At 43.5% G+C, this 46,623-nt stretch carries 39 protein-coding genes, 1 rRNA gene, 1 other RNA gene, 2 pseudogenes and 2 riboswitches (1 of these 45 only partly in view); of the genes and pseudogenes, 30 read left to right on the plus strand and 13 right to left on the minus strand.

Annotated features, from left to right (window positions below; genetic code table 11):
- Positions 1 to 196, plus strand: partial view of a VOC family protein gene (locus WN59_RS06770; RefSeq protein WP_046514761.1) — the 3' portion only. The gene continues 191 nt to the left of window position 1, outside the view; the window shows 196 of its 387 coding nt (coding positions 192-387); its start codon lies off the left edge, out of view; it ends in the stop codon at positions 194 to 196.
- A gap of 34 nt (positions 197 to 230) precedes the next feature.
- Here WN59_RS06770 and WN59_RS06775 read toward each other — a convergent pair whose 3' ends face one another.
- Entirely contained in the window at positions 231 to 1,331 is a 1,101-nt protein-coding gene (locus WN59_RS06775) for a general stress protein (RefSeq protein ID WP_046514764.1), read from the minus strand.
- 317 nt (positions 1,332 to 1,648) lie between these two features.
- On the opposite strand from WN59_RS06775, the gene WN59_RS06780 reads away from it, so the two are divergent.
- Positions 1,649 to 2,302 carry a YfbU family protein gene (locus WN59_RS06780; RefSeq protein ID WP_082099210.1) on the plus strand — a complete coding sequence of 218 codons (654 nt, stop codon included), beginning with the start codon at positions 1,649 to 1,651 and terminating at the stop codon, positions 2,300 to 2,302.
- 28 nt (positions 2,303 to 2,330) lie between these two features.
- Here WN59_RS06780 and WN59_RS06785 read toward each other — a convergent pair whose 3' ends face one another.
- Entirely contained in the window at positions 2,331 to 2,720 is a 390-nt protein-coding gene (locus WN59_RS06785) for a general stress protein (RefSeq protein WP_046514770.1), read from the minus strand.
- Positions 2,721 to 2,867: 147 nt separating this feature from the next.
- Positions 2,868 to 2,968: riboswitch (purine riboswitch) on the plus strand.
- A gap of 80 nt (positions 2,969 to 3,048) precedes the next feature.
- On the opposite strand from WN59_RS06785, the gene guaB reads away from it, so the two are divergent.
- On the plus strand, positions 3,049 to 4,518 hold the full coding sequence (gene guaB / locus WN59_RS06790; RefSeq protein WP_046514773.1) for an IMP dehydrogenase: 1,470 nt from the start codon (positions 3,049 to 3,051) through the stop codon (positions 4,516 to 4,518).
- Between the two features lie 18 nt (positions 4,519 to 4,536).
- Entirely contained in the window at positions 4,537 to 6,081 is a 1,545-nt protein-coding gene (gene guaA / locus WN59_RS06795) for a glutamine-hydrolyzing GMP synthase (RefSeq protein WP_046514776.1), read from the plus strand.
- Between the two features lie 360 nt (positions 6,082 to 6,441).
- Here the strand turns inward: guaA and WN59_RS06800 are convergent, their stop codons facing one another.
- The 3 genes from WN59_RS06800 to WN59_RS06810 all read right to left on the minus strand — a co-directional run bounded on the left by WN59_RS06800 (position 6,442) and on the right by WN59_RS06810 (position 9,438).
- Entirely contained in the window at positions 6,442 to 6,828 is a 387-nt protein-coding gene (locus WN59_RS06800; protein ID WP_046514779.1) for a site-specific DNA-methyltransferase, read from the minus strand.
- A gap of 99 nt (positions 6,829 to 6,927) precedes the next feature.
- Entirely contained in the window at positions 6,928 to 8,691 is a 1,764-nt protein-coding gene (locus WN59_RS06805) for an ATP-dependent nuclease (RefSeq protein ID WP_046514784.1), read from the minus strand.
- 183 nt (positions 8,692 to 8,874) lie between these two features.
- Positions 8,875 to 9,438, minus strand: coding sequence for a recombinase family protein (locus WN59_RS06810; RefSeq protein WP_046514787.1), 564 nt, complete (start codon positions 9,436 to 9,438; stop codon positions 8,875 to 8,877).
- Between the two features lie 611 nt (positions 9,439 to 10,049).
- Between WN59_RS06810 and resA the strand changes: the two genes are divergently transcribed.
- The 4 genes from resA (at position 10,050) to WN59_RS06830 (ending at position 14,347) form a co-directional block, all read left to right on the plus strand.
- Positions 10,050 to 10,580 carry a thiol-disulfide oxidoreductase ResA gene (resA, locus tag WN59_RS06815; protein ID WP_046514921.1) on the plus strand — a complete coding sequence of 177 codons (531 nt, stop codon included), beginning with the start codon at positions 10,050 to 10,052 and terminating at the stop codon, positions 10,578 to 10,580.
- A 12-nt stretch (positions 10,581 to 10,592) separates the two neighbouring features.
- Positions 10,593 to 12,224 (plus strand): cytochrome c biogenesis protein ResB, encoded by a 1,632-nt coding sequence (locus WN59_RS06820; protein WP_046514790.1) that lies wholly within the window; start codon positions 10,593 to 10,595, stop codon positions 12,222 to 12,224.
- A 6-nt stretch (positions 12,225 to 12,230) separates the two neighbouring features.
- Positions 12,231 to 13,430 carry a c-type cytochrome biogenesis protein CcsB gene (ccsB, locus tag WN59_RS06825; RefSeq protein ID WP_046514793.1) on the plus strand — a complete coding sequence of 400 codons (1,200 nt, stop codon included), beginning with the start codon at positions 12,231 to 12,233 and terminating at the stop codon, positions 13,428 to 13,430.
- 380 nt (positions 13,431 to 13,810) lie between these two features.
- Positions 13,811 to 14,347: an SCO family protein gene (locus WN59_RS06830; protein WP_231577157.1), complete on the plus strand. Its 537-nt coding sequence runs from the start codon at positions 13,811 to 13,813 to the stop codon at positions 14,345 to 14,347.
- Between the two features lie 242 nt (positions 14,348 to 14,589).
- Here the strand turns inward: WN59_RS06830 and WN59_RS06835 are convergent, their stop codons facing one another.
- On the minus strand, positions 14,590 to 15,294 hold the full coding sequence (locus WN59_RS06835; protein WP_046514800.1) for a cytochrome c biogenesis CcdA family protein: 705 nt from the start codon (positions 15,292 to 15,294) through the stop codon (positions 14,590 to 14,592).
- Between the two features lie 278 nt (positions 15,295 to 15,572).
- On the opposite strand from WN59_RS06835, the gene WN59_RS06840 reads away from it, so the two are divergent.
- Genes WN59_RS06840 through WN59_RS06850 form a run of 3 tightly spaced genes read left to right on the plus strand, consistent with a single transcriptional unit; the run spans position 15,573 to position 19,019 of the window.
- Positions 15,573 to 15,941: an ArsR/SmtB family transcription factor gene (locus tag WN59_RS06840; protein WP_046514804.1), complete on the plus strand. Its 369-nt coding sequence runs from the start codon at positions 15,573 to 15,575 to the stop codon at positions 15,939 to 15,941.
- On the plus strand, positions 15,934 to 18,402 hold the full coding sequence (locus WN59_RS06845) for a heavy metal translocating P-type ATPase (RefSeq protein ID WP_046514809.1): 2,469 nt from the start codon (positions 15,934 to 15,936) through the stop codon (positions 18,400 to 18,402). The genes WN59_RS06840 and WN59_RS06845 overlap by 8 nt, the downstream gene beginning before the upstream one ends.
- Complete coding sequence (locus WN59_RS06850) at positions 18,399 to 19,019, plus strand: CadD family cadmium resistance transporter (RefSeq protein ID WP_046514812.1); 621 nt, start codon at positions 18,399 to 18,401, stop codon at positions 19,017 to 19,019. Before WN59_RS06845 ends, WN59_RS06850 begins: the two co-directional genes overlap by 4 nt.
- Before the next feature lie 322 nt (positions 19,020 to 19,341).
- Here WN59_RS06850 and WN59_RS06855 read toward each other — a convergent pair whose 3' ends face one another.
- From WN59_RS06855 to WN59_RS13540, 4 genes are all read right to left on the minus strand, one after another.
- Positions 19,342 to 20,412 carry a copper resistance D family protein gene (locus WN59_RS06855; RefSeq protein ID WP_156172409.1) on the minus strand — a complete coding sequence of 357 codons (1,071 nt, stop codon included), beginning with the start codon at positions 20,410 to 20,412 and terminating at the stop codon, positions 19,342 to 19,344.
- A 76-nt stretch (positions 20,413 to 20,488) separates the two neighbouring features.
- Positions 20,489 to 21,124 carry a copper resistance CopC family protein gene (locus WN59_RS06860; RefSeq protein ID WP_046514820.1) on the minus strand — a complete coding sequence of 212 codons (636 nt, stop codon included), beginning with the start codon at positions 21,122 to 21,124 and terminating at the stop codon, positions 20,489 to 20,491.
- A 178-nt stretch (positions 21,125 to 21,302) separates the two neighbouring features.
- Complete coding sequence (locus WN59_RS06865) at positions 21,303 to 22,232, minus strand: cation diffusion facilitator family transporter (RefSeq protein ID WP_026867174.1); 930 nt, start codon at positions 22,230 to 22,232, stop codon at positions 21,303 to 21,305.
- Between the two features lie 77 nt (positions 22,233 to 22,309).
- Positions 22,310 to 22,630 carry an ArsR/SmtB family transcription factor gene (locus WN59_RS13540; RefSeq protein WP_026867173.1) on the minus strand — a complete coding sequence of 107 codons (321 nt, stop codon included), beginning with the start codon at positions 22,628 to 22,630 and terminating at the stop codon, positions 22,310 to 22,312.
- 706 nt (positions 22,631 to 23,336) lie between these two features.
- On the opposite strand from WN59_RS13540, the gene WN59_RS06870 reads away from it, so the two are divergent.
- From WN59_RS06870 to WN59_RS06900, 7 genes and pseudogenes are all read left to right on the plus strand, one after another.
- Positions 23,337 to 23,612 carry a hypothetical protein gene (locus WN59_RS06870; protein WP_046514829.1) on the plus strand — a complete coding sequence of 92 codons (276 nt, stop codon included), beginning with the start codon at positions 23,337 to 23,339 and terminating at the stop codon, positions 23,610 to 23,612.
- 508 nt (positions 23,613 to 24,120) lie between these two features.
- Complete coding sequence (locus WN59_RS06875; RefSeq protein ID WP_046514832.1) at positions 24,121 to 24,627, plus strand: NUDIX hydrolase; 507 nt, start codon at positions 24,121 to 24,123, stop codon at positions 24,625 to 24,627.
- 326 nt (positions 24,628 to 24,953) lie between these two features.
- Positions 24,954 to 25,901 (plus strand): annotated as a pseudogene (locus tag WN59_RS06880) (IS30 family transposase).
- A 568-nt stretch (positions 25,902 to 26,469) separates the two neighbouring features.
- A complete protein-coding gene (locus tag WN59_RS06885) occupies positions 26,470 to 27,156 on the plus strand; it encodes a phosphoribosylaminoimidazolesuccinocarboxamide synthase (RefSeq protein ID WP_017547395.1) in 687 nt (228 codons plus the stop codon).
- Between the two features lie 302 nt (positions 27,157 to 27,458).
- Complete coding sequence (locus WN59_RS06890; RefSeq protein ID WP_046514836.1) at positions 27,459 to 28,394, plus strand: hypothetical protein; 936 nt, start codon at positions 27,459 to 27,461, stop codon at positions 28,392 to 28,394.
- A 69-nt stretch (positions 28,395 to 28,463) separates the two neighbouring features.
- The gene (locus WN59_RS06895) at positions 28,464 to 30,602 is read left to right on the plus strand and encodes a DEAD/DEAH box helicase (protein ID WP_052747325.1); all 2,139 of its coding nucleotides are present in this window, start codon (positions 28,464 to 28,466) and stop codon (positions 30,600 to 30,602) included.
- 356 nt (positions 30,603 to 30,958) lie between these two features.
- Positions 30,959 to 32,590 carry a BCCT family transporter gene (locus WN59_RS06900; RefSeq protein WP_046514839.1) on the plus strand — a complete coding sequence of 544 codons (1,632 nt, stop codon included), beginning with the start codon at positions 30,959 to 30,961 and terminating at the stop codon, positions 32,588 to 32,590.
- A gap of 92 nt (positions 32,591 to 32,682) precedes the next feature.
- Here WN59_RS06900 and WN59_RS06905 read toward each other — a convergent pair whose 3' ends face one another.
- Positions 32,683 to 33,573, minus strand: coding sequence for an SAP domain-containing protein (locus tag WN59_RS06905; RefSeq protein ID WP_046514842.1), 891 nt, complete (start codon positions 33,571 to 33,573; stop codon positions 32,683 to 32,685).
- 113 nt (positions 33,574 to 33,686) lie between these two features.
- On the opposite strand from WN59_RS06905, the gene WN59_RS06910 reads away from it, so the two are divergent.
- The gene (locus WN59_RS06910; protein ID WP_046514845.1) at positions 33,687 to 34,085 is read left to right on the plus strand and encodes a hypothetical protein; all 399 of its coding nucleotides are present in this window, start codon (positions 33,687 to 33,689) and stop codon (positions 34,083 to 34,085) included.
- A 97-nt stretch (positions 34,086 to 34,182) separates the two neighbouring features.
- Positions 34,183 to 34,226: riboswitch (PreQ1 riboswitch) on the plus strand.
- 7 nt (positions 34,227 to 34,233) lie between these two features.
- A complete protein-coding gene (locus WN59_RS06915; RefSeq protein WP_046514848.1) occupies positions 34,234 to 34,689 on the plus strand; it encodes a QueT transporter family protein in 456 nt (151 codons plus the stop codon).
- 60 nt (positions 34,690 to 34,749) lie between these two features.
- Here the strand turns inward: WN59_RS06915 and WN59_RS06920 are convergent.
- Positions 34,750 to 35,360: pseudogene (locus tag WN59_RS06920) on the minus strand (FMN-binding negative transcriptional regulator).
- A 15-nt stretch (positions 35,361 to 35,375) separates the two neighbouring features.
- Positions 35,376 to 35,885 (minus strand): GNAT family N-acetyltransferase, encoded by a 510-nt coding sequence (locus WN59_RS06925; RefSeq protein WP_046514851.1) that lies wholly within the window; start codon positions 35,883 to 35,885, stop codon positions 35,376 to 35,378.
- 161 nt (positions 35,886 to 36,046) lie between these two features.
- Here WN59_RS06925 and WN59_RS06930 point away from each other — a divergent pair, with 161 nt between their 5' ends.
- The 10 genes from WN59_RS06930 to WN59_RS06970 form a co-directional block, all read left to right on the plus strand.
- Positions 36,047 to 36,901 (plus strand): carboxypeptidase-like regulatory domain-containing protein, encoded by an 855-nt coding sequence (locus tag WN59_RS06930; protein WP_046514855.1) that lies wholly within the window; start codon positions 36,047 to 36,049, stop codon positions 36,899 to 36,901.
- Between the two features lie 107 nt (positions 36,902 to 37,008).
- Positions 37,009 to 38,229 (plus strand): ammonium transporter, encoded by a 1,221-nt coding sequence (locus WN59_RS06935; RefSeq protein ID WP_046514857.1) that lies wholly within the window; start codon positions 37,009 to 37,011, stop codon positions 38,227 to 38,229.
- Between the two features lie 173 nt (positions 38,230 to 38,402).
- A complete protein-coding gene (gene treP / locus WN59_RS06940) occupies positions 38,403 to 39,854 on the plus strand; it encodes a PTS system trehalose-specific EIIBC component (protein WP_046514860.1) in 1,452 nt (483 codons plus the stop codon).
- Between the two features lie 21 nt (positions 39,855 to 39,875).
- Positions 39,876 to 41,519, plus strand: coding sequence for an alpha,alpha-phosphotrehalase (treC, locus tag WN59_RS06945; RefSeq protein ID WP_046514862.1), 1,644 nt, complete (start codon positions 39,876 to 39,878; stop codon positions 41,517 to 41,519).
- A gap of 57 nt (positions 41,520 to 41,576) precedes the next feature.
- Positions 41,577 to 42,305: a trehalose operon repressor gene (treR, locus tag WN59_RS06950; RefSeq protein ID WP_046514864.1), complete on the plus strand. Its 729-nt coding sequence runs from the start codon at positions 41,577 to 41,579 to the stop codon at positions 42,303 to 42,305.
- 46 nt (positions 42,306 to 42,351) lie between these two features.
- Positions 42,352 to 42,618, plus strand: an RNA gene (gene ffs, locus WN59_RS13405) — signal recognition particle sRNA large type.
- 126 nt (positions 42,619 to 42,744) lie between these two features.
- Positions 42,745 to 44,388: a DNA polymerase III subunit gamma/tau gene (gene dnaX, locus WN59_RS06955; protein ID WP_046514867.1), complete on the plus strand. Its 1,644-nt coding sequence runs from the start codon at positions 42,745 to 42,747 to the stop codon at positions 44,386 to 44,388.
- A 74-nt stretch (positions 44,389 to 44,462) separates the two neighbouring features.
- Positions 44,463 to 44,786, plus strand: coding sequence for a YbaB/EbfC family nucleoid-associated protein (locus WN59_RS06960; protein WP_046514869.1), 324 nt, complete (start codon positions 44,463 to 44,465; stop codon positions 44,784 to 44,786).
- Between the two features lies 1 nt (position 44,787).
- Entirely contained in the window at positions 44,788 to 45,384 is a 597-nt protein-coding gene (recR, locus tag WN59_RS06965) for a recombination mediator RecR (protein WP_046514871.1), read from the plus strand.
- Positions 45,385 to 45,949: 565 nt separating this feature from the next.
- A 16S ribosomal RNA gene (locus WN59_RS06970) occupies positions 45,950 to 46,623 on the plus strand; the annotation flags it as partial.

Here is a 46,623-nt window from a genome sequence, read left to right on the forward strand (position 1 = left end):
AAAGTACAGCCCGGAACTTCATATAGGAACACCCTCTTTGATGTTTGAGACGGATGATGCCGGGGCGTTGTATGAGGAAATGAAAGCCAGGGGAGTTACAGTCGGTGAAATGACGGAGATGGACGGCAGTAAAGTGTTCAACTTCAAAGATGCGGAAGATAATTATTTTGCAGTATCGGAAGCTGACAGGACATAAAGAAGGCCGGTCAAAACTGACCGGCCTGTTCATATCATCGTTCCTCATCATTGAGCCTGATGACCTGTTCGCCGTTAACGTCATTTTTGAAGCTGTAGTCCCTGTCTTTCTCATCAGGGTTTTTATCGATCAGTTCACGGCTGTCCTCCTCAGGACTTAGCTCTTCTTCAGGTGAAACCTCTTCGGCAAGCTCAGGATGGTTATGGGTGTCGACCAGGTGCTGGTTTCTCCGGTTATCCATCTTATACTCATTGATGACGGTGTCCTTGTTGCCGAAGTCGAAGTCATCACGGCTGTTTTTGAGGTAATCCGGTTCCTTATGGTGCTCGATTTTTTCTGTATCGGTTTCTTCCCTGTCAGTCTCGACAGACGGATCCACTGCGATGTGTTCATCAGTGCCCTCGCCATACGCGAGCTGTTCATCATCTTCCACCAATTTGCTGCTGTGGTCATGGGCTACACGGGATTTGTCCAACGTGACCCCTTCCTCGTTTGCCGGATTATGGATCTGTCCGGAAGAATCTTCATGCGGATCGTCATATGCACCGCTGGCCGTTTCCTTGTATGAAGTATCTTCAGGACTGGCTGTGCCATCATCCTGATTGACATTGCCTTCATTTTCCCGGGAAATATCCTGTCCGGATGATCCGCCGGCTTCTGTCCTTTCCGCAATATCATCCTGTGCTGTGACGCCCGCAACACCTGCAGCGCCGGCTGTTCCGGCCGCCGTCATATTCGCAGCATCCTCCCTGGTCTGTTCGTCAGGCTGCAGCGTATCCTCAGTATCATCCGCCACAGGCTCTTTGGCAATTGCTCCGGAGCCTTCCGCCTTCACATAGAGAAGGATGTTGCCGCGATCGAGTTCATCTTTGAATTTCTGTTCCTCCTGATTGTCGAGATCAAGACCGGCGATGACACGGTCTTTTGAATCATCTGATGAAAAGAACGACACGATTTTGTCCCACGCAGTGCCTTCTGCCGATTTGATATTGATATTCGTGTATTCGAAAGAAGACTTTTCAAGAGGGTTTTTGGAAACTACAGTGATGGATTCTTCCTGTATGCCGTCGATTTTCAATTGTTCTATCCTGCCGAGCAGTTCGTCTTCATTTTGATATGTTTCGATATTTCGCATGATTGATTCCTCCAGTTTTCGTCATAATATTCATCTACGGATTTCAATCTGGTATATATTAAATATCTACCCTGAACCGCTCAATGTAAACTATCATGCGATACTACGCGTTCTTCCGAAGGGGTGGTGAAAATATGGAACCCAGAAACAGAATATTTTACCAAAATTGATTTTAATATGTAAAAGAGGATATAAATGCTGGTATTAATAATTTAGTTGGTATACTATTAAAATATAATTACTGGATCAACCATCAAATTAAGGAGATGTATGGATACTGGTTTCAGGTTTTAACAACTAAATTATGAAGGCGGAGAATGAAATTGCAAAGTCTTGAAAATTCAGCAATACGTCTATTAATGTTCAATCAGTACAAAATCATGAGTTTATTAGGCAGAAACGATGAAGGGGATTCTTATGATTACTACCAGGACATCATCGTAAATGGCATTGAAAAGAAATATCCGGTGCTTTTGGAGTCGATCAGTTTCGGCGGGGCAGGTGTCCCGATCAAAGTATCGGAGGATGTGGAACTGATACTGGAGATTTTCTGCAAAATCCAGGGTTCGATCCGGAAACTGGATGATGAAATCCAACGGGACATAAAAAAGGAATATCATATATATTTTGATGGATTTGATGCTGGTAATAATATCGAACAACCATATTATACCTATTATGAATTTTTAAATAAATACAAAGAAGGGAAGCTGCCCCAAAAAGGTAATGGAGAAAGCGGACTGACGCTGCACCATTACAACCAAATGATGAACAGCTATATGAAACATGGTTCAGATGAAACATTGGATGAAGATAAAATCAGGAGCATATGCATCAGAAAAGGGGAAGAGGCAGGCGTTTCCGAAGCCATCCTTGTGGATTTCACAGACCCCGGCACTTCCCTTCCCCTTCAGCTGGTCAAAGAGGATAAGACATATCATCTGGAACCAAAACAGGCCGATACGGAGTAACATCCGTACGGCCTGTTTTCTTTATGGGTCATCTGTCATCGTTGTCTGTCAGATCCGCCTCTGAGGAAGCAGCGGTGCCTTCAGCCTCCTCGGCGCGCGTCTGCAGGACATCATCGTCATAATAGATCAGGTAGTTCCCCTCGCTGACCTTGAACAGGTATTTTTCGATTTCATCTTCCCCGAGTTCGAAGTTGTTAAGGAACCTTTCGGCAGGTTCATTGTTGGAGAGTATCTCCCGCAGACCCCTTTCATGAGTTGCGTGGGCGTGGAAGTTGACCTCTGTATAATCCAGAGCCTTGAATTCCATATCGTCCCGTCCGATGAGATGGATATCCTCTTCGTAGTAATCTTCGTCCTTCAGCTGCTCTATCCGGTTAAGTACAGCCTCCTGATCATCATACAGCTCGAAATAATTCATAAATGCACCCTCCTGTGAGACTTCTCTTAAGTATATTGGACTATTCCCCCGGCCCTTTCTTTCCAAACACTTCCGGGCTATAATACAGAGTGTAAAGAAAGCCGAAAACCTTGTTGTATCCGCGCCGCTTTTTTGTTATCATATATAATTAATTATTTTATTTCATTTCATATAATCATAATAATATGGATTATGAGTTTCTAGGCTTTACCTTAAATAAAGCTACTATGAAATTACAATTGGATACACGGTCACTGACTGTATTTTGATTGTTCCTATCATATATCTTTTTTAAGGGTGCAGGATTAAAAAATAGGAGGCAATAAGAATGTGGGAAAGGAAGTTTGAAAAAGAAGGTTTGACATTTGACGACGTGCTGCTGGTACCGGCACACTCAGAAATACTGCCGAAAGAGGTTTCACTGTCTGTCCGGCTGTCAGACAGCATCAAGCTGAATATACCGGTACTCAGCGCAGGGATGGATACGGTCACTGAATCTGCCATGGCGATTGCAATCGCAAGAGCAGGCGGACTCGGAGTCATCCACAAGAATATGTCCATCGAGCGCCAGCGTGACGAAGTCGAGAAGGTTAAACGTTCTGAAAATGGTGTCATAAAAGATCCGTTCTTCCTGACGAAGGAGGAGCAGGTGTTCGCAGCTGAGCATCTGATGGGCAAATATCGTATTTCCGGTGTGCCTATCGTGAATAATCCAAAAGAGAAGAAACTGATCGGCATCATCACCAACCGCGACCTCAGATTCATCGAAGACTACTCAAAACCGATCGATGATGTAATGACCAAGGAAAACCTGGTTACTGCGGGTGTCGGCACGACACTTGAGCAGGCTGCTGAAATACTGCAGAATCACAGAATCGAAAAACTTCCGCTTGTCGATGAAAGCAACATCTTGAAAGGGCTCATCACAATCAAAGATATAGAGAAAGTCATTGAATTCCCCGAAGCAGCCAAAGACAGCCAGGGGCGTCTGCTTGTCGCTGCGGCGATCGGCATCGCAAAAGAAACCGAAAAACGTGCAAAAGAGCTCGTTGAGGCGGGTGCGGATGCACTCGTCATCGATACTGCACACGGCCATTCCGCCGGTGTCCTTTCAGCCATCAGAGACATCCGTGACAAATTCCCTGAAGTCACATTGATTGCAGGAAATGTAGCCACTGCTGAAGGTACACGGGCATTGATAGAAGCCGGCGTGGACGTTGTCAAAGTGGGAATCGGGCCAGGTTCGATCTGTACCACCCGTGTCGTTTCAGGCGTCGGTGTGCCACAGATTACCGCCGTCTATGATGCTGCCACAGAAGCGCGCAGACACGGCAAGGCGATCATCGCCGACGGCGGCATCAAACTGTCCGGGGACATTGTCAAAGCTCTGGCAGCCGGCGGACATGCAGTAATGCTCGGCAGCCTGCTCGCAGGTACGACGGAATCACCGGGAGAAACGGAAATCTTCCAGGGAAGACGCTATAAGACATACCGGGGAATGGGGTCACTGGGGGCCATGGAGCAGGGCTCCAAAGACCGCTATTTCCAGGAGGATTCAGAAGCGAAGAAATTCGTTCCGGAAGGTATCGAAGGACGCACGGAATACAAAGGTCCGCTCAGCGATACTATCTATCAGCTTATGGGTGGTTTGAAATCCGGTATGGGTTATACGGGTTCTAAAGATCTTGAAGCATTGAGGGAAGAGGCACAGTTCATCAAGATTACAGGTGCGGGTATGATCGAAAGCCATCCGCATAATGTACAGATCACTAAAGAATCTCCAAACTACACTAGATAAGAAGGGAACAGTTGAAAGATGGAAATGGCGAAAGGGCAGGAACTTATTCTAGTCATCGATTACGGCAGCCAGTACAACCAGCTGATCACCCGCCGTATCAGGGATCTCGGGGTCTACAGTGAACTCCATAATCCAAGCATTACAATCGAAGAGATAAAAGCACTGAACCCGAAAGGCATCATACTCTCCGGCGGACCGAAATCCGTGTATGCAGATGATGCATACACCGCAGACCCGGCGATTTTCGAGCTGGGTGTGCCAGTGCTTGGCATATGCTACGGCATGCAGCTTTTGACCCAGATGCTCGGCGGTGAAGTTGTACCTTCAGACGAAAAGGAATTCGGGTCTACGGAGATCAATATCAATACAGAGTCCACGTTGTTCAAAGGCCTCTCTGAGATAGAGACCGTGCTCATGAGTCACAGCGACAAAGTGACGCGCATCCCCGATGCATTCGAGCAGATTGCCCAGACACCGCTTTGCAAATATGCAGGAATCAGGCATAAGGAAAAAGACATATACGGTGTCCAGTTCCATCCGGAATCCAAGCACTCTGTAAACGGTGATACATTCCTTAAAAACTTCATCCGCGATATTGCAGGATGCCATGGTGAATGGTCCATGGACAACTTCATCGACATCGAAGTCGCGAAGATCCGTGAACAGGTCGGCAACAGCAAGGTCATCTGTGCCATGAGTGGCGGCGTAGACTCCTCCGTTACAGCAGTGCTGATGCATAAGGCCATCGGCGACCAGCTGACATGCATCTTTGTCGATCATGGCCTGCTCCGCAAAGGTGAAGGCGACATGGTGATGGAACAGTTCGGAGAAGGCTTCAACATGAACATCATCAAGATCGATGCCAAAGACCGCTTCCTCGGAAAGCTCAAAGGAGTCTCCGATCCGGAGCAGAAACGCAAGATCATCGGCAATGAATTCATCTATGTATTCGACGACGAAGCCGCAAAACTAAGAGACGCGGATTTCCTGGCACAGGGTACGCTCTATACAGACATCATCGAGTCCGGCACAGAAACCGCCACGACGATCAAATCACACCACAACGTCGGCGGACTGCCGAAGGAAATGCAGTTCGATCTCATCGAGCCGCTCAACACTCTATTCAAAGATGAAGTCAGGCAGCTCGGCATCGAACTCGGCATCCCGGAGCACCTCGTGTGGAGACAGCCATTCCCCGGACCGGGGCTCGGCATCCGCGTACTCGGGGAAATTACAGAGGAAAAACTGGAAATCGTCAGAGAAAGCGACTGGATTCTGCGTGATGAAATCGCAAAAGCAGGACTCGATCGCGAAATTTGGCAGTATTTCACAGTCCTCCCCGACATCCGCTCCGTCGGCGTCATGGGCGACTACAGGACATACGACCATACAATAGGCATCCGCGCCGTAACCAGCATCGACGGCATGACAAGCGAGTTCGCCAAGATCGACTGGGACGTCCTCGAGCGCATCTCCAAACGGATAGTGAACGAAAGCAAGCACATCAACCGCGTCGTCTACGACATAACAAGCAAGCCACCGGCAACGATCGAGTGGGAATAACTAGATAATAATTATAAACCCTTTAACCATAGTGGTTAGAGGGTTATTTTGTGGTGATAGGACTATAAAAAGGGCGATTTGAGGGCAAATATAGAATATTTCAAAGACAGTAGGCTAATTTTTACATAAAAAAAGAGGCGACCGTCGCAATAGTCAGCCTCAAGTGCATTCCGCAGAGATGCACCGCTACTTGATTTTTATTGTACTCTAAATTTAAATGATTATCCAGGCTTATTGTAGCTACACACTCTCCATTTGTAATACACAATAAAAATCAAGAAAAAGATAAAATAATTGTTCTTGAAAAAAATAAAAATAATATTTATTTAGAGGACGAACCCACATTTTATAATGAGACCGTCAATAATTATGTGTAAATGAAGACATCCCTCCTTCTAGAACAGAATCTTTGTGTGGAAAATCGATAACAACATCTGTGTTGTATTTAAGATACTTTCCTTCACTCGTTAAACCAATTTCATTCGTATACTTTGTATAGCTGTTATCCCAATAGCTTTTGTATCTTAACATACTAATAAAATCTTCTATTTTAAACACTATCCCTGGTGACAATTGCAGTGAGTATGTATCTCTTATCAATACGTTCGATAGAAGCGCTTCTATTAATCTTTCATTGTAAGATCGTATATCTTCGATTACTTTATTTTTTAATAACGTATCTTCATGCCAATATTCAGGAAATCCTTTTAAAACTTCATTTATTTCTTGCTGGAGTTTTGTTTTCATAAAATCATTTCTCTCCGATCTTTTTCTCAGACTTGCTGTTAACTATGTTGTAGATAGTGCCTCTTAATCGAGCAGATCTTTAAAGATAACTTTATTACCTTATAGATTATTCCAACACTTTATTGTATTGACTAGTTTTTCTAGTTTACTTTTTAAGTCTAATATTTCTAAATCACTTTTATCCATAAACTCTATAAGCTTCCTAGCTTTATCTGGTTTACTCGTGCTGTAATTATCCTTATTCCCTTGCTCTATCAAATAGTCTCCAATATTTTCGTATTTTCCAATCTGTCTTGTTACTGTATATTTACTACCTAGAGTATTCTCAGACAAATAGTTTTCTATTTCTCTTCCTTCTGTAATCCATACAAACTTATCGTTATTCTCAAATTCTTTTTTTATTCTTTTCTTTGTCTGATTGATATGTTTTTTAGGTTTACTTCTATCACTGTCTATTACAATCGCTGCATTTCTATTAGTCAAAAGAAGGTTTATTAAATTAGTTTCCTCATAATCTGTTAATTTTTCAAAGTTAGTATTACCAGAAAGATGGGAAAGCAACTTTCCACCATAGAACATTATTTGATAATGTTTGTTTTCGACCAATGCGCCATCTGTAATTAACTCTATCCATTTGTTGATATATATTCTATCTGAGGGGCCCTCTACCCAAATAATTCCATTCGACTGCAAGAGATCACTGGCCTTTATTTCGAGATCATTGAATATATTATCACTATCTAAAGAACTTAATAACGTGGCAGTGTAAACAAGGTTGTCTTTTTTAAAGACATGAACTAATTGAGCCTTTTCTTCTTGTAATACCATATCTATGGGCACATTGGAATGTGTTGTTATAAATACAAATTGCTCATACTTCTTTGCCCATTCAAATATGTATCGATGTAAGTTCCTTTGAATTGCCGGGTGCAGATTGTTTTCCAACTCTTCAAATATAACAATATGAGTTTTTTCAGTATTACACTCTAATAATAACTTTATCAACACTAACAAGACTGTTCTAAGTCCACTGCCTGAATCTGATAGCGATATAGGTGGCTTTCCCTTTTCATGAAGAAATATCTCCCATAGTTGGGATTCATCCTCATCACGACTAACATCTTGTATCGATATTCTGCTGAATTCAATATCATTCATCATGATTCGATTAAGAGCATTCAACATGTCGACTTCTACTACATTGCTGTCTTTATCTGCCTTGTTCAAATAATTTTGTATTATGTTAGTTGCCCCGGTGCCATCTGGATTCACTTGTAAAACATTGGTTGGTGGTTCCGGTTTTAAATCTCGATCAGCAGATAACTCAACTACTTCTTTCTTCATTTCTTTGGGAATTATAGAATAAATAAATCCATTTAAATAACTATTTAATAGTTCTTTATGCTTTTCATTTTTACTAAAAAATGTACCATAACATTCTAATTCCAATTTTTGTGGGTGGCGAACTATATTCTGTTTACCATTAAAAAAGGAATCATCTAAGGTGAATTTTACTTTTTTATCTACCAAAAATTCAAAGTCTTTCCTATTAAAGTGATAATAACCTCTATCATAGTAACCTGTTATACTACCACTCTTGTTAACCAAAAGACTATTAACGTTTATAATTCCGTCTATATCTTTTTCATTAAGGCGATAATAAAAAGCGATGTCTTCTGTATTAAACCCAAAACTCGCCAATGTCTTTAAAGACTCTTGAGCTTTTACAGATTCTAAGAGAGCAGTCTTACCAATGTTGTTTTTACCGATAATAACATTAACATTCTTTATATCATCTAAACCTACAAAATGGTTATTTGAGAAGTTTTTGTAGCCTTTAAATTTTATGCTTATAATATAAATCTCCTCCTATTATTTACAATTAAAATATAAAATTAATATTCCCATAATGTAAATAATGAAATAATTGATATAGGATGTCTACTAGACCCTGTATCTGACCTTAATCACATTATAATTTAATATCTTGTGCCTGTTTATGTGACTTGTCCTCTATTAATGTATCAATCTTGTCATCCTGACACTCTAACTATTCAAGGAATGGTGATTGATCACGTTATATATGGTCCCCTTTGAGACCCCAGTCAGCTTCATAATCTCCTTAATAGAGTGCTGTTTACTTTGGTACAGGGATACAATCAATGCTACTTTCTCTTGTGTAATCCGGGGACGCCCCCCAATCCGACCCCGTGCACGGGCTGCATCCAATCCTTTCTTGGTTCTTTCACTGAGTAGATTCGCCTCCAGTTCCGCGAAGCCACTCATCATGGTAAAGAACATTTTCCCCATCGCATCTCTTGTATTAATGTTCATATCAATAATTTCCAACTCTATATTATTATTTTCAAGGTGTTGGGACAAATCGATTAGTTGTCTCGTGGTCCGCCCCAATCGATCCAATTTCGTGATGACCAGGGTGTCGCCTGATCGCAAGTAATCCAGACAGTTATCCAATTCGGTTCTCTTATATTTGCGCCCACTGACCTTTTCCGAAAAGATGCGCTCACACCCGACCGATTTCAATGCATCGATTTGACTATTCAAGTTCTGATCCCCGGTACTGACCCGCGCATAGCCCACTTTTGCCATGTTTTAGCTCCTTTACAGTCCATTTTATCGCATGAAACATGCACTATCTCCCAGTTCCACTTCACAAAACTGGTCTCACAGTGCATGGTATCGTTCAAAAACTCATGTACTTTTGAATAATATGTAAATTGATTATTATACATGTTTTTGGACTCAATCTATATGAATAAAGGACGATTTCACGCATACATCAAATCGTCCAATTAACGGTCGTTGTTTGGAATTTCATCCTTTCTATAAATATATTAAACCTCTCCTCTAATTCCGAAAATTGAATCATACTTTGATGTGATTATGTTATACAAATAATTATAAGAAATGAAATTCATGTTCCCAACAGAAATCGAATCAGTTCATCATTTTCAGTTATAATAATTATTCTTAATCTGATTGTCTATCTAATTAATATTGCATTCAGATGATATTTCCAGACCTTTATTCCACTATTTTATTACTTACGCTTTTCCCGATATTTCTCCTTAAAAAATCACAATTGAAAGACTAGAATGAGAAAAATTTGGTCTTACAATTGTCATGACACTGTCATACAGGATACATTTATAGAATGCTATAATGAAGCCATGAATCAGAATGACAGGCAGGTGATAAATATGAAGGGACGTACACGCAATATCCTCAGGGTAAGTATCATAGTGACCATCGCCCTGCTCATCGGGATTACACTGTGGTTCAACTTGACTTCAGGGACAAAAGCTGTCGAAGTCGGTGATGAAGCTGTGGACTTCAAACTGACGACACTTGAAGGGGAGGAGATCCAGTTGTCCAAGCTGACCGAAGATAAAGGCGTCATCTTGAATTTCTGGGGCACGTGGTGTAAACCGTGCCGGGAAGAAATGCCGGATATGAATGACATCTATACACAGGGACATGAGGATTATGAAATCGTCGCTGTTAATGTAGCCGAAAACGAGCAGCAGATTCGCCAGTTCATCTCTGGACTCAGCGCTGATCTTGAATTCCCCATCGCACTGGATCGTGAAAAAAGTGTGACGGACGCCTATAACATTGGTCCATTACCAACGACCATTGCTGTAAACAAAGAAGGCATCGTCGTCAAAAAGCAGGAATATCAACTTACTAAAGAAGATATTTCGACATTTATCAGTGAATCCACAGAATAGGATGAATAAGCAATGGAGCTAAAAGAAATAAAATGTGAATCATGCGGTCACATCAATCCACCCGGCACACAGCTTTGTCAGTCCTGCGGCAAGATGATTGACAGTGACTACGACCAGAATAAAATCAAAGACCTGATGAGATATGACGGCAGTGCCGTTAGGTCAAAGACGAGATCGAAAAGTATTTTTGACAGGATATGGATCTTCTTCACTTCTGTCAAAGTCGGTGTGTCCATCATACTGGCCATTACCGTTGCGGCTGCCATCGGGACAATCTTTCCTCAGGAATACTACATACCAATCGGTGTCGATCCGGGCGAACATTATCAGGAAAACTACGGAACACTTGGGTATCTCTACTACTCAATGGGATTTCATAATCTATATTCCTCCTGGTGGTTCTTGGTCCTCAACGGTCTGCTGGCATTATCCATCATCGCAGCAAGCATAGACCGCGGGATACCGCTGTTCAAATCGCTGAGCAGGCAACATGTCAAGAAGCATGGTAGCTTTTTTCGCAGACAGCGTCTATTTCTGAATACGGAACGTCCTGCCGATACCAGCAGCCTTATTGATGCATTTTCAAGAAAACGCTACAAAGTGAGGCAGGATGGGGACAGCTATCTGCTCGAGAAGGGGCGCCTCTCACGCTATGGCCCCTATATCAATCACATGGGGTTGATCCTCCTGCTTTTCGGTAGTATGTTAAGGTTTTTTCCTGGAATGTATGTAGACGAAATCCTCTATCTCAAAGAAGGGGAAACGGAAGAAATACCGACTACCCAAGGACAATATTATGTCAAAAATGAACGCTTCGTCATTGACACATATGATAAAGAAGATGGTGAAGTTTTCCAGCAGGCACTTTCGGAAGGGTCAGACCTTGTCAGTAACTTTCAGACTGACATCGTATTCTATAAGAATAATAGTACTGACATCGCCGGATCCTCACCAGACCTCGAAGAAATTGACGAATACAGCATCCGTGTAAATCACCCGTTCAGTTTTGGTTCTTATGAGTTATATCAATCGAGTTATGACAATTCCCAACTTAAGGCGATGACTTTCAGAGTGGAGGATTCATCAGGCAATACAATCGGTGATAATTTCACCATTAATCTGGATAATCCGGAATCACAATTTGCTGTCTCTGAGGATATTAGCGTCAATATGAGAGCGTATTCGCCTGATTTCCTTGAAGTGGCTGACAATGGAACGCTCGTTTCGGCGACGCCTGTACCGACGAATCCCGCTTTCGTATTCGAAGTCATAAATGGGCAGGAAAGCGAATTAAGCCTCTTGCAGATTATGAACAGCACTGATATAACGGCAAATAATGAATACAACATCAGGTTCGTCGGTGCTGAAGAACACGTTGCCAGTGTTCTTACAGTTAAAAAAGATTATACGATACCATTCATCGCCACCGGGTTCGTCATCTTTTTGATTGGCCTCTCAGTTGGTTCCTATATCAACCATAGAAGGATATGGATCAGAGCAGACGGTGATCTCATGTTCGCAGCACATACCAACAAAAACTATTTTGGCATGAAACGGGAAATAAATGAAGTGCTGGAATCCAATGGTTTCGAGGCAGTCAATGACAAATTGGACGAAGAAGACAACGACAAAAACAAGGAGTAATATTATATGGCATCTCAACTTGTATCAATCAGTAGTACGCTGCTCTATGCAGCTTTTATACTATACCTCATCGCGATGCTGCCCCTGGCGGCAAGTATCAAGTCAAAGTCAGATAAGCTTGTCAAGATTGCCATCACCATGGTGATTACAGGCTTTGTCCTGCAACTGACCTATTTCATTTTAAGATGGATTGCCCAGGGACATGCACCCGTATCGAACATGTATGAATTCATCACCATGTTCGCCATCATGATCATCGGCGGCTACCTGATTACATATTTCTATTTCAGGACTAAGCTGTTCGGCCTGTTCGCGCTTCCGGTCTCCATGCTTCTCATGGCATACGGCAGCATGTTCTCCAGAGAAGTGGAACCACTGATTCCTGCCCTGCAGAGTAACTGGCTCGCCATTCATGTCATTACAGTCACATTGGCTTATGGCATACTGTCGATGAGTGCCGTCGCCGGCCTGATCTATCTGTTGAAGGCTGTCCCGGCGGATGAAAAATCTTGGCGTGCACGATTTTTGGAAGCAATCATGGCGGGTATAGTGACAGTGCTTGTCTTCATTGCGACAACAGTGCTCATGCAGAATGTAATCGGCTACCAGGATGACTTCCTCTACCAGGATAAGCAGGGACAGAATCAGATTGCTGAATATCATCTGCCGAGTCTCATCAATTTCGAGGGGGCTGTGCCTGTAGAACATATGGGAGAGAACAACTATGAGGAAGCAAATCATTTCCATAGTGGCATCGAATTGCCGCCGCTCATCGATTCACAGAAACTGAACACCGTTCTCTGGTCCTTTCTGCTTGGTTTGATGGTGTATGGAATTATACGCCTCATTCTGAGAAAACGGATCATCGCAGTGCTGAAACCATGGTCCAACAGGGCAGACCTCAACCTTATGGATGAAATCGGCTACCGTTCGGTCATCATCGGCTTCCCGATTTTTGCACTCGGCGGCATATTCTTTGCTTCCATATGGGCACAAATTGCCTGGAGTCGATTCTGGGGTTGGGATCCCAAAGAGACATGGGCATTTATTACGTTCATGTTCTATACCATCTTCCTGCACCTTAGGCTCAACCGGGGATATGAAGGTGAAAAATCGGCATGGTTGGCCATCATCGGATTCCTGCTCATCCTTTTCAACCTGATTGCCATCAATCTGCTAGTTGCAGGACTCCATTCCTACGCATAACGCAATAGCACATGAAAAGAATTGATTTTTCAATTTTCCAGTAAATCATATGATAGTGCTGAACAGTGCACGTATGTGCGATATCTCATGATAAAGAGTGCAGTGAAATGGAATGAGAATAAGAAATAGTGGACTTATATACTGAATCTATCGGTAATATCAAATGAAAGAAACCGTGTAAATTTATTGAGGGTTCAATACCAATGCCCCGCCCCACAAACTTTTCACAACAAGTTGGATTTCGGCCTTGCTCATAATCAATTATTTGTTATGATTAAAAGAAATTTAAATTGGAGATCTGTCAGATGATAAAAATGTTGTTTTCTGTTGTAATTTTATCGATGATTCTATCTGCATGTAATACCTCTGACGTTGAAGTGATGTCTAGATACGGAAATAATATAGATGACTTTGAAGTTACAGATGAGAATGACGAGACATTTACAAGAGAGGATATGGAAGGCAAAGTTTGGCTGCTTGATTTCATATTCACCAACTGTGCCACTGTATGTCCACCTATGACAGCCAATATGACTCGGGTGGTCAATGAACTGGAAGATAGGGGGGTGGAAGACTACGGTGTAGTCAGTTTTACGGTAGATCCTGAAACCGATACACCCAAAGTATTGACAAATTATCTTTCGTACTATGATGTACCGGAAGATACAGAATGGAAATTGCTTAGCGAATATGATTATGATTTCATCAGAGGATTCGCTGAAAAGAATTTTAAAACCATCGTCGCTCCGCCGCCAAAAGGCAGCAACCAGGTTACACACGCCACCAGCTTTTACCTGATCGATCAGAACGGCAAAGTCATTAAGGACTATCCCGGCCTTGATCAGGGAGATTCAGAATTTCCACTTTCTGATATTGTGTCCGATGTAGAGATGCTCTCTCAGGAGGAATCACAATAATTTCTAACAGGGCCGAGAGGTTCTGTTTTTTTAATTCAACATAAAAAAGTGTGCATCAATGAATGCACACTCTCTTAATATTAGATTGATATACGTCAAATAACTTCACTTGATTTTAGATGGAAATTATTTGACGCTTATTTTTCTTCATTTTTAAAGGCTATTCTTTATCTTAAAACTATTTTCATAAAAATATTTATTTTAAGACGTTATTATAAATATTATATTCTCCATATTTATAGCTAAAAACCCTGGAAGTCGCCAAAGAATGGCTGCAGCCAAATAATAATTTGAGTCAGCCCATCAAAATAGAGCAGGATACCCATCAATATCATTATGACTCCGCCAATCTTCATAAGTATATTAGAGTATTTCAGCATCCAGCGTGTACGGGATACAAAGAAACTCAAAATGAAAAATGGTACTGCAAACCCAAAACAATAGACAACCATTAGAGTTAAAGCATCGTTAGGATCAGTAGCACTCATTGCGAAAATAGCACCTATAATAGGCCCATTACATGGTGTCCATCCAGCACCAAATGCCGTACCGATAAAAATTGAACCAATAAACCCTGATGGTCTATTTTTGAATTGTATTTTTCTGTCTTTCATAAGAAAATTGAAGTTTAATATGCCAGCAATAATCAATCCAAACAAAATGATTAAAATAGAACCGAGCTGTCTAATTAAATTTGCATGCTCAATTAATAAGCCGCCCAAAAATGCCGTACCAAAACCAAGTGCAATATATACTAGACTGAATCCAACGAGAAAGAAAAGTGTATGTAATATTGCTCTTGCATTGAATGTTCGATTTTCCACTTCATTATAGCTCATGCCTGTTATATAAGAAATGAAAGCAGGGAACACCGGAAGCACACAGGGCGAGACAAAACTTAAAACACCGGCTCCGAATGCAAGGAGAAACGTCACTTCATTACCCAATAAAATACCCCCATTCACAGTCATTCTATCAGACATGAATGGAGTGATTATATAATTTATACCAATGCATGAGAACTTTCTATGACATTTGAGTTTGTTCATTCTGCAATTGGATCGCATTTTAAATCAGAAATTCAATAATGGGCTGAGGATATTGAGGGCTTTTCTGTAACGCTAGAATGTCTCATCTTTTTCTCTTCAATAAAGTATTGACTTGAATGATAAAGATATAAAGTTTATACTTTATTCAAGTTAAAATTTGAATGAAGAGGTGGATTATGAATAAGACAGAGGCTTGTGAAATTTTTTGTTATGATGAGGAAAAGGTGAATCGAATTCAGGAAGATATAGAAACTGTTGATATTTCTGGTGTTTCGGAGATGTTGAAATCCATTGCCGATGTAAACAGGGCAAAAATCACCTATGCCTTATGCCAGGATGAGGAATTATGTGTGTGTGATATCGCAAATATCCTGGGTATCACTGTCGCCAATGCATCCCATCATTTACGGACTCTTTATAAACAAGGGGTGGTTACCTTTAGAAAAGAGGGCAAACTCGCTTTCTATTCTTTGGAAGATCAACATATCAAAGAGATAATGATAATCGCTTTAACACACAGGAAAGAAGTGATGACCAATGTCTGATAGCATTGCAGAACTGACTAAGGAAGAGAAGAACATTTATCGCGTGCAAGGGTTTTCCTGTGCAAATTGCGCAGGAAAATTCGAGAAGAATGTGAAGCAACTGTCAGATGTTCAAGATGCGAAAGTGAATTTTGGTGCATCCAAAATCTCAGTTTATGGATCGGCAACAGTTGAAGAATTGGAAAAAGCAGGTGCATTTGAAAATTTAAAAGTGTCGCCTGAAAAGCCTAGACGTCAAGCGCAGCCAGAGATTAATAAAGAAAAGAATGTCTACCGTGTCCAAGGGTTTTCTTGTGCAAATTGTGCCGGGAAATTTGAGGGGAATGTAAAGAACTTACCAGATGTTCAAGATGCAAAAGTGAATTTCGGTGCGTCGAAAATTTCTGTTTATGGGTCGGCAACAGTTGAAGAATTGGAAAAAGCAGGGGCATTTGAAAATCTCAAAGTGTCACCTGAGAATGTTCAAGAAGACAATAGAGAGGACAAATCAGAAAAGGAAGCCCTTATTCCGTTTTATAAAAAACACAGTACTCTGCTCTATTCGCTACTATTTATCGCTTTCGGTTTTATTTCCATGTTTGTGAATGGCAATGACAATATTCTTACGCCGTTGCTATTCATCACTTCCATGCTCGTTGGTGGAACTTCAATGCTGAAAACGGGTCTACAGAATTTAGTCCGGTTGGAATTTGATATGCGAACTTTGATGACCGTCGCAGTGATTGGCGGTGTCATCATCGGAGAATGGGCCGAGGTCGCCATTGTCGTAATCCTGTTTGCCATCAGCGAAGCGTTGGAGCGTTTCTCGATGGATCGGGCAAGGCAATCCATCAGTTCATTGATGGATATTGCCCCCAAAGAGGCACTTATCAAACGCAACGGGCAGGAAATGACGGTTCACGTCAATGATATTGCAGTGGGCGATATCATGATTGTTAAGCCGGGACAGAAAATTGCCATGGACGGTGTAATTGTCAATGGCTACTCTGCAATCAACCAGGCAGCAATCACAGGTGAATCGGTGCCGGTTGAAAAATCCCTCGATGATGAGGTGTTTGCAGGGACACTGAACGAAGAAGGCCTACTGGAAGTCAAAATCACTAAATTGGTTGAAGATACGACCATTGCCAAAATCATTCATCTGGTAGAAGAAGCACAGGGTGAACGTGCTCCTGCCCAGGCATTCATTGATAAATTCGCAAAATATTATACACCCATCATTATGGGTGTCGCAGTGCTGGTGGCGATTGTACCCCCGTTATTCTTCGGTGCCAGTTGGTCGACTTGGGTGTATCAAGGATTGGCAGTCCTTGTTGTAGGTTGCCCATGTGCATTGGTGATTTCCACACCGATATCGATTGTTTCAGCAATCGGAAATGCTGCCAAGAAAGGAATCCTTATAAAAGGCGGCGTCTATCTCGAAGAAATGGGTGGATTAAAAGCCATTGCATTTGATAAGACCGGCACACTCACAAAAGGCGTCCCGGTTGTAACCGATTATCGTTTAATCGACAATGCAACTGATGAAAAAGAAATGCTGTCAGTCATCACGGCGTTGGAAGATCGTTCCCAGCATCCATTGGCATCAGCCATCATAAAGAAAGCGGACAGCAACAATGTGCCTTATGCTGATATATCTGTCGAAGACTTTTCTTCCATTACAGGTAAAGGAATACGAGGCAAAGTCAATGGAGAGATGTATTACATTGGCAGCCCGGCATTGTTTAAAGAGATACAGGCATCCAATTTCAGTAATACAATCGAAAGAGATGTCAAAACACTTCAGGAACAAGGAAAAACGGTCATGATTGCAGGGACAGAAAACACCGTTCAGGCACTCATTGCAGTCGCGGATGAAGTACGCGAATCAAGTAAAGGAGTACTTCAGAAACTGCATCAGGCAGGCATCAAAAAAACAGTCATGCTTACGGGGGATAATCATAGTACTGCCAATGCGATTGGTAAACATGTCGGTGTCACAGATGTTCAATCGGAATTGCTCCCACAGGATAAATTGAATGTAATCAAGCAATTAAAAACTGAATATAACCATGTGGGAATGGTCGGTGATGGGGTCAATGATGCGCCAGCATTGGCAGCTTCTACTGTGGGTATCGCCATGGGCGGTGCCGGGACAGATACTGCCCTTGAAACAGCAGATGTCGCTTTAATGGGCGATGACCTGAAGAAACTGCCCTTTACCATTAAACTCAGCCGCAAAACATTGAACATCATCAAAGCGAATATCGCTTTTGCCATTGGCATCAAACTGATTGCTCTGTTGCTGGTCATCCCGGGGTGGCTGACACTTTGGATCGCAATTCTCTCGGATATGGGTGCGACATTGGTAGTTGCGCTCAATGGTATGAGACTCATGCGCGTGGAGGAAGATGAATCAGAGTTGAGTTCTTCCCGGATAAATACAAGGACTGATGTCAAAAAATTGGAGATGGAACAATGATTGTAACGGCATTCACAGCTGCTGCCGTCTATGTAGCGACAGGAATCGACTACCTCGTTATATTGATTCTTCTGTTTTCGCAAATCAAAAAGAGTAATCAAATAAAACATATTTGGATTGGACAATATATAGGGACAGTCATTATTATAGGCGCAAGTCTTCTGGTCGCATTGGGAGTAGCCAATTTTATTCCTCAACAATGGATGATCGGCCTGCTTGGATTGCTACCACTCTACCTGGGTATAAAAATATGGGTCAAAGGTGAAGAGGATGAAGATGAAGGTAATATTCTCTCCCTTTTCTCTTCAGGCAGGTTCAACCAATTATTCATAACAGTTACTTTCATTGTACTGGCTTCCAGTGCGGATGATTTTTCTATCTATATACCATATTTCACGACCTTGAATATGATGGAAATCATTGTTGCCATTATTGTTTTTCTGATAATGGTCGGTGTTCTATGTCTAATCAGCTATCGATTGGCTTCGTTGGATTTTGTCTCTGATAAAATCGAGAAATATAAACGTTGGATTGTTCCCATCGTTTTTATAGGATTAGGAATTTATATTATGTTTGAGAACGGTACATTTAATGCTTTGATTTCGCTTATCTCTTAAGGGGTTATATCTGAACTATATAATAATTAAAAAGATCTATTTTCAAACCTTAATTAAATCTACTCCTAATACACAATCACTTTGATTACTCTTGTCAAAGTGATTGTTTTTTGTTCTATGATCTCTTTAAATAAAAATAGACAGATGTTTTAATGGAAAGAAACAAATCCTTTACATTTAAATTTATCGTAATTGCTACCATAGTCATTGTGATATCGGTTATTGCAGGTGTCATAGATATATAGGCACTCATTATTAAAAGAGGTGCCATTGAATTGAAATGGCACCTCCTTTACTTATACATCGACTTATCTTACTGCACCTATTGCACACCTAAAATAATCCCAAGATAAATGGATACAGACATTAGGAAAGAGGAGAACGTAGAAGCGAAGACAGACTTCTTTCGTACAGCCGAGTATATAGTCAGTAATAAAAATAACAAACCTAAAGCAAACAGCAGGTAGTTTTCTAAACCAAATAACATAGTGACGTTAAATATGTCCTTCTGTTCAGCATTTTGAATGGTATTTACAATATCTCCATTGTAAAATAAGTTGAACAGGGGAGAAGCCCCCTCTGCTTTTATTAGACTATAAATTTGATGAGGCGGCCATGATTGTCCCATAAATGCTGTTATACCGAAGACAATTAGGGCATAAACACTTTCTAATTTCACCCATTTCAAAGGGTTGAATGAATTGCGATTATGATTCTTCCTAAACAAGATTCCATTAATTAAAGCGAATATTACAAGTGAAATAATAAACACATGCTTTAAAATCAACGCTTGGCCATAATTCACTATAAGACTGTTTTGATATTCCTGCAAAACAGAAGCATTTACATCATCATATGAATCAATATCAATCTCCATTGTAAAGTAACCTGTGACAATTGCCATTGTCAGACATATTATTGCAACGGGAGTAAACCACTTCAAAAATGAAGACCAATTTTGTTTATCTTTAGAAAACCAGCCGATTACAAAAAGGATTCCTATCCATATGGTAGTTGAGAGAAAATGAAGTGTATGCACAATAAAGCCTCGCCATTCAGTAATAGTCGAAGCATGAGCAGAATATGTATAACCCAACAACATCATCAAAGTCAGCGTCAGCGCCCATATTTTTAAATGCGGTTTTATCGTAAAGTGATTTGCTCTTAAAACAAAGAGAAGTATAACAGCAATAAAACTAATAAATAACCATGACTTTCCTATTTCAAAGGTTAATACTACAGTTTTCAAAGTAAACCAAAGACTCAGATCCGCTGATAGTAAGTAAGCAGTTTGAAAAATTGGGAAAAAGGCGGCTATGGGTATGGAAACAGCCGTTAAATACAGTAACTTTTTGGGTATGTACAAAGTTGTCTTTTTATCTCTCGGGACCATGTATAAAACCAAGGAACCGATGAGAACCGAGAAACAGATATATAATATAAATTCAGTCAAGGAAACTAAAAGCAATTCAACGCCCCTCCGATTTCTTCCGCTTATCCGCGAATATCCAAATAATCAATATAATACCTGACATAAGAAGAAAAATTATTATTACTATACTTAAAGAATCTTGTTCCTCCATATTCTTTGTTTCTTCATTAGATGTATCTTTTGATTCTGCTGCTTGATTATTAGATTTATTTTCTATTCTGGTGCTATCACTGTTCTGGTTATCTTTCTTCGGGGCTGTACCAATACCGTCTTTATTTTCTTCAGAATCATTCTGACTCATCTTATTCTTGGAGATTGAAAAAATATAGTTATTCTCAATCACATGTCCATCACTTCCAATTATTCTCCAATTTACCTTATAGGTTCCCGGGTCAAGAAAATCTTCAAATGTTACTTTCATAACATTACCTTCTATAGCAATTTTAGAAGGTTGAATCTCTTGATCATTTTCATTAATAAGAGAAAGGGTGCTTGCATTTTCAATTTTTGTACTAAAAGAGAGTTCCATTGTGTCTACACTTTCTTCAAGCTTTTCTCCACTTTTTGGATCAGCTGATTCTAAAACAGAGTGACCACTGGCTTCTTCAAATGGAATCGCAACGAATAACAGTGTGGCCACTGTAACCATAAATATTATTCTCAAATCAAACATGTATCATTCTCCTGTTCAAACTATCATATTTTATATAGCAATGATATCACTTAAACAATTAATACAATGTTTGCTATAAAAGTTGTAATGAAATCGTCAAATATATGGTAATGAAACGTGCTAAAAAAGCTGCCAGAATATAATGACAGCTTTTTTACAATCCAATATATTCTACTGTTTAATGTTCATGCTCCGGATTTTCATCCTTGCACATTACAGAATTTTTATGAGGATGATTTTCACTTTCCATCTGAATAGTTGCATGCCCAATATTCTCGTCTTCCAACTTTTGTTCAATTGTTCTCAGTATTTCTTCGCTTTCCTGAATAGGAATGGTGCCATCCACTACCACATGGCACGAGAGTGCATTTTGACCACTTGTTATACTCCATACATGCAAGTCATGCATGTTATTTACACCGGGAATGCGCTCTATGGTTCTAATCACTGCATCGATCTCAACATTTTTGGGTGTGCCTTCCATCAGTACATGAATGGAATCTTTTGTCACACGCCATCCGCTTATCAATACAAGCACTGCAACAATCACACTCGCCAACGGATCTGCCCAACCCCAGTTGAAGAAGATGATCATCAGCGCCGCAATAATGGCTCCTACTGAACCAAGCAGATCGCCCAGCACATGTAAAAATGCTGCACGTATGTTCAAGTTTTCCTTTGTATCTCCTCCTCGCATGAGGAGCCATGCTACAAGTATATTTACCAATAACCCAATGGTAGCAATTATCAACATGCCAGTAGAGGCCACTTCAGGTGGATTCGCAAAACGTTGATATGCCTCATAAAAAATGTAGATAGCAATCAGTACCAGAGTAACGCCATTAAATACTGCTGCAAGAATTTCAAATCGTTTGTATCCATATGTTTTACTATAATCGGCCGCTTTTTCTCCAAGTATAAAAGCCAACAATCCCACACCCAGCGAAATTGAATCACTTAACATATGTCCCGCATCAGCTAGTAAGGCGAGACTATTTGTCAGGAATCCTCCAATTGCTTCAATAATCATATAAACTGTGATAATTATGAAACTGATCATCAAGGTCTTTTTGTTCGCACCATGTGTATGGTCATGCTCCTGACTCATCCAATCCCCTCCTCTGAATATTTGCAGATCGATATATTAAATCGATTTATATATATAGTTCTTTCATATTTCTTTGGTCAGTGATGACAAGCGTGATCAATTGTTTCTTTCAACATGTTCATTACATGTGCATCGTCATGGGAATAATATAGAGTCGTCCCCGCTCTTCTATATTTGACCAAGCGTAAATTCTTCAAAAACCGTAATTGGTGGGAGACAGTAGATTGTCTTAAATGTAAGTTTTCAGCGATATCATTTACGGAATATTCTTTAAGAAACAGCAAATTTAGTATTCTGATTCGCGTCGGGTCACTTAATGCTTTAAAAGTCTGGGAAACAACAAATAAAGTTTCTTCATCAAGATCTTTATGATTAACCACTGTTTCGTTTTCTTCCATGTCTTTTATGATTACTCACCTCTCCCTATTTAAGTAGGTCTAATATTAATATTGGTATATCTATATATAGTCATATATTAAAAATATCTAGCATTATTGTCAAGCCTCTCATTCTAATTGATACACAATCGCAACTATCTTTTTCCTATCAATTATATTTATATTTTTTGATGTTATGTTATTAACGTCTATTTATGGTAGACCCTAAATAGACATTACAGAGATATTGATTACGCTGGTTTCCAAGTGTGTGATTAGGGTGTTTGATAAGATCATGCCAAAGAAGAAGTTTTATGAAGGTAGGCTTTGTGTGTATGTAATCATTTAATTAAAACTTAGATCAATCAATGGAAGTGTTAGAAAATTTGTACTGAGAAGATTTTTTAGAGAAATAATCCGGTTCTATCGTAAATGAACAACTTGTCTTTAAAGAAGTGAATCAAAAATTATGCTAAAATTATTACCATCAACCAGTTCAATTCTTTGCTGATAGCAAGGAAGGTGTAGAACTGACACATCAAAAAACCCCCAATCTACTAGCATAGAATGGGGGTTCAATAACACCATGAAACTGATTTTTGTTACTTATATTATATCATTCTGATTAATATATTCAAATGATAAATAAGAAGTTTGTAGTATCGGGTAACAACTATAGCAATTCAATAATACATTTATATAAATAAATTATTTGGTGGTGTGAATATTGGCAAAGAAAAAGGAGATTGTAAAATTTACAATTGATTTTGAGTTTACAGAGGGCGAAGATACAAATGCAGTAATATCAGATATTGTCAGCTTTCATGATGGACAAAATATTCATGAAAGAATGGAAAAGGCTGAGAGTGTCGCTGAGGATCTTGGGGAAGGTCTTAAAAATAAAATCATTGAAGATGAGTTTATATGTGTTGATATTACTTTTTTTCGTAGTAATTTAATTAAAGCATTTACATTAAAACCTGACTATGACAGTTTAAAATAAATGAATTTCAGGGCAATAAAAGGGCAAATAGCATTGGAATTTTTCTTAAGGAAATGATTGAGAAAGGTTGATTTAAAAGGATTTTTGTTAACCCCTGTAGAGGGGGAATTGGAGATCTTCATTGAGTGGGAATAACGATAAATAAAGAAGAAACCTTATGAAAACAATGTTCATAAGGTTTCTTTTTGTATTATTTTTAGTTTTAAGGGAAAACTCAGGATAAGAATTTTACATAATAGGAGAAATTCATAAAATATAGGCTAACAATGATATTACTTATATATAGCTCAGCCTCAATAATATTATTTTCAATGACAATTACTTCAAATTTACCAGAAGTCCCTGTCTTCTTTCAAATTTCAACTGTCTGATCTCCATTCGTTTAATCGCCTCCGGTATATTCATTACGTTTATGGTTCATTTCAGTATATGTAATTATTTGGTATAGTATGAGTATAACAAATTAATCTTAATTTTTAGAAATTTTTCAAAGGAACGAGTTATTACTATGGAGAAATGGGATGCTTACGACAGTAAGTTAAAAAAGTTGAATTTTGATTTAACTAGAGGAGAGAACATTCCTGATGATGTATTTCATTTGGTTTCAGAAGTGATAGTAATCAATCTAGATGGGAACTTTTTAGCCATGAAGAGAGATTATAATAAAGCGTCGTACCCCGGTTTTTATGAAGTATCAGCAGGTGGGAGTGTTTTAAAAGATGAAGACCCGACTGATGCTGCTAAAAGAGAGACACTGGAGGAGACAGGTATTAGAATAACGAGCTTAGAAAAACGGAACATCTATATTTTTGAAGAATACAATACCATTTTCGTCTCTTTTATTGCTCATGTGGATATTCCAAAGGACAGCATTGTTTTACAAGAAGATGAAACAATTAATTACAAGTGGATTTCCAATGAAGAAATATATTCCTTTTTGAGTTCTGATGCTTGTGTACCTGGTCGAAATCAAAGAACTATAAATGACCTTTTTGGGGTGACCCTAAATAAATAGTGTGATGGTGCTGATACTACTGAACTCAAAGTGTAAACAAGCCCGAAGCAATCTATAAAGGGAAATTGTTATATGCTAATATCTTCAAACGCAGCTACTATATCATCGTTTGGAAGCTCAATTGAACGCAGACATTTCGGTATCTCATATTGCAATATGAATGGATATTAAACGACAAATAATAACTTTAAAATACATAGGAGTTTTATTAAATGACGAATTGTAATATTAAGTGCAACACCTGAAAAAATGGTATAAAAAACACCCATGACAGTTTCGTGTAGAATGTAGATAACCACACCTAACACCGACACGGAGGGACTGTCATGAGCCATCAACATCTTACCACATTCGAACGGACACGCATAGAAACGCTGCGGTCTGCCGGGCTGTCCATGCGGGCCATTGCCCGGCGCATCGGACGGCATGTATACACCGTCTCCCGAGAAATCAGACGCAATGCCGCCGGGCGCCAATATAGCGCTGAGAAAGCAGAATCCATCTATCAGGAACGCAGAACACACTGCGGTCGGATCGGCAAATGGACACCGGAATTGGCGATGATCCTGTCGGAAAAACTGGCGGCCACCTGGTCGCCGGAACAGATCATCGGCCGGTGCTTTCAAGGTAAGCTTAGCTTCAAAACCATCTACCGGTGGCTCTACCAGAGACTGTTGCCTGAAACAGACACCTGGTGACTGCGGCACAAAGGCAAGCGGCAGAAACCCAAAGAGACACGGAGGCGGTTCAATATCGGCACTTCCATTCGCAAGCGGCCGAAATCGATCAGAAAACGGAACACGTTTGGCCATTGGGAACTCGATACGGTCGTTTCCAGCCGGGGCAAAAGTAAGGGCTGCCTGGCTACCTTTGTCGAACGGAAAACCCGGTGGTATGTCGCGCTGAAAATGAAAGACCGTTCCGCCGGCGCCATGGCACAGGCGGTAAGCACACTGCATCATCAGTTGCCTGCTGGTGCCTTCCGGACGGCAACCGTCGATCGGGGCAAAGAATTCGCGTGTTATAAAACACTGGAACAGACATTGGGGATTTCAGTCTATTTCGCTGATCCCTATGCCTCGTGGCAACGGGGCAGTAATGAAAATGCCAATGGCCTGCTCCGGGAATTCTTTCCCAAGCGCACAGATCTTGCACTGATTTCAGATGAATCCGTTCGCAAGGCGCTGTCTCTGATCAATCAGAGACCCAGAAAATGCTTGGGATGGAAAACAACACACGAAGCGTTTCAGGAAGAACTGTTGCACTTAAATTGACAAACCGTCATGTATTTTATAATTTTCCTTTCTCTTCATAGAGATTAGCTTAAAAGTTTAGGTTTTTGAACTTGATACTATATGTCATAATTTCGATTTGATAAAACTGACTCTAAGTGTTGATAATATTGGCATAAACACAAAAAACTTGCATTTTTACCTAGTAATGTACGTATTAAGCGCCCAGTAAAGAACATATTGGGTAAGGTGCATGATTTTTGTATATTTCTTAAAGAAAGGGATATTTATATCATGGAAAATTGTACAGAGAAAAACTCCCAAATCAACTGTTACAGACGCTGATTAGTAGTCATGTGAGTGAAAAGACGTTGGAACGGATGGCCCTAAATAGACATTCCAGGAATATTGAGTCCACTGGTTTCAGAGTGTGCGGTCAGGCTGTTTGCTAAGTTCATGCCACATAAACGGCTTATTCGAAAATGCTGAGGCTTAGTATGTTTGGAAACTAGCGTTTCTATAACAGTAGATTGGAATTTTTTATTTTACAGGTAAGGCCCTCGTCACTCTGTTAAAATGAAAATTAACTAACTGAATGGGGTGGATACATATGGAGTTGATTTATAAAGGCAAGACCAAGGATGTATATCAGGATGATGACAGGCAGATTGTACTGTACTTTAAAGATGATATGACCGGCAAGGATGGTGTGTTCGATCCGGGCGAGAATCAGGTTGGACTCCAGGTTGAGGGTTCCGGGAAAGCGGGACTTCAGATGACGAGTTTCTTCTTTGAGAAACTGAATGCTGCGGGTATTCCGACCCATTATGTGGATGCGGATATTGAAGCGCGTGAAATGCGGGTTAGAAAAGTATCTGTGTTCGGGGAAGGGCTGGAGGTCATCTGCCGTTTCAAAGCTGTGGGCAGCTTCACCCGCCGTTATGGTGATTATATTGAAGAGGGTGGGGAACTGCCGGCCTATGTGGAAATGACTTTGAAGGATGACGAGCGTCAGGATCCGCTGATCAATGAAGCTGCCCTGGAAACCCTCGGTATATTGAAACCGGGTGAGTACGGGGAGATTGCGGAACTGACTGTGAAGATCAGCGAAGTCGTCAAAGATGAACTGGCACAGCGGGGTCTTGATCTGTACGATATCAAATTGGAGTTCGGACGGGATGATGAAACCGGTGAAGTGCTGCTGATCGATGAGATTTCCGGCGGCAATATGCGTGTCTATAAATCCGGTGAATATATAGAGCCCCTGAAATTGAATGCGATCCTGTTTGATGCGTGATCAAGGGCATTAACAGCTGTTGTGAATGTGTTCCGAATGCCGTCCGGTGTTCGGGCTTTTTTATGTGTGGCGCATGTTATACTGTAGGTGGATACAGTAAATATAAAGGGAAAACAGTTTCTCTATGAAACCTGAACAGATCACGGTGTCTACTTTGGGACACGTCAGTTTTGAAAAAATGACTGGAAATTTCACCAGGGCCAAGGGCAGTCGCCAACAATATAATTTAATTAAATATTCAGATTCATCTTATAATATTGTATGATTGATTTAAAGCATGTTTAGGGGCAGGGGTGAAAAGGATGAGACTCTTATTATTTGTAATACTGAGTGGCATCATCATCGTTGGATGTAATCAGGAGCAGCAGTCAGAGGATGAGAATGCAACCCGCAATGAGACATCTGAAGAGGACAGCGCAGAAAATAATACATCAGAGGAGGAATCTTCAGAGGAATCGGAAGCGATGGCTGACTCTTCTGGCGAGCCGGAGGATGACAACATCGAAGGTGACGGTAATCCGGAAGAGAGTGAGGAAAAGCCTCCGGAGGATCTTCTGGGCGGGACCTCTTTCAAAGATGGATACTGGATAAACTACAAGGGTGAGGATGATCCCCGTAACCATATGATGCGATCGGATTACATCGATTATGATCCGGAAAAGGATTATACAGTTACAGTGGCATCATATGTTTCCTATTATTACGGGGAGGAGTTCATCAAGACCAACAGCTATGGCCACGGCGGCCCCAAGATCATAGAAAAGGTGCCCGAAGCGGACCGGGTGATCATCAGTGTCGAAAAGGTGAGGTCGGATGAGCTTGAATTTTATGATGCCGCAATGGAAGGGGCCGCCAAGGGCGAGGAAGTGAATACGACACCTGAAGAATTTGTCGGAAGGGGCAGGCTTGTCGAGGAGAACCTCTCGGGGCAGATCATGTTCGGCCAGGAATTCCTTGCGGAGGAGAACCTGATGCGGGGTGAAGTCATCGATGAAAATGGCAATTTTGTCGAGGAAGAGGATCATGCTGTAACCGAGGCGCTGGAATATGACCCATCAGCAAGTTATGCCATTACCGTACCCGCATCAATCAGCTACTACAGAGGCAGCGAATTCATGGAGACGATGGAAATTGAAGATGCACCGGCATATATTCCGGCGGTGGACGGAGCGAACTACATCAACATCAGCTTCGATGAAGAGTTCATATACGAGCTGAATGTCATTGAAGTGGAATAGCTTTTCATAAAGTGAATTTTAAATCCAAATATTCCGCAGGATAAGCAGGACAAATTTCGCGAGGGCACTATGATCAACAATAAAAAAGATGTCATAAAAATTGAAAAAGAGCTTGAATCGAAAACGGCAGAACTAAGGAAGTATGATGAGGATTATTTCAATCCGATAATCAGCGGACTGTGGCAGCAAGTCAAAATGATTATTGCGCGGGATAAGCTGCAAGGGATGCATATCGATACGATTTCAACGATTGAGAAGGGTATGCCGATCAACAACCTGATCGATGCCGGTTTCAAATCCATCCATGATGTGGCCAACTATACGCCGGAACAGTTCATGCAAATCCGTGGCGTGGGGAAGAAGTCCGCCTATCCTCTGGCTGATGCGGTCTCAAGGATAGCTCAATCCGTCCATGCCCGGGTACAGGGAAGGATCAACCCGGACAATCTGTCAAATCTGGATTACGAAGTGCTGAGGGCCATCTATTCTAAGCAGCGGATCCTCATCGACAGCGAGCATTTATTGGAAGAGATCGATCAGTTGAAGCAAAGGTTCACCGGACAGTTTGAAGTCATTAAGGAACAGCGGAATTTCTTCATGGGACTCTTCCAGCCCAGGGAGGAAAGACAGAAAATTTCCCGGGAAATCGAAGCTGTGAATGAAAGTGATCTTTCTGTGAAGCTTGGTGATATCAGGGAGAGGTATGATGCGGTCGTCCGATTTGATGTCAGCGACGAATTTCTCCGGGAGGACTTCATATCCAATAACATCAAATACTATACTGAAATCGAGAATGTGACCGGTTATACACGGAAAAAGATGGCGGATGACATACCATCTGAAATCGTGGAGTCGGTGAATGCCTTTCCGTTGGATAAGGCAGGTCTGAAGAATTTGACCCTGCGACATTACCAGGAGTTTGGCGCGAAATATATCCTTTCCAATAAAAGGATACTACTTGGAGATGAGATGGGGCTCGGGAAGACGATTCAGGCACTTGCGGCAATCAATCATTTGAGCCGGGAAGGAAAACCATATTCGATTGTCGTCTGTCCGCTCAGCGTTGTTGCTAATTGGAAGCGGGAAGTGACAAAGTTTTCGGATATCAATACTTACATTTTCCATGGGAAAGGCAGGGACGAAGCATTTGATGCCTGGCTGGATCATGCGGGAGTGCTGATTACGACTTTCAGCCATACACGACGCATGGAAAAGGAGAAGATTGAAAAACTGGATATGCTGATCGTGGACGAGGCACATTTTGTCAAAAATCCCGGGGCGAAGCGGTCCCGGAGTGTATATGAGCTGTCGGAGCGGGCGGAATACGGCCTATATATGAGCGGCACTCCTCTTGAAAACCAGCTGGGTGAGATGAAGCAGCTCTTGAGTGTGCTGCAGCCGGGTGTAGCTGCCAGACTATCAAACGAACTGCATCTGCTTGAGCCAAGGAAATTCAAGCGGGAGATTGCACCGGTCTATCTGCGCCGTAACCGGGAAGATGTACTGGGTGAGCTGCCTGAGCTTGAAGTGATCGAACGGTGGTCTGAATTCAGTGAAGCGGAACAGAAGATATATGATGGTGCAGTCGCATCTGGAAACATGATGAAGATGCGGCGTGCGGCATGGGCAGGTGGCAGTCCTGAAGCGTCTCCCAAACTTGAATCTCTCTTGGATATTTGCGGCGAGGCAAAGGAAAATGGTCACAAGGTACTGGTGTTCTCATTCTTCAGGGATGTGATCGATGTTGTCCAGGACCGTTTGACTGGGCCGTCATTCCCCGCAATCACAGGAGATATACCCAATGCCGAAAGACAGCATATCATCGATGACTTTACAGCAGCGGAACCTGGAGCGGTGCTGGTATCTCAGATTACTGCAGGTGGTGTGGGGCTGAATATCCAGGCTGCCAGTATCATCATTTTATGCGAACCCCAGTGGAAGCCGTCTACGGAGGAACAGGCGATAAGCCGGGCATACCGCATGGGTCAATCCCGTAATGTGGTGGTCTACAGACTGCTGACTGAAGACAGCATAGATGTGAGCATGATGGAACTGCTGGATGAAAAGTCGCAGCTGTTCAATCTTTACGCGAGGGATTCTGAAGTGGCGGAAGTTGCACAGGACAGACGTGAAGAATCGGAGTCTTCACTCCAGCAGCAGGCGCTGGAGATTGAAAAGAGACGTCTCGCTGAAAAACAGGGAGTGTGATGAAAGTATATATCATCATGAGGAGTACCCAGCGGTGTCCTCTCATCCTGAAGTTGTATAAATACACAAAAAATAATTGGTAAGCGGATTCATTTCGTGAGAGGTGTTCTCTTGGTAATATTTCCATGTTACGCTATATAATGTTGTAATTATTTCTTTTTTCCTATATAAACTAAGTGATGTCCGGGCTCAGGGTTGAAACGGCATTTTGAGATGCACTCGATACAGAGGTCTTTTTTACAGGAAGTTTTACACTTCATGTTATCATCCGCAACTATGACAGTCTCTGAATGCAGGCCGGGGTTTGCTTATTTAGGAAAAACACTCAATACAAATCTATTCAGGAGGGTTTATCAATGATTAACAAACCAAAGGTCACACCGGTCTTTTATGTCTCTCTGTCCATAGCATTTGTATTCATATTATGGGGAGCATTTTTCCCCGCAAATGTTGGGACAGTGTTGGGATATATCAATGACTTCATCTCAAACAAATTCGGCTGGGTCTATATGCTGGCAATGACAGCTTTTGTCATTTTCGCGGCGTTCCTGGTCATCAGTCCGTACGGTAAAATCAGACTGGGCAAACAGAATGAAAAGGCGCAGTATAGTTATTTTACATGGTTCTCATTCCTGTTTACAGCGGGTATGGGTGTCGGCCTCGTCTTCTACGGAGTAACCGAGCCGCTCACTCACTATTATAATCCGCCTGTTACAGAGGGCGAAACTGCTGCAGCTTCACAGGAGGCGCTGCAGTATACGCTATTCCACTGGGGATTCCATCCTTGGGCAGTATATGCAGTGGTCGGGCTTGCCCTGGCATATTTCAACTTCCGTCATAAGGCACCATTGCTGATGAGTTCAGCGCTCACACCGGTCCTTGGCAACAGGTCAAACGGCTGGTTGGGGTCAAGCATCGATGTTTTAGCCGTATTTGGCACAATTTTCGGTATCGCGACTTCCCTTGGACTTGGTGCGACACAGATTACGGCTGGTTTAAGCTACAGCTTTGATGCTATAGAGAACAATCTGTTTACTCAGACATTAGTCATCATTTTCATTACTATAGCGTTCATTCTTTCAGCATCTACAGGTGTAAACAAAGGTATACGCTATTTGAGTATGGCGAACGTAGTGACAGCTATTGCACTGATGGTGTTCGTCTTCATCTTTGGTTCATCCATACAGATGATCGAAGCATTCATGACGAATACAGGTAATTACGTGCAGAATCTGGCAAGCATGACATTCAACATGAATTCATTTGTCGGCGACAGGGAATTCCTGAACAGCTGGACACTGTTCTATTGGGCCTGGTGGATCGGCTGGGCTGCGTTTGTCGGGAGTTTCATTGCCCGTGTATCACGGGGAAGAACAATCCGTGAGTTCATCCTGGGCGTGACCGGTGTACCGGTTCTCTTCAGTGCCATCTGGTTCGCCATCTTTGGTGTTGCAGGCATTGAATCGGATAATATCCTCGGCGGAGGACTTTACAGCCTCGTCGAGTCCCAGGGTAACGAAGTGGCACTGTTCGCCTTCCTGGAAAACTATCCGGCAGCGGCCCTTGTCATGGGTATTGCAGTATTACTCATTGCTTCGTTCTTCGTCACGTCTGCAGACAGCGGTACATTCGTACTCAGTATGCTGACAACAGGCGGCGGCCTGAACCCGCCACTTAAGATCAAAATGATCTGGGGAATCATCCTGGCGGGTACTGCAACTGTACTACTCTGGTCAGGTGGCCTGGGTGCTATACAGATGGCTATGCTTATTGCGGCATTCCCGTTCACATTTGTTGTCATACTGCTCGGCATATCACTGTTCAAAGCCCTGCGCAGTGAATATGATATTCTCGAGCTTGAAAGAAAGCAGCTTGTATATGAGCCGAGCTACAGAGAAGAGACGCAAAAAGAACTGGAAGAAAAACGTGTCGCTTTCGAAGAGACACTTCCGGATGAAACAGCGCCGGATACAGAAGAAGAAAAATAGAAGCATAAGAAAGCATGAAAGAGCAGCGGTTGCCTGGAAAATGGCAGACGCTGCTCTTTTCAATTCTGTAATTTTTTCAGACTGATGACAAATCATTCTCCATCATCCAGAAGGCTTCTCAGCTTGATTTCAGCATCCTCATCCCCCATCACATAATCTGTGATGAATCTGGCTGCCCTTTTCCGTGTCACATATGGATAGGGGAGGAATTCAGTATCTTCCACGAGTGAATGATACAGCGTGTAAGGGCTCATCTGTCCGGTTTCAAGAAGATGTCTGTATTTGTCGGCAGTGAAGTTATCGATGTTGAAATGGCTCCCCGAGAGCATGATTTTGTATGACGGATAACTCATTATCGACTGGAGTATGATGAGCATCGTGAAATTGTTGAGGTAGAATATGGTGGCACCCGTATCTTTCAGCTCCTCCTGGTGGAAGTGGGAGAGGAGCTGGAAGGATTTGATTGCGTTGTATTTATTTTTAGCGCGGACGGTGTTTTCAACCTTTTCACTCAGGACGCCGGTGACGACTTCGTCTGAAGACTTTTCAGGATGTGCCCTGTAGTAGCCATAGGCCTCATATATACTGATGTGCCCATTGAAATGGAAGTAGTCCATGAAACGGGTCTGTTCAAGGAAATCTCTCCAGGCATCTCTGACAGTATAGACACTTTTAAGGTTTTCGTTTCTGAAATCTATGATGTGTCTGCTGTCTGTGATCCTTTCAATCAGTGCATTCTTGTTTCCGGAGACCTTCATACCATTGCGCTTCAGCAGATTTTTTAGCTCCGGCACTTTCAATTTTTTCAAAGTGACCGGCAAATCGTCATTCCTGCAGATGATATCTCTATCCATAAGGCTTTCAATCAGGCTTTCGGCTTCTGCCCCATATTGAGTCAGCCAGAAGTCATGCATCACCGCTTCATCATGGGTCCTGCCGTTGACGAAATGCATGAACAGGACTTCAACCGCATCCAGCTTCATTACTCCCACATCCTTTAAGTACAGTTTACCCGCACAGAAGTAATGTATGGAAATTTTTTATGCCAATGATGTAAGGTTGATTTAGAACTGATCCTAAAAAGGAGCGGATATGTATGGGATTTTTTGATTTTTTCAGGAAGGATAAAAATCAACGTCAGGAAGATACGGTGCCTGCAGAAAAGTACTGGCTGCTGGCGGGTGGTGATGGAGAAATTGTGGAACCTGACTGGCCGCAGGTTGAACAAGCGGTGAAGACTGCTGCAGATGGTTCTGCCGGGGAATTTATATGTCTGAGCTGCCTGAATTCAGATTTGGAAATTGAGAGCCTGCAGGCTTTGGGTGAAGATGGTCTCTACCGTGTTGAGGCACTGCCGCCTGAGGGTTCCGACGATTATGGGAAGATCTATGTGAACGATGGGGTCGTGTATGCGGATGCGCTGGCTTTCTTCAAAGAGTTCTGGGAAGAGAAAAGGGTTGTCGGCTTCAGAAGCTGGCATACACGGAAATTGTAGGGAGCTGATTGCGCGTTCTTTTTGCATATTTCCCATTTCATATTGTAAATGGATCGTTTATGGTATAGAATTTATAAGGTTAAATTTGGAAGTGTTTTTATCACAGGTTCGCAAACTCCCTGTATAAAAAACTAAGGAGATTGATATTATCAAAAACAGAACGCTTGTTTATAATGCCCTGCTTGCGGCAATCTATGTTGCGCTGACGGTGGTCAACCCCATCGGTACGATGGCGATACAGATCCGGGTCAGCGAGATGCTCGCGGTCATCCCGTTTTTCAACCGTAAATACATTCCGGGAATCATCCTGGGAGTCGGTATCGCCAACCTCTTTTCCGGACTTGGTGTCATGGATGTGATCGTCGGTGTCGGCATCGCCGTCATAGCGTATACGATCAGCTACTTCATTAAAAATGTCTGGATAAACGCGGCACAGTACAGTCTGCTCTGCGGTATCTTTGTCGGCCTGATGCTGTGGATGGTGGCAGGTATCCCATTCTGGTTCAGCTTTGTCACCATTACGATTTCGACACTGATCACGACGTTTGTCGGTACGTTCATATTCGCGAGGATCGGCGACAGGATCCTGCCTGCGCTGAAATAAAGATTGTAACAGCCTCGTGCCGCTTATGGCATGGGGCCTTTTATATTTCCCGGGGAATATCTATTCCTTCAATCCCTGCATGGCATCTGCAACCTGGCGGGCATTCGGGTCTTTTCCGGCGGACAGTTTTTCGATGATGCTGTCATAGTCTTTTTCATTGCGGTTCTGACTCAGCTTATATGCAGCCTGGACTGCCGTGACTTTCACCCGGAAGCCGACGATGCCGTGGATCTGTTTTTGGTATCATCGGACGTGTTTTCCCACACAGCACCGTTTTCCTTATCTTCTTCGTATTTATGCATGAGATGTTTCAGTTCTTCTTTCAGTTCCGCTTCATCCAGAATTTCCGGTGTGCCGTATGCATGGACCGCCTGGTAGTTCCATGTCGATACGTTTTCGTCTTCATACCACGTGGATGAGACGTAAGCATGCGGCCCCTGATAGATGATCAGCACTTCTTTTTGCTCTGCGAGTGTTTTCCACTGCGGATTCGCTTTGGCAAAGTGGCCGGTAATATAATACTCTCCCCCTGTTTCCCGCAGTTCCAGAGGCAGGTGTGTCGCAGTCTGCCTTCCTTCATGTGTGGATACGATGACGCCGAATGAGTTATTTTCAATGAATGTCTTTATTTCCTCCATATCGGTAACTTCAAAGTGCTTTGGAATAAACATGTCGTGACCTCCATATCATTTCAATCTTTTCTCCATTATAAGATCTGTCTGTTCATCGTCTCCCATAAAGAATGAATGGGCACCCGTCTGAACAAATCCCCGTCTTTTATAAAAAGCGAGGGCCTTGGCATTATGTTCCCATACGCCGAGCCAGATCTTATCCCTGTCCGATGAATATGCGATTTCAAATGCCTTGTCCAGCAGTTTTTTACCCAGGCCGAGTTTCTGAAAGGTGCGGCTGACATAGATCCTCTCGACCTCCAGCGCGTCATGTCCCATACTTTCTGTCTGGGCATCACCGGTGTTCACCTTCAGATAGCCAGCATTGTGTCCGCCGTGACGGATGAAGAAGAAAAGGGAGGACTGGTTATTAAGTTCTGAGATCAGCTTTTCCTCGGTGAACGCCTGATCAAGGTATGCGTTCATATTTTCAGACGTGTTCTGATCTTTGAATGTTTCATCGAATGTTTCCCGGCTGATCTTCTGCAGTTCATGCAGGTCAGCCGGTGTTATAGGTGTAATCATGGAGGCGCTCCCTTCCGTATTTTTATATTCAATATATATAAGAAAAATGATTCTGTAAAAGGATTCAGATGAAATTTCACTTGGGAAATGTAAGCAACCATAGGTTGATTTTCAAAAATCTGGTATATTATAGGTTATCAGAAACGATTTAGGAGGCTGTCATGGGAAATATCATCAAACGCTCGGCGCTGGTCCTGTTGCTGCTGGTGCTCCTTCCGGCTCACGGAATATCGGCGAATACTGAGGAGGCTCCGGCTGTGGAGGAGTCGGCAGAACAGCCGGTGAGTGAGGAATCGACGGAACAGCAGGGATATGAGGAGTCTGCTGAAGAGTCTGTTGAAGGGAATAACGATACAACTGAGGAATCCTCAAATGAATATGTACCGCCGCAAAATGAACAGCCTCAATATGAAGAGACGACTGAAGCACCTTATGAAAGCTATGAGGAGCCTGCTGAGGAATTCTATTATGAAGAAGAGACTGCAGAGGAAACTGTGGAAGAATGGACGGAAGAGGTTACTGAGGAAGCAACTGAAACGCCGACGGAGGAAGTGACTGCTGAACCTGAGACAGTGGAAGAGCCAGCTGACGTGACGATCAACCAGGCGGCGGTGGAGGAGTTTTCCATTGCAGGTAAAGTAACTGTGGATGATGCCGGGCTTGAGGACGTCACTGTTGTGTTATTGGGAGAGAAGGAAGACGAAGTGACGACGGATGAGAATGGGGAATTTTCATTTACAGAAGTACCATCCGGCGAATATGGGCTGCAAGTGGAAGCGCCTGAAGGATACACTGCTGAAAAAGAAACACTCAGCCTGACTGTTGATGACCGCGGCAAGCGGGGCGTCACTTTCGTAATGGAAGAAGCGCCAACTGAGGAGAGCATAGAGACGGATGATCAGGTGATGTCGGATCAGGACACGGAACCAACAAACAACATGACGGTCATTCTTGTCGGTGTCGTACTTCTGGCGATTATTGCAATTTTATTCATAGTAAAGGCTTTGCGAAGATAAAATAGTGTTGATGTAAGAAAACCTAACATGTCCTGTCAGGCTTTCTTACATGAATTTTGAAGATTCAGAAAATGGTTGTATAATGTTCACATACTTTTAAGGAGTGGTTGAACATGGATACACTATTATTATTTCTTTGTACTTTGCTCGTTTGGCTGATGACGCCTGGTCTTGCCTTATTCTACGGGGGTCTGGTGCAATCCAAAAATGTGCTGAATACTTCTATGCACAGTATCGCTGCAATTGTCGTTGTAACGTTTACCTGGGTGACACTTGGTTTCTCCTTAAGCTTCGGAGGGAGCAATCTTTGGATTGGAGATTTATCATTTATTGGATTAAAAAACGTGGGATTTGAAGCGAATCCAGCTTTTTCCGAGACTGTACCATTTGCTTTATATATGCTGTTTCAATTGACGTTTTGTACGATTGCAGTTTCAATACTTACGGGCTCTGTGGCAGAACGTATGAAATTTTTACCATTTATCATTTTCATGGCCTTATGGGTGCTGCTGGTCTATAGTCCCGTCGCACACTGGGTATGGGGCGGCGGATGGATTCACTCTATCGGTGCAATAGATTTTGCGGGAGGAACGGTTGTTCATATATCTTCCGGTGTTTCAGGACTTGTACTGGCATTGCTGCTGGGGTCCAGAAAGCCTGATTATAAAAAACCGCCGCATAATCTGGTGATTACGATGATTGGCGCAATTCTTGTGTGGTTCGGCTGGTTTGGATTTAATACGGGAAGCGCGCTTACATTCGATTCGATTGCGATGGCAGCTTTCGTTAACACAATACTGGCTTCAACTGCAGGTATTGCAGGCTGGGTAAGTGTTGAAATAATGGTGAAGGGAAAAATATCTTTGATCGGAACCTTGTCCGGCATGCTGGCGGGTCTGGTCGTCATTACACCGGCCGCCGGTTTTGTCTCATATTTTGGAGCTGTGGCACTCGGTATCATCGGCGGTGCCATTTGTTTCTTTGCCATCACAAAGCTGAAGGTTCTGCTTAATTATGATGATGCACTGGATGCATTCGGGCTGCATGGCATCGGAGGGATTATCGGTGCAATCGGTACAGGAGTATTTCAGACAAGCGCAGTGAACCCGGGAATCACAGATGGTTTACTGTCCGGCGGCGGACTCATGCCGGTATTGGTCCAGATTATAGCCGTAACAGCCACAATACTCTTCAGTGCAATTATGACGTTCTGCATTGCCAAAGTCATCAGTATTTTCACAACGCTTCGTACAGACGATAAAGAAGAGCTGGAAGGACTGGACAATGCATTCCACGGAGAAAAGGCATATGAGTATTCAAACTTATAATAATGTTTAAAAAGCTGCTCAATCGAGCGGTTTTTTTATTTTATGTTAAATTTTTTAACTCGGGTTAGTTTTAGTATACGTTACTTTTCACCAGGTTTGAAAGCCTTTACACGACTGTATAGACATGTTATAGTTAAGGCGATAATATCCAAAATAGAAGGAGTGTGGAAAGAATGGCGGTAAACCGTGACGAGGTCAAACAGATAATCGATGCAATCGGCGGCGAGGAGAACGTCAATGCGGCGACACACTGTGTTACACGGCTGCGCCTGGCTCTGGATGATGAATCCAAGGTGGACAAAGAGAAACTGGATTCCATCGATCTGGTCAAAGGCTCATTCGCAGCGAATAACCAGTTCCAGCTTGTTATCGGCCAGGGGACGGTCAACGAGGCATTCAAGATTTTCGAAGAGGAGACGGGCAAAGGCGGGGGCTCGAAAGATGAGGTCAAAGCTGCTGCCGCCCAGAAGATGAACCCGCTTCAAAGGTTCATCAAGATGCTGGGGGATATATTCATCCCGATCCTGCCGGCCATCGTTACAGCAGGTCTCCTGCTCGGTCTGAACAACCTGCTTACGCTGGAGGGGCTTTTCTGGGAAGCTGACTCGGTGATTACACGCTTCCCTGGCATCGAAGGCATCGCGAGCATGATCAACTTCATTGCCGTGGCGCCGTTCATCTTCCTGCCGGTCCTCATCGGCTGGTCTGCGATGAAAGTGTTCGGGGGGAATCCACTGCTCGGTATCGCGCTTGGTGTGGCCCTATGTCACCCGGATCTCGCGAGTCAGTACGGGCTCTTCGACAGTGAAGCCGGGGAACTTGCGGAAATTCCCACGTGGAACGTATTCGGCCTGGAAATCCAGCAGCTGAACTACCAGGGGCAGGTACTGCCGGTGCTTGTGGCGACATGGGTGCTCGCGAAAGTTGAGCTGTTCCTGAACAAACGCGTACACGATATGTTCAAACTGCTCGTGGTTGCGCCTGTGGCACTTGTCGTTGTCGGCATCCTTACTTATACCATCATCGGCCCGGTTACGCTGTGGGGCAGTACGCTCATTACAGATGCAATCATCTGGCTGTTTGAAACTGCAGGCATCCTGGGCGGAGCGGTATACGGTCTGTTCTATGCGCCGCTCGTAATCACAGGTATGCACCATATGTTCCTTGCGGTGGACCTGCAGCTCATCGGTACAACAGGTTCCACATTCCTGTGGCCGATACTGGCGATTTCAAACATTGCACAGGGTTCTGCAGCATTCGGCGCATGGATGATCTACCGCAGCCAGAAAAAGAAAAAAGAAGAAGGTCTGGCAATGACTTCCGGTATTTCCGGCTGGCTGGGTGTCACTGAGCCGGCGATGTTCGGTGTGAACCTGCCGCTGAAATATCCGTTCCTGGCCGCAATCCTCACGACCTCTGTCGTGGGCGGTATTTTCGGGGCGAATATGCTGACGGCATACAGTGTCGGCGTCGGCGGTGTTCCGGGCGTCATCTCGATTACTGACGGCTTCTGGCTGCTGTTCTCGATCGGCATGCTGATTGCGATTGTGGTGCCTTTCCTGCTGACGCTTCTGTTCTCAAGATTTGCCAAGGATAAAGCGAAAGACATGGTGGACGTAGACTAACTATATGAAGGAGTTTTTATATTGGCATCCAATGACTGGAGAAAATCAGTTGTTTATCAGATCTATCCGAAATCTTTCAATGATACGACCGGAAGCGGAGAAGGAGATATTCCAGGCATCATAGAAAAGCTGGATTATTTCAAGACGCTGGGTGTCGATTATATATGGCTGACGCCTGTCTATAAGTCTCCGATGAATGATAATGGCTATGATATCAGCGACTATTATGAAGTGAATCCGCAATTCGGTACGAAGGCGGATCTGGAAAATCTGCTGGAGGCGGCACACGCCCGCGGACTCAAAGTGATGATGGACATCGTCATCAACCATACGTCGACATCCCACAACTGGTTTGTCGAATCCAGAAAATCCAAAGACAATCCATACCGTGATTACTATATATGGAAAGACGGGAAGGACAATGCGCCGCCGACCAACTGGGAATCCAAGTTCGGCGGCAATGCATGGACCTACGACAGTGCGACCAGGCAGTATTACCTGCGTCTTTTCGATGTTTCCCAGGCAGATCTGAATTGGGAGAATGAAAACCTCCGCCGGGAAATCTATGAGATGGTCAACTACTGGATAGATTTCGGGGTGGACGGGTTCCGTTTCGATGTCGTCAATCTCATTTCAAAAGGGGCATTCGAGGATTCCGACGGTCCCGGCAAGGAATTCTACACTGACGGTCCGAAAGTCCACGAATATCTCAACGAACTCAACCGCAATACTTTCGGGGACAAAGAGATCATGACCGTGGGGGAAATGTCCTCCACGACAATTGAACACTGTCTCAAATATACAAATCCTGAGCGCAATGAGCTGAATTCGGTGTTCAACTTCCATCACCTCAAAGTCGACTATCCCGGCGGAGAGAAATGGACGTTTGCGGATTTCGACTTCATTGAACTGAAACGCATCCTGATGGACTGGCAGGTCGCGATGGATGAAGGCGGCGGATGGAACGCAATATTCTGGTGCAACCACGACCAGCCGCGCATCGTTTCCAGGTTCGGCAGCGATGATACAGAGGAGAACCGTGTGAGGAGCGGCAAGATGCTGGCGATTGCCCTCCATGGTCTGAAGGGCACCCCTTATATCTACCAGGGTGAGGAGATTGGAATGACCAACCCTAAATTCACACGGATCGACCAGTACAGGGATGTTGAAAGCCTGAATGCATACAGCGAACTGAAAGAAGAGGGCATGGATAATGCCCGCGTGCTGGAGATCCTCGGCACGAAATCACGGGACAACGGCAGGAGTCCGATGCAGTGGAACAAAGACCGCCATGCCGGATTCACATCGGGTGAGCCATGGATGGATATCGCTGAAAACTACGGGAACATCAACGTCGAATCAGCGCTTGAAGACAAAGACTCCATATTCTACACGTATCAGAAACTGATCAGCCTGCGCCATGAAATGGACCACTTCACATACGGCAGTGTTGTACCGCATCTCATGAAAGACAATGCGCTGTTCGCATACGAACGTGTATATAATGGAGAAACGATAACGGTGATCGCGAATTTCAGGGAGGAAACAATTCCGTACCCGGACGGACTGGATACGACGGGCGCCACCCTCATTTCAAACTATGGTGACAGAGCCGGGGAACTCAGGCCTTTTGAAGCACTGATGCTGCATGGACAAACGAAGTGAACAGATGTATCATAGGCTGTGATTTCAATAATGCCGGAAAGTGACAGGGTGAGCGACATGAGTTTGAACAAATACAACCAGATTTACCGCGAAATATCCAATGACATTCAAGAAGGCAGATATGAAAAGGACGATGTACTGCCATCTGAACATCGTCTGGTTGAAACGTTTGATGTTTCCAGGGAAACAGTGAGGAAAGCCCTGAATCTTCTCCAGGAAAACGGCTTCATCCAAAAGATGAAAGGCAAGGGCTCTGTCGTCATATACGATTCTTCAATGGATTTTACAGTTTCCCATCTGACAAGCTTCAAAGAGATCCAGCAGCTGAAAACGAAGCGGTATACGACTTTGGCAGTGGAGCTTGAACAGTATCCGGCCGAACAGTTTCCGCACGTGATGCAGGCTCTGGGGCTTTCGCCGGAAGACCGGGTCTGGCAGCTGATACGGCAGAGAAAGCATGAGGGGCAGACCCACATTGTCGATAGGGATTATTTCACCGTGGAGATGTTCCCCGGTCTCAGCACTAAGATTGCAGAAGACTCGATCTATGAATATATAGAGAAAAAACTGGGTTTGACGATTGCTTATTCCCACAAGGAGATCACATTCGATGCCATGACGGACGAGGAGACTGAGCTTTTTGATCACAGCGGACCGCCGTATGTGGCAACAGTCCGCTCCGTCGTGCATCTGAATGACGCAAGGCCGTTCCAGTACAATATATCCAAACATCTTGCGAGTGAGTTCAAATTCGTGGAATTTTCAAGACGCTTCCACGGGGAGTGATAATTTCACTTGCATTGGAGTTTTGATTTTGGTATGATTTAGTGTGCCGTGCTAAGTGGGGAGGTAGCGGTGCCCTGTACCTGCAATCCGCTCCAGCAGGACTGAATTCCGTTTCCGAGGACATTCGGTGTGAGGACTGCCTCAAACTCACCGGTGTTGAGATTCCGGTCCTATGCAATAGAACGTCATGAACCATGTCAGGTCCGGAAGGAAGCAGCATTAAGTGGCCCATTCTATGTGCCGTAGGGCAGCCGGAGTTGAGCTGGTGGTTTGAGTAACGCTTGTGCCGGGTGTTCAAAGAAACGGTGCACGGTTTACATATCGAATGACTGTATCTGATGATGCAGTCATTTTTTATTTGCCCTAAGTTATTAGGGGCAGAGTGTGACATGTGATATAATAATGGACAGAAAATACTAAATTACGGAGGTGCTGTTGAATGGAATATCAGGCTTTGTACCGGGCTTTCAGGCCGCAGACATTCCAGGATGTCGTCGGACAGAAGCACGTGACCAAAACATTGCGCAATGCCATCATCAGGGATAAGGAATCGCATGCCTATCTGTTCAACGGCCCCCGCGGGACCGGCAAGACGAGCATTGCAAAAATATTTGCGAAAGCCCTCAACTGCCGCTTTGGTTCCGAGGGCGAGCCCTGCAATGAATGCGACATCTGCATGAGCATTACCGACGGTTCTGCCAATGATGTGATAGAGATCGACGCCGCCAGCAACAACGGCGTCGATGAAATCAGGAATATAAGGGAAAAGGTCAAATATGCACCTTCTGAAGCTAGATATAAAGTATACATCATCGATGAAGTGCATATGCTGACGACCGGCGCATTCAACGCGCTGCTGAAAACATTGGAGGAGCCGCCGGGCCATGCTGTCTTCATCCTGGCAACGACGGAACCGCATAAAATACCGGCGACGATCATTTCGAGATGTCAGCGCTTTGATTTCAAGGCGATTGAAATCGGTGAGATCATCGGTCGGCTGAAATACGTCGCCGATGCGGAATCCCTGGAATATGAAGATGAGGCAATCAATTATATTGCACGTACATCAGAAGGCGGGATGCGCGATGCCCTCAGCATCATGGACCAGGTCATCGCATACAGCAGCGACCTGATCACGCTCGATGACGCTGTAATGATTACCGGTGGCATAAAATCCGAGGAGCTGAATGACTGGCTCAAATTGATAGAACAGAAGGATTCCAGGGAAGCTTTTATCACCTATCACCGGTTCATCGATGAAGGGAAGGACCCCACCCGTCTGATCCATGAGCTTGTCTACTATATAAGGGACATCATCCTGATGAAGCATTCGGGAGAAGCGGATGAAGACCTCGCATTCTACCATACCGAGGATAAAGTGCTTTATGAAATGATAGATGTCCTGAATGATGCCATGGTAATGATGCGGTTTTCTGTAAATACGAGCGTCCACCTCGAAGTGGTCATCGTGAAGCTGATACAGGTGCTCAACAGGAATGACCAGGCGGTTCAGGTGCAGGACGTCGACCTGTCGCACATCGAACAGAAGCTGACTGAACTTGAACGCCGCCTGGCCAGCCAGCCGCAGACGAATGCGGCGCCGGTGCAGGAGAAGGCGCAGACGAGAAACGCCTCTTCGAAAGGGTTCTCCCTGCGTCAGATAGAGAAAGTGCTCGACCATGCCAACAAGGAAGACCTTGTGAAACTGAAGGATGCCTGGCCGAAAGTCTACCAGCATGTTGAAGAGAAAGGCTATCATTCACTCAGATCCCTGATCAAGGATTCGGAACCGGTGGCAGCAAGCGACACGCATGTGCTGCTCAAGTTCCAAAGTGATCTGCACAGCGACCTGATCAATAAGGACGAGAAGAAGCGGGAAGAGCTGGAAACACTCATTCCTACCATTATAGACAAAACGGTCAAAGTGGTCGGGGTGCCGGATTCCAGCTGGCTGCAGGTCCGGCATGACTATATCCAGGAGAAAAAGGCCGGCAAGGAAAAGAAGGACACTTCCAATGAAAAGAAGCCGTCCGATGTCGCCAAAGAGATATTCGGCAATGATATAGTAGAAACGCGGTCGTAATCGGTTTATTAAACCAGTTATTTCATATATAATATATAGATGATAATTCTAAACACATTTGGAGGAGAATATATATGCGCGGCGGAATGAACAATATGCAGGGCATGATGAAACAGATGCAGAAAATGCAGAAGAAGATGCAGGAGGAGCAGGAGAAGCTCAAAGACGAAAAAGTTGAAGGTACAGCCGGCGGCGGTATGGTCAAAGTGACGGTATCCGGCCATAAGGAAGTCGTCGATGTGGAAATCTCCGAAGAAGTAGTCGATCCGGATGATATCGAAATGCTGCAGGACCTGATCATTGCTGCAACAAACGAAGCGATGACGAAAGCGGATGAGCTCACAAGTGAGCGTCTGGGCAAGCACACTAAAGGCATGAACATCCCAGGTATGATGTAATATGCATTATCCAGAACCAATATCCAAGCTGATTGACAGCTTCATGAAACTGCCGGGTATCGGGCCGAAGACAGCCCAGCGCCTGGCATTTTATGTTCTTAATATGAAGGAAGACGATGTCGTCAACTTCTCGAGGAGCCTCATGGAGGTGAAGCGGGACCTTCAATTCTGTTCAGTCTGCGGACATATCACGGATATAGACCCCTGTTATATATGCAGCGATAAGAACAGGGACCGGAGTGTCATCTGTGTTGTCCAGGATACAAAAGATGTCATTGCCATGGAAAAGATGCGGGAGTATAAAGGGCTGTATCATGTACTGCACGGTGCCATCAGCCCGATGGACGGGATCGGCCCGGAGGATATCAATGTAGCATCATTGATAGAACGTCTGAAGGATGATGAAGTGAAAGAGATCATCCTGGCCACCAATCCGAATATCGAAGGTGAATCGACAGCGATGTATATTTCGAGACTTGTCAAACCGATCGGTATAAAATCGACCCGGCTTGCCAGCGGCCTTCCGGTAGGTGGCGATCTGGAATATGCAGATGAAGTCACCCTGTCCAAGGCGATAGAACACCGGACCGAACTGTAGAGTGTCATTTATGAAAGAGCCGGGCGGCTATTTTCATCCTTCGCCGCCCGGCTCTTCAATTTAAAAAATATCAAAAAAGATGTTATAAAAACTGATGAGAGGGTATAAATACACTATCCCGTTTTTGTGAATCCGGCTCAAAAAGCTGTTAACTGCTGGTGATGACAAGCGGATCGAATATGATGAAAAGCCTTGAACCCTTGCCATATAAGGATTTCTCAAAGGCAGCGTAAAATTAAACAGTAAAAAGCAAAACTTTTTTTGCAAAAGGGTTGCGCAAATCGAACAAACCCTGTATAGTAATATCTTGTCGGACGAAATAAAGCACCGACACAACAAATGTTACTGGAAGCATTAAGAAATGTAAAAAAGGTGTTGCATCTGATTTTCATTCATGCTATACTAGTAAAGCAGTCAAAAAGAGAACATTGAAAACTGAATGACAATATGTCAACGTTTAATTCCGAGAAAGCGACACACATCGTGTGTCACAGATTGAGGCGGACAATACAAACGCAGGCGATACTGAATACAGTATCGAGACGAGCTCAAGATGGGCTTTCCAATTATGGAGAGTTTGATCCTGGCTCAGGATGAACGCTGGCGGCGTGCCTAATACATGCAAGTCGAACGCGAGAGGAGGGAGCTTGCTCCCTCTGATCGAGTGGCGGACGGGTGAGTAACACGTAGGCAACCTGCCCATCAGCCGGGGATAACTGCGGGAAACCGTGGCTAATACCGGATAATCCTCTCCACCGCGGGGTGGGGAGTTGAAAGACGGTTTCGGCTGTCGCTGATGGATGGGCCTGCGGCGCATTAGCTGGTTGGCGGGGTAACGGCCCACCAAGGCAACGATGCGTAGCCGACCTGAGAGGGTGATCGGCCACACTGGGACTGAGACACGGCCCAGACTCCTACGGGAGGCAGCAGTAGGGAATCTTCCGCAATGGACGCAAGTCTGACGGAGCAACGCCGCGTGAGTGAAGAAGGGTTTCGGCTCGTAAAACTCTGTTGTTAAGGAAGAACGCCAGGTAGAGTAACTGCTACCTGTGTGACGGTACTTAACCAGAAAGCCACGGCTAACTACGTGCCAGCAGCCGCGGTAATACGTAGGTGGCAAGCGTTATCCGGAATTATTGGGCGTAAAGCGCGCGTAGGCGGTCTTTTAAGTCTGATGTGAAAGCCCCCGGCTCAACCGGGGAGGGTCATTGGAAACTGGGAGACTTGAGTGCAGAAGAG

The organism is Salinicoccus sediminis, from assembly GCF_000986795.1.
GTDB lineage: Bacteria > Bacillota > Bacilli > Staphylococcales > Salinicoccaceae > Salinicoccus > Salinicoccus sediminis.

What these genes read in the sequence shown, in the direction of transcription:
- WN59_RS06810 (WP_046514787.1), bottom strand. Translation starts at nt 9,438, where the DNA reads ATGGCAAAAGTGGGCTATGCGCGGGTCAGTACCGGGGATCAGAACTTG.
- guaA (WP_046514776.1), top strand. Translation starts at nt 4,537, where the DNA reads ATGGAAATGGCGAAAGGGCAGGAACTTATTCTAGTCATCGATTACGGC.
- treP (WP_046514860.1), top strand. Translation starts at nt 38,403, where the DNA reads ATGGCGGTAAACCGTGACGAGGTCAAACAGATAATCGATGCAATCGGC.
- WN59_RS06855 (WP_156172409.1), bottom strand. Translation starts at nt 20,412, where the DNA reads ATGGTCCCGAGAGATAAAAAGACAACTTTGTACATACCCAAAAAGTTA.
- WN59_RS06820 (WP_046514790.1), top strand. Translation starts at nt 10,593, where the DNA reads ATGGAGCTAAAAGAAATAAAATGTGAATCATGCGGTCACATCAATCCA.
- WN59_RS06840 (WP_046514804.1), top strand. Translation starts at nt 15,573, where the DNA reads ATGAATAAGACAGAGGCTTGTGAAATTTTTTGTTATGATGAGGAAAAG.
- WN59_RS06775 (WP_046514764.1), bottom strand. Translation starts at nt 1,331, where the DNA reads ATGCGAAATATCGAAACATATCAAAATGAAGACGAACTGCTCGGCAGG.
- guaB (WP_046514773.1), top strand. Translation starts at nt 3,049, where the DNA reads ATGTGGGAAAGGAAGTTTGAAAAAGAAGGTTTGACATTTGACGACGTG.
- WN59_RS06930 (WP_046514855.1), top strand. Translation starts at nt 36,047, where the DNA reads ATGGGAAATATCATCAAACGCTCGGCGCTGGTCCTGTTGCTGCTGGTG.
- resA (WP_046514921.1), top strand. Translation starts at nt 10,050, where the DNA reads ATGAAGGGACGTACACGCAATATCCTCAGGGTAAGTATCATAGTGACC.
- WN59_RS06860 (WP_046514820.1), bottom strand. Translation starts at nt 21,124, where the DNA reads ATGTTTGATTTGAGAATAATATTTATGGTTACAGTGGCCACACTGTTA.
- WN59_RS06850 (WP_046514812.1), top strand. Translation starts at nt 18,399, where the DNA reads ATGATTGTAACGGCATTCACAGCTGCTGCCGTCTATGTAGCGACAGGA.
- WN59_RS06910 (WP_046514845.1), top strand. Translation starts at nt 33,687, where the DNA reads ATGGGATTTTTTGATTTTTTCAGGAAGGATAAAAATCAACGTCAGGAA.
- WN59_RS06865 (WP_026867174.1), bottom strand. Translation starts at nt 22,232, where the DNA reads ATGAGTCAGGAGCATGACCATACACATGGTGCGAACAAAAAGACCTTG.
- WN59_RS13540 (WP_026867173.1), bottom strand. Translation starts at nt 22,630, where the DNA reads ATGGAAGAAAACGAAACAGTGGTTAATCATAAAGATCTTGATGAAGAA.
- WN59_RS06845 (WP_046514809.1), top strand. Translation starts at nt 15,934, where the DNA reads ATGTCTGATAGCATTGCAGAACTGACTAAGGAAGAGAAGAACATTTAT.
- WN59_RS06830 (WP_231577157.1), top strand. Translation starts at nt 13,811, where the DNA reads ATGTCTAGATACGGAAATAATATAGATGACTTTGAAGTTACAGATGAG.
- WN59_RS06885 (WP_017547395.1), top strand. Translation starts at nt 26,470, where the DNA reads ATGGAGTTGATTTATAAAGGCAAGACCAAGGATGTATATCAGGATGAT.
- ccsB (WP_046514793.1), top strand. Translation starts at nt 12,231, where the DNA reads ATGGCATCTCAACTTGTATCAATCAGTAGTACGCTGCTCTATGCAGCT.
- WN59_RS06905 (WP_046514842.1), bottom strand. Translation starts at nt 33,573, where the DNA reads ATGAAGCTGGATGCGGTTGAAGTCCTGTTCATGCATTTCGTCAACGGC.
- WN59_RS06890 (WP_046514836.1), top strand. Translation starts at nt 27,459, where the DNA reads ATGAGACTCTTATTATTTGTAATACTGAGTGGCATCATCATCGTTGGA.
- treR (WP_046514864.1), top strand. Translation starts at nt 41,577, where the DNA reads ATGAGTTTGAACAAATACAACCAGATTTACCGCGAAATATCCAATGAC.
- WN59_RS06900 (WP_046514839.1), top strand. Translation starts at nt 30,959, where the DNA reads ATGATTAACAAACCAAAGGTCACACCGGTCTTTTATGTCTCTCTGTCC.
- dnaX (WP_046514867.1), top strand. Translation starts at nt 42,745, where the DNA reads ATGGAATATCAGGCTTTGTACCGGGCTTTCAGGCCGCAGACATTCCAG.
- WN59_RS06875 (WP_046514832.1), top strand. Translation starts at nt 24,121, where the DNA reads ATGGAGAAATGGGATGCTTACGACAGTAAGTTAAAAAAGTTGAATTTT.
- WN59_RS06925 (WP_046514851.1), bottom strand. Translation starts at nt 35,885, where the DNA reads ATGATTACACCTATAACACCGGCTGACCTGCATGAACTGCAGAAGATC.
- WN59_RS06800 (WP_046514779.1), bottom strand. Translation starts at nt 6,828, where the DNA reads ATGAAAACAAAACTCCAGCAAGAAATAAATGAAGTTTTAAAAGGATTT.
- WN59_RS06785 (WP_046514770.1), bottom strand. Translation starts at nt 2,720, where the DNA reads ATGAATTATTTCGAGCTGTATGATGATCAGGAGGCTGTACTTAACCGG.
- WN59_RS06780 (WP_082099210.1), top strand. Translation starts at nt 1,649, where the DNA reads ATGAAATTGCAAAGTCTTGAAAATTCAGCAATACGTCTATTAATGTTC.
- WN59_RS06895 (WP_052747325.1), top strand. Translation starts at nt 28,464, where the DNA reads ATGATCAACAATAAAAAAGATGTCATAAAAATTGAAAAAGAGCTTGAA.
- recR (WP_046514871.1), top strand. Translation starts at nt 44,788, where the DNA reads ATGCATTATCCAGAACCAATATCCAAGCTGATTGACAGCTTCATGAAA.
- WN59_RS06960 (WP_046514869.1), top strand. Translation starts at nt 44,463, where the DNA reads ATGCGCGGCGGAATGAACAATATGCAGGGCATGATGAAACAGATGCAG.